Source organism: Microcella alkaliphila, from assembly GCF_004216855.1.
Classification (GTDB): Bacteria; Actinomycetota; Actinomycetes; order Actinomycetales; family Microbacteriaceae; genus Microcella; species Microcella alkaliphila.
Genome location: NZ_SGXT01000015.1, coordinates 228,274 through 285,098, shown reverse-complemented (window position 1 = coordinate 285,098; position 56,825 = coordinate 228,274). Strand labels below are relative to the sequence as shown.

Annotated in this window: 56 protein-coding genes and 1 tRNA gene (2 of these 57 only partly in view); 15 read left to right on the top strand and 42 right to left on the bottom strand. The window is 69.6% G+C overall.

The features are described from left to right. The 3 genes from EV140_RS08600 to EV140_RS08590 form a co-directional block, all read left to right on the top strand. Positions 1 to 992, top strand: the 3' portion of a protein-coding gene (locus tag EV140_RS08600; RefSeq protein WP_130282958.1) for an ABC transporter permease. Its footprint begins 100 nt before the window's first position; the window shows 992 of its 1,092 coding nt (coding positions 101–1,092); its start codon lies beyond the left edge, outside the window; the stop codon is at positions 990 to 992. A gap of 79 nt (positions 993 to 1,071) precedes the next feature. After that, on the top strand, positions 1,072 to 2,145 hold the full coding sequence (locus EV140_RS08595) for a threonine aldolase family protein (RefSeq protein ID WP_130282956.1): 1,074 nt from the start codon (positions 1,072 to 1,074) through the stop codon (positions 2,143 to 2,145). Positions 2,146 to 2,597: 452 nt separating this feature from the next. Further along, complete coding sequence (locus tag EV140_RS08590) at positions 2,598 to 3,002, top strand: PGPGW domain-containing protein (protein WP_241971379.1); 405 nt, start codon at positions 2,598 to 2,600, stop codon at positions 3,000 to 3,002. A gap of 9 nt (positions 3,003 to 3,011) precedes the next feature. On the opposite strand, the gene EV140_RS08585 is transcribed toward EV140_RS08590, so the two are convergent. From EV140_RS08585 to EV140_RS08540, 10 genes are all read right to left on the bottom strand, one after another. Next, positions 3,012 to 4,349 (bottom strand): hypothetical protein, encoded by a 1,338-nt coding sequence (locus EV140_RS08585; protein WP_130282952.1) that lies wholly within the window; start codon positions 4,347 to 4,349, stop codon positions 3,012 to 3,014. A 126-nt stretch (positions 4,350 to 4,475) separates the two neighbouring features. Beyond that, on the bottom strand, positions 4,476 to 5,528 hold the full coding sequence (locus EV140_RS08580; protein ID WP_130282950.1) for a zinc-dependent alcohol dehydrogenase family protein: 1,053 nt from the start codon (positions 5,526 to 5,528) through the stop codon (positions 4,476 to 4,478). Positions 5,529 to 5,576: 48 nt separating this feature from the next. Further along, entirely contained in the window at positions 5,577 to 6,122 is a 546-nt protein-coding gene (locus EV140_RS08575) for a methylated-DNA--[protein]-cysteine S-methyltransferase (RefSeq protein ID WP_130282948.1), read from the bottom strand. Next, positions 6,119 to 7,819 carry an AlkA N-terminal domain-containing protein gene (locus EV140_RS08570; RefSeq protein ID WP_277871102.1) on the bottom strand — a complete coding sequence of 567 codons (1,701 nt, stop codon included), beginning with the start codon at positions 7,817 to 7,819 and terminating at the stop codon, positions 6,119 to 6,121. The genes EV140_RS08575 and EV140_RS08570 overlap by 4 nt, the downstream gene beginning before the upstream one ends. 33 nt (positions 7,820 to 7,852) lie before the next feature. Beyond that, positions 7,853 to 8,266, bottom strand: a complete 414-nt coding sequence (locus EV140_RS08565) for a type II toxin-antitoxin system VapC family toxin (protein ID WP_130282944.1) — start codon at positions 8,264 to 8,266, stop codon at positions 7,853 to 7,855. Then, the gene (locus tag EV140_RS08560; RefSeq protein WP_130282942.1) at positions 8,263 to 8,514 is read right to left on the bottom strand and encodes a hypothetical protein; all 252 of its coding nucleotides are present in this window, start codon (positions 8,512 to 8,514) and stop codon (positions 8,263 to 8,265) included. The genes EV140_RS08565 and EV140_RS08560 overlap by 4 nt, the downstream gene beginning before the upstream one ends. Before the next feature lie 62 nt (positions 8,515 to 8,576). Next, positions 8,577 to 9,572: a hypothetical protein gene (locus EV140_RS08555; protein WP_130282940.1), complete on the bottom strand. Its 996-nt coding sequence runs from the start codon at positions 9,570 to 9,572 to the stop codon at positions 8,577 to 8,579. Further along, positions 9,569 to 9,949, bottom strand: coding sequence for a hypothetical protein (locus tag EV140_RS08550; RefSeq protein ID WP_130282938.1), 381 nt, complete (start codon positions 9,947 to 9,949; stop codon positions 9,569 to 9,571). Before EV140_RS08550 ends, EV140_RS08555 begins: the two co-directional genes overlap by 4 nt. A 50-nt stretch (positions 9,950 to 9,999) precedes the next feature. After that, a complete protein-coding gene (locus EV140_RS08545; protein ID WP_130282936.1) occupies positions 10,000 to 12,162 on the bottom strand; it encodes an ATP-dependent Clp protease ATP-binding subunit in 2,163 nt (720 codons plus the stop codon). A gap of 90 nt (positions 12,163 to 12,252) precedes the next feature. Then, on the bottom strand, positions 12,253 to 13,782 hold the full coding sequence (locus EV140_RS08540; RefSeq protein WP_130282934.1) for a glycosyltransferase: 1,530 nt from the start codon (positions 13,780 to 13,782) through the stop codon (positions 12,253 to 12,255). A gap of 48 nt (positions 13,783 to 13,830) precedes the next feature. Here EV140_RS08540 and EV140_RS08535 point away from each other — a divergent pair, with 48 nt between their 5' ends. After that, the gene (locus EV140_RS08535) at positions 13,831 to 14,493 is read left to right on the top strand and encodes an NADPH-dependent F420 reductase (protein ID WP_130282932.1); all 663 of its coding nucleotides are present in this window, start codon (positions 13,831 to 13,833) and stop codon (positions 14,491 to 14,493) included. 9 nt (positions 14,494 to 14,502) lie between these two features. Here the strand turns inward: EV140_RS08535 and EV140_RS08530 are convergent, their stop codons facing one another. Next, on the bottom strand, positions 14,503 to 15,666 hold the full coding sequence (locus tag EV140_RS08530; protein ID WP_241971378.1) for a class I SAM-dependent methyltransferase: 1,164 nt from the start codon (positions 15,664 to 15,666) through the stop codon (positions 14,503 to 14,505). A gap of 88 nt (positions 15,667 to 15,754) precedes the next feature. Between EV140_RS08530 and EV140_RS08525 the strand changes: the two genes are divergently transcribed. Further along, complete coding sequence (locus EV140_RS08525) at positions 15,755 to 17,827, top strand: ATP-binding protein (protein ID WP_130282930.1); 2,073 nt, start codon at positions 15,755 to 15,757, stop codon at positions 17,825 to 17,827. A 58-nt stretch (positions 17,828 to 17,885) separates the two neighbouring features. Here the strand turns inward: EV140_RS08525 and EV140_RS08520 are convergent, their stop codons facing one another. Genes EV140_RS08520 through dnaK form a run of 4 tightly spaced genes read right to left on the bottom strand, consistent with a single transcriptional unit; the run spans position 17,886 to position 21,845 of the window. Further along, entirely contained in the window at positions 17,886 to 18,311 is a 426-nt protein-coding gene (locus EV140_RS08520; protein WP_198674397.1) for a heat shock protein transcriptional repressor HspR, read from the bottom strand. A gap of 32 nt (positions 18,312 to 18,343) precedes the next feature. Then, complete coding sequence (locus tag EV140_RS08515; protein ID WP_130282928.1) at positions 18,344 to 19,312, bottom strand: DnaJ C-terminal domain-containing protein; 969 nt, start codon at positions 19,310 to 19,312, stop codon at positions 18,344 to 18,346. A gap of 9 nt (positions 19,313 to 19,321) precedes the next feature. After that, on the bottom strand, positions 19,322 to 19,978 hold the full coding sequence (locus tag EV140_RS08510) for a nucleotide exchange factor GrpE (protein WP_130282926.1): 657 nt from the start codon (positions 19,976 to 19,978) through the stop codon (positions 19,322 to 19,324). A gap of 4 nt (positions 19,979 to 19,982) precedes the next feature. Next, positions 19,983 to 21,845: a molecular chaperone DnaK gene (dnaK, locus tag EV140_RS08505; RefSeq protein WP_130282924.1), complete on the bottom strand. Its 1,863-nt coding sequence runs from the start codon at positions 21,843 to 21,845 to the stop codon at positions 19,983 to 19,985. A gap of 202 nt (positions 21,846 to 22,047) precedes the next feature. On the opposite strand from dnaK, the gene EV140_RS08500 reads away from it, so the two are divergent. From EV140_RS08500 to EV140_RS08485, 4 genes are read left to right on the top strand one after another with little or no spacing between them, the layout of a single operon-like run. Next, on the top strand, positions 22,048 to 23,472 hold the full coding sequence (locus EV140_RS08500; RefSeq protein ID WP_198674396.1) for an MFS transporter: 1,425 nt from the start codon (positions 22,048 to 22,050) through the stop codon (positions 23,470 to 23,472). A 51-nt stretch (positions 23,473 to 23,523) separates the two neighbouring features. Next, positions 23,524 to 24,033, top strand: coding sequence for a DUF2510 domain-containing protein (locus EV140_RS08495; protein WP_130282922.1), 510 nt, complete (start codon positions 23,524 to 23,526; stop codon positions 24,031 to 24,033). 43 nt (positions 24,034 to 24,076) lie between these two features. After that, a complete protein-coding gene (locus tag EV140_RS08490; RefSeq protein WP_130282920.1) occupies positions 24,077 to 24,898 on the top strand; it encodes an isocitrate lyase/PEP mutase family protein in 822 nt (273 codons plus the stop codon). A gap of 36 nt (positions 24,899 to 24,934) precedes the next feature. After that, positions 24,935 to 25,432 carry a DUF2510 domain-containing protein gene (locus EV140_RS08485; RefSeq protein WP_130282918.1) on the top strand — a complete coding sequence of 166 codons (498 nt, stop codon included), beginning with the start codon at positions 24,935 to 24,937 and terminating at the stop codon, positions 25,430 to 25,432. A 15-nt stretch (positions 25,433 to 25,447) separates the two neighbouring features. On the opposite strand, the gene treZ is transcribed toward EV140_RS08485, so the two are convergent. Genes treZ through EV140_RS08445 form a run of 9 tightly spaced genes read right to left on the bottom strand, consistent with a single transcriptional unit; the run spans position 25,448 to position 37,145 of the window. Beyond that, positions 25,448 to 27,316, bottom strand: coding sequence for a malto-oligosyltrehalose trehalohydrolase (gene treZ / locus EV140_RS08480; protein ID WP_130283072.1), 1,869 nt, complete (start codon positions 27,314 to 27,316; stop codon positions 25,448 to 25,450). Positions 27,317 to 27,345: 29 nt separating this feature from the next. Next, positions 27,346 to 29,772, bottom strand: a complete 2,427-nt coding sequence (treY, locus tag EV140_RS08475) for a malto-oligosyltrehalose synthase (RefSeq protein ID WP_130282916.1) — start codon at positions 29,770 to 29,772, stop codon at positions 27,346 to 27,348. Continuing rightward, positions 29,769 to 31,982 (bottom strand): glycogen debranching protein GlgX, encoded by a 2,214-nt coding sequence (gene glgX, locus EV140_RS08470; RefSeq protein ID WP_130282914.1) that lies wholly within the window; start codon positions 31,980 to 31,982, stop codon positions 29,769 to 29,771. The genes treY and glgX overlap by 4 nt, the downstream gene beginning before the upstream one ends. Positions 31,983 to 32,035: 53 nt before the next feature. After that, complete coding sequence (locus tag EV140_RS08465) at positions 32,036 to 32,899, bottom strand: prenyltransferase (RefSeq protein ID WP_130282912.1); 864 nt, start codon at positions 32,897 to 32,899, stop codon at positions 32,036 to 32,038. Next, complete coding sequence (locus EV140_RS08460; RefSeq protein ID WP_130282910.1) at positions 32,896 to 33,240, bottom strand: lycopene cyclase domain-containing protein; 345 nt, start codon at positions 33,238 to 33,240, stop codon at positions 32,896 to 32,898. Before EV140_RS08460 ends, EV140_RS08465 begins: the two co-directional genes overlap by 4 nt. Next, positions 33,237 to 33,593: a lycopene cyclase domain-containing protein gene (locus EV140_RS08455; protein WP_198674395.1), complete on the bottom strand. Its 357-nt coding sequence runs from the start codon at positions 33,591 to 33,593 to the stop codon at positions 33,237 to 33,239. Before EV140_RS08455 ends, EV140_RS08460 begins: the two co-directional genes overlap by 4 nt. Positions 33,594 to 33,599: 6 nt before the next feature. Further along, on the bottom strand, positions 33,600 to 35,162 hold the full coding sequence (gene crtI / locus EV140_RS13355; protein WP_198674394.1) for a phytoene desaturase family protein: 1,563 nt from the start codon (positions 35,160 to 35,162) through the stop codon (positions 33,600 to 33,602). Next, a complete protein-coding gene (locus EV140_RS13350; protein ID WP_198674393.1) occupies positions 35,159 to 36,070 on the bottom strand; it encodes a phytoene/squalene synthase family protein in 912 nt (303 codons plus the stop codon). Before EV140_RS13350 ends, crtI begins: the two co-directional genes overlap by 4 nt. Positions 36,071 to 36,074: 4 nt before the next feature. Further along, the gene (locus tag EV140_RS08445; protein WP_241971377.1) at positions 36,075 to 37,145 is read right to left on the bottom strand and encodes a polyprenyl synthetase family protein; all 1,071 of its coding nucleotides are present in this window, start codon (positions 37,143 to 37,145) and stop codon (positions 36,075 to 36,077) included. A gap of 22 nt (positions 37,146 to 37,167) precedes the next feature. On the opposite strand from EV140_RS08445, the gene idi reads away from it, so the two are divergent. Next, positions 37,168 to 37,707, top strand: coding sequence for an isopentenyl-diphosphate Delta-isomerase (gene idi, locus EV140_RS08440; RefSeq protein WP_130282908.1), 540 nt, complete (start codon positions 37,168 to 37,170; stop codon positions 37,705 to 37,707). Here the strand turns inward: idi and EV140_RS08435 are convergent. Next, on the bottom strand, positions 37,689 to 39,725 hold the full coding sequence (locus EV140_RS08435; RefSeq protein ID WP_130282906.1) for an ATP-binding protein: 2,037 nt from the start codon (positions 39,723 to 39,725) through the stop codon (positions 37,689 to 37,691). The genes idi and EV140_RS08435 overlap by 19 nt on opposite strands. Before the next feature lie 83 nt (positions 39,726 to 39,808). Between EV140_RS08435 and EV140_RS08430 the strand changes: the two genes are divergently transcribed. Further along, complete coding sequence (locus tag EV140_RS08430) at positions 39,809 to 40,180, top strand: response regulator transcription factor (RefSeq protein WP_130282904.1); 372 nt, start codon at positions 39,809 to 39,811, stop codon at positions 40,178 to 40,180. Between the two features lie 21 nt (positions 40,181 to 40,201). Here the strand turns inward: EV140_RS08430 and dcd are convergent, their stop codons facing one another. Continuing rightward, entirely contained in the window at positions 40,202 to 40,783 is a 582-nt protein-coding gene (gene dcd, locus EV140_RS08425; protein WP_130282902.1) for a dCTP deaminase, read from the bottom strand. A gap of 122 nt (positions 40,784 to 40,905) precedes the next feature. On the opposite strand from dcd, the gene EV140_RS08420 reads away from it, so the two are divergent. Both EV140_RS08420 and EV140_RS08415 read left to right on the top strand, forming a co-directional pair. Beyond that, a tRNA-Gly gene (locus tag EV140_RS08420) sits at positions 40,906 to 40,979 on the top strand. Positions 40,980 to 41,043: 64 nt separating this feature from the next. After that, positions 41,044 to 41,556, top strand: coding sequence for a hypothetical protein (locus EV140_RS08415; RefSeq protein ID WP_130282900.1), 513 nt, complete (start codon positions 41,044 to 41,046; stop codon positions 41,554 to 41,556). On the opposite strand, the gene EV140_RS08410 is transcribed toward EV140_RS08415, so the two are convergent. Next, positions 41,527 to 42,855: an ATP-dependent DNA helicase gene (locus EV140_RS08410; RefSeq protein ID WP_130282898.1), complete on the bottom strand. Its 1,329-nt coding sequence runs from the start codon at positions 42,853 to 42,855 to the stop codon at positions 41,527 to 41,529. The genes EV140_RS08415 and EV140_RS08410 overlap by 30 nt on opposite strands. Before the next feature lie 94 nt (positions 42,856 to 42,949). Here EV140_RS08410 and EV140_RS08405 point away from each other — a divergent pair, with 94 nt between their 5' ends. Continuing rightward, the gene (locus EV140_RS08405) at positions 42,950 to 43,894 is read left to right on the top strand and encodes a hypothetical protein (RefSeq protein WP_130282896.1); all 945 of its coding nucleotides are present in this window, start codon (positions 42,950 to 42,952) and stop codon (positions 43,892 to 43,894) included. A gap of 22 nt (positions 43,895 to 43,916) precedes the next feature. On the opposite strand, the gene EV140_RS08400 is transcribed toward EV140_RS08405, so the two are convergent. The 14 genes from EV140_RS08400 to EV140_RS08335 all read right to left on the bottom strand — a co-directional run bounded on the left by EV140_RS08400 (position 43,917) and on the right by EV140_RS08335 (position 56,151). Beyond that, entirely contained in the window at positions 43,917 to 45,902 is a 1,986-nt protein-coding gene (locus EV140_RS08400; protein WP_130283066.1) for a bifunctional copper resistance protein CopD/cytochrome c oxidase assembly protein, read from the bottom strand. 233 nt (positions 45,903 to 46,135) lie between these two features. After that, positions 46,136 to 46,408 (bottom strand): HU family DNA-binding protein, encoded by a 273-nt coding sequence (locus EV140_RS08395; protein WP_096419964.1) that lies wholly within the window; start codon positions 46,406 to 46,408, stop codon positions 46,136 to 46,138. Between the two features lie 77 nt (positions 46,409 to 46,485). Beyond that, complete coding sequence (gene rpsN / locus EV140_RS08390) at positions 46,486 to 46,791, bottom strand: 30S ribosomal protein S14 (protein WP_096419966.1); 306 nt, start codon at positions 46,789 to 46,791, stop codon at positions 46,486 to 46,488. Between the two features lie 2 nt (positions 46,792 to 46,793). Next, positions 46,794 to 46,961, bottom strand: coding sequence for a 50S ribosomal protein L33 (rpmG, locus tag EV140_RS08385; protein ID WP_096419968.1), 168 nt, complete (start codon positions 46,959 to 46,961; stop codon positions 46,794 to 46,796). Then, a complete protein-coding gene (gene rpmB, locus EV140_RS08380) occupies positions 46,961 to 47,197 on the bottom strand; it encodes a 50S ribosomal protein L28 (protein ID WP_130282894.1) in 237 nt (78 codons plus the stop codon). The genes rpmG and rpmB overlap by 1 nt, the downstream gene beginning before the upstream one ends. 152 nt (positions 47,198 to 47,349) lie before the next feature. After that, a complete protein-coding gene (locus tag EV140_RS08375; RefSeq protein WP_130282892.1) occupies positions 47,350 to 47,754 on the bottom strand; it encodes a Fur family transcriptional regulator in 405 nt (134 codons plus the stop codon). After that, complete coding sequence (locus EV140_RS08370; RefSeq protein ID WP_130282891.1) at positions 47,751 to 48,599, bottom strand: metal ABC transporter permease; 849 nt, start codon at positions 48,597 to 48,599, stop codon at positions 47,751 to 47,753. Before EV140_RS08370 ends, EV140_RS08375 begins: the two co-directional genes overlap by 4 nt. Next, entirely contained in the window at positions 48,599 to 49,522 is a 924-nt protein-coding gene (locus EV140_RS08365; protein WP_130282889.1) for a metal ABC transporter permease, read from the bottom strand. Before EV140_RS08365 ends, EV140_RS08370 begins: the two co-directional genes overlap by 1 nt. 4 nt (positions 49,523 to 49,526) lie before the next feature. Beyond that, complete coding sequence (locus EV140_RS08360) at positions 49,527 to 50,348, bottom strand: metal ABC transporter ATP-binding protein (protein WP_241971376.1); 822 nt, start codon at positions 50,346 to 50,348, stop codon at positions 49,527 to 49,529. 5 nt (positions 50,349 to 50,353) lie between these two features. Continuing rightward, positions 50,354 to 51,433 carry a metal ABC transporter substrate-binding protein gene (locus EV140_RS08355; RefSeq protein ID WP_130282885.1) on the bottom strand — a complete coding sequence of 360 codons (1,080 nt, stop codon included), beginning with the start codon at positions 51,431 to 51,433 and terminating at the stop codon, positions 50,354 to 50,356. Positions 51,434 to 51,547: 114 nt separating this feature from the next. Next, positions 51,548 to 52,921, bottom strand: a complete 1,374-nt coding sequence (locus EV140_RS08350; protein WP_130282883.1) for a dihydrolipoamide acetyltransferase family protein — start codon at positions 52,919 to 52,921, stop codon at positions 51,548 to 51,550. Between the two features lie 17 nt (positions 52,922 to 52,938). Continuing rightward, entirely contained in the window at positions 52,939 to 53,916 is a 978-nt protein-coding gene (locus EV140_RS08345; protein WP_130282881.1) for an alpha-ketoacid dehydrogenase subunit beta, read from the bottom strand. Beyond that, on the bottom strand, positions 53,913 to 55,028 hold the full coding sequence (locus EV140_RS08340; RefSeq protein WP_130282879.1) for a thiamine pyrophosphate-dependent dehydrogenase E1 component subunit alpha: 1,116 nt from the start codon (positions 55,026 to 55,028) through the stop codon (positions 53,913 to 53,915). Before EV140_RS08340 ends, EV140_RS08345 begins: the two co-directional genes overlap by 4 nt. Before the next feature lie 34 nt (positions 55,029 to 55,062). Beyond that, on the bottom strand, positions 55,063 to 56,151 hold the full coding sequence (locus EV140_RS08335) for a histidinol-phosphate transaminase (RefSeq protein WP_241971375.1): 1,089 nt from the start codon (positions 56,149 to 56,151) through the stop codon (positions 55,063 to 55,065). Between the two features lie 110 nt (positions 56,152 to 56,261). Here EV140_RS08335 and EV140_RS08330 point away from each other — a divergent pair, with 110 nt between their 5' ends. Further along, positions 56,262 to 56,660: a phage holin family protein gene (locus EV140_RS08330; protein WP_096419988.1), complete on the top strand. Its 399-nt coding sequence runs from the start codon at positions 56,262 to 56,264 to the stop codon at positions 56,658 to 56,660. Positions 56,661 to 56,679: 19 nt separating this feature from the next. On the opposite strand, the gene EV140_RS08325 is transcribed toward EV140_RS08330, so the two are convergent. Beyond that, a protein-coding gene (locus tag EV140_RS08325) for an alpha/beta hydrolase family protein (RefSeq protein ID WP_130282877.1) crosses the window boundary here: on the bottom strand, positions 56,680 to 56,825 show its 3' end. The gene runs 1,273 nt beyond the window's last position; only the last 146 of its 1,419 coding nucleotides appear in the window; its start codon lies beyond the right edge, outside the window — the gene reads right to left on this strand; its stop codon occupies positions 56,680 to 56,682.

Genomic DNA, 56,825 nt, shown 5'->3' with positions numbered 1-56,825 from the left:
TGTTCGCGATCGTGCTCGGGTCGATCCTCATCAGCGGGTTCATCTCGCGCGCGAACGCCGACTCGACGGCGCCCATCGCCGGAGTCGGCGCCGCCATCGCCGAGCTCGAGACGCTGCCGGGCGTCGAGGTCGTCGAGGCCGCGACGATCGCCGAGGCCGAGCAGCTCGTTCGCGACGAGGAGGTCGACGCGGCCGTCGTACCGCTCGACGGCGACTCGGCTGTCCCCTTCGAGGTCATCGGCTTCGACGAGGCTCCCGGTGGCCTTGTCACCGCACTGTCCATCGCGCCGGAGGTGCGCCTGTTGGAAGAGCCGGGGCTGCCCTTCGGCCTGCTCTACCTCGTCGCCTTCGGCTTCGGCATCGTCTTCTTCCTCTCGGCCGTCACCTTCGGCGGCACGATCGCGCAGAGCGTGGTGGAGGAGAAGCAGACTCGCATCGTCGAGATTCTGCTGTCGTCGATTTCGGCCAGGGCGCTGCTCGCGGGGAAGGTGGTCGGCAACTCGATACTCGCCTTCGGACAGATCATCGCCATCGCGGCGCTCGCGGCGCTCGGCCTCGTGCTGACCGGGCAAGACGTCCTTGTGACCGACCTCGGGCCCGCGGTCGGCTGGTTCCTCGGGTTCTTTGCGATCGGCTTCGTGCTGCTCGCGGCCATGTACGCGGCGAGCGCCTCGCTCGTGTCGCGCATGGAAGACGTCGGCTCGGTGCTCACGCCGGTCACGTACCTCGTGATGATTCCGTACTTCCTCGTCATCTTCCTGTTCGACAACGCCCTCGTGCTGACGATCATGTCCTACGTGCCGTTCTCGGCTCCGGTCGGAATGCCCATGCGGATCTTCCTCGACCAGGCCGCCTGGTGGGAGCCGATCCTGTCGCTCGTGGTACTCGCCGTGTCGACGGTGGTCATCGTGGCGCTCGGCGCGCGCATCTATCGCAACTCGCTCCTGCGCACGGGCTCGCGGGTGAAGCTCGGCGAGGCGCTGAAGGGGTGAAGCTTCGGGGCGCACGGATGCGCGGGGCAGAGCCGTCGGGGACGGCGCGCCCCGTGCATCCGGGTGCGAGAATGGGCGCGTGAGCCGACTGCATGACACCGCCCGCCGAGGATTCGCCAGCGACAACTACGCGGGGGTGCACCCCGAGGTGCTCGCCGCCCTCGCCGACGCGAACGAGGGCCACCAGATCGCCTACGGCGAAGACGACTACACGGCTCGGCTGCTCGAGGTGGTGCGCGCCGAGTTCGGCGAGCAGGCCGAGGTGTACCCGGTGTTCAACGGCACGGGCGCGAACGTGCTCGCGCTCACGGCGCTCATGCCGAGGTGGGGCGCCGTCATCGCGAGCGGGGTCGCGCACATCCACACCGACGAGGGCGGGGCGCCCGAGCGGGTCAGCGGCCTGAAGCTGTTCACCGTGCCGACCGACAACGGCAAGCTCACCCCCGAACTGATCGACACAGAAGCCTGGGGCTGGGGCGACGAGCACCGGGCGCAGCCGCTCGCCGTGAGCATCACGAACTCAACCGAGGTGGGCACCGTCTACACACCCGACGAGGTGCGCGCCATCGCCGACCACGCCCACGCGAACGGCATGGCTCTGCACCTCGACGGCGCCCGCGTGTGGAACGCGGCAGCGTCGCTCGGCGCGTCGCTGTCGGCGTTCACGTCGGAGGCGGGGGTCGACGTGCTCTCGCTCGGCGGCACGAAGAACGGCCTGCTCGGCGCGGAAGCGATCGTCGTGATCGACCCCGAGCGCGCGCCCGGCCTCACCTACCTGCGCAAGATGAACATGCAGCTGGCGAGCAAGATGCGCTTCATCTCGGCGCAGCTGCTGACGCTCTTCGACGACGAGCTCGGGCTGCGCTCGGCTCGGCACGCGAACGCCATGGCGGCGCGCCTGCGCCAGGGGCTCGAGCGGATGGTGGCGAGCGGCGAGGTGCCGGCCGGCTCGCTGGGCTTCAGTCAGGACACGCAGGCGAACGCCGTGTTCGCGCTGCTCGACAACGCGGTCGCCGACCGCATCCGGGAGAAGTTCCGCTTCTACGACTGGGATCGCGCCCGCGGCGAGGTGCGCTGGATGTGCGCCTTCGACACGAGCGCCGACGACATCGACGCCTTCTTGCGCGTCGTGCACCACGAGCTGACGCGCTAGCGGGTCAGTCGCTGCCGCCCGCGACCGGAGTGGGCCGGGGCAGGAGTGCGCCCGGGCAGGAGTGCGCCCGGGCAGGTATGCGCCCGGGCAGGTGTCGCATCGCCCCGGTGGTGATCGACGAGACCGGCGTGTCGGTCTGGCTGACCGGCGTGTCCACCAGTCCACCGGGTTGAGGCGACAGTCCTGTGTGCCGATTGTGCGGCGGTCTCTCGTTGATCGACTGTCGGGATCGCCGCGCCAATCACCACGCGCGCGCAGACATTGACATTCATCGATGTTGTGCATAATGATCGACGCATTCATCGATGACAATCGATGTAAGGGGGGTGCACGATGTCGGATCTCGACGGCTGCTGCGGCGGCGGACTCTGCTGCTGAGCAGAGCTGTGTCGCTCTGCAGACACGAATCAGAGCGTCAGCGCTTCCCAAGCGTTGCGACGCACACTGGCCGGGTGAGCACTGAATCACCCGGCCAGCAGCGCGTTCTGCAGCCCGGCGACCCCGGGTATGAGCGCGCCGACGAGGCACGCCGCACCGGCCCGGTTCGCGGGCGGGCTGCGGCGGCCCGCGAGGCGATTCGGCGGCGCCCCGGGCTCGACAGGGTCTACCGCACCGGCGTGAAGGTCGTCGGCGGCACCACTGTCGGCCTCGGCATCGTGCTTATGCCGCTTCCCGGCCCGGGCACCCTCGTTGCCCTGGGGGGCCTCGCGATTCTCGGCACCGAGAGCGAGAAGGCGAAGAAGCTCAACGACCACGCCGTTCGTGCCGCCAAGGCGGCCGCCGCGGCGGCTACCCGACGACGGGATGCTCGTCGCGCGGCGCGCGCGCAACGCCCGTTCCGTGCCGCACGCGCCTAGCGAACCCGCCTACGGCGTTCGCGAGTCCAGCGCCTGCGCCAGGTTCGCCCATCCGCGGTCGAGGGCGTTCTGCGCGTCGAGCTGCGCCTCGGCGAGCGCCTCCGCCGCCGAGAGCTCGCCCGATCGCACGGCGTCGACGGCGTCGCTCCAGATGCGCTTGAGTGAGACGTCGGCGGGCGTGACGGTGGGGAGAACGGCCGCCGCATACGCCTCGTCGACAGCGGCACGCAGCGTTGCCGCACTCGCGTCGTCGGTGTCGGTCACCCACCCGCGCAGTTCGGCGTCGGCCGTTGCATTGGCCGTCAGCAGTCCTGCGACTTCGAGCGGAGCGAGGTCAGCGGAGCCCGTGGCATCTGCGTCCTGCTCGGTGCCGGCGTCGGTCTCGGCGTCGGTGGCGGCGTCGGCGGAATCCGGCGTGGCGGCGCGGGAAGTGACGGCGTCGATCCACGTCTCCGATTCGGTCACGGCGCGCACATAGCCGCACGCGGTCGCGGGGTTCGCCCCGGCGACGGGGATCGCCCACCCGTACCCTTTCAGTACCGCAATCGGTTCGCCCGCGCCATCGACCACGGGGCCGAACTGCGGCTCGACGTCGGGCTCGTCACTGCCGCCGGTAACGCCCGTCGACAGCTCGGCCGACTCGACGAGGGTCGTTTCCGCGGACGGCTCGGCCCAGCCGTCGAGCGCCGCCACGATGCGCGGGTCGTCGAAGGTGGCGGTGCGGCCATCCGGAGTCACGAGGGGCGTGCCCTCGGCCGCCGCCCACAGCTGGATGACGCGCCACTCACGCGGGTCAGCCCCAACCGACTCGACGAGGGCACCGCCGCGCTCCGTACCCGTGGTCGCGCTCGTCGTGACGAGCAGCGGCACGGTCGACGTGTCGGGGAGGGCGAAGATGCGCTCCTCGAGCGTGACCTGAGCGAGCGCCGCCGGGCTGTACTGTCCGAGATTGACTGGCGCCTCCTGGATGCAGCGGTCGAGCGGCATGATCGCGCCGCGCGCTGCGAGGTACCCGATGTCGGCGCGGTCCGCGTAGATGAGGTCGGGCGCATCGCCCGCCTCAGCGGCCGACGCGTAGCTGCGAGCGTCCACCGCCCCCGCGGAAACGCTGACCTCGACGGCCGTTCCCAGCGCCTCGACGGCCCGATCGTGCCGAGCCTGGTTGATCGGGTCGGCCAGGGCGAACCCCTCGATCTCGAGTTGACCAGCGTAGGGCTGGTCCGCTGCGTACCACGAGCCGTCGGCGCCGGGCCCCTGAAGCTCGCCCGTACAACCAGCCAGCAGAACGGCCGAGGCGGCGAGGGCGACGGGTGCGGCAATGACGGATGGGCGGTGCTGGCGGGGCATGGGTCTCCTCACGCGGTTACGGACGGCGATCTCCCTCGCGTGAGGGAAAACGGCTCACCACCGTAGACGTGTCCGCCACAGGCCGCCACGGGGTTGACAGCGGCCCGGCGAGACCCGACCATACGGCTACGGACGCAGCAGCACCTTGATTGCCTCGCGCTCATCCATCAGTCGGTAGCCCTCGGCGACGTCTGCGAGCGGCACCTCACGGTCGAAGACGCGACCGGGCTGGATCGTGCCGTCGAGCACGAGCGGGAGGAGTGCATCCACGTAATTGCGCACGGGGGCGATGCCCCCGGCGACGCCCACGTTGCGCGAGAACAGCGACCGGATCGGCAGCTCGGCGCCGCCGTGCGGCACCCCGACGTAGCCCACGCGGCCGCCCGGGCGGGCGGCGCGGATGGCCTGGTCCATCGACTCGGCCGTGCCGACGCACTCGAGCACGGCGTCGGCGCCGACCCCGTCGGTGAGCGCCATGATCGCCGCGATGCCGTCGTCGCCGCGCTCGGCGACGACGGCGGTCGCCCCGAACGCGCGGGCGAGGGCCTGCCGGTCGGCGTGGCGCGACATGGCGATGATGCGGGCCGCGCCGAGCTGCCGGGCGGCGATGACGCCGCACAGGCCGACCGCGCCGTCGCCGACGACGACCGCCGTCGACCCGGGCGAGACGCCCGCCGAGACGGCCGCGTGCCAGCCCGTCCCCATGACGTCGCTGAGGGCGAGCAGGTGCGGCACCATGGCGTCGTCGACGGGGCCGGGCACGACCGTGAGACTGCCGTCGGCGGTCGGCACGCGCACGAACTCGCCCTGCGCGCCGTCGGCGAGGTGGCCGTCGCGGTCGTCGCGGCCCCACCAGTTGCCGTTCTGGCACGACGGGCTCACCCCGTTCTGGCAGTGGGCGCACGTCATGTCGCAGTCGTAGAACGGCGCGATGACGAAATCTCCGCGGCGCACGCGCGTGACGGCATCGCCGACCTGTTCGACGACGCCGACGAACTCGTGGCCGATGCGGTGCGGCTCATCGGTGTCAACCACGCCGCGGTACGGCCACAGGTCGCTGCCGCAGATGCAGGCGGCGACGACGCGCACGATCGCGTCGCGGCCCGTGCCGCTGAGCCGCGGATCGGGCGCCTCCTCGAGGCGAATGTCGCGGGCAGCGTGGATGACCGTGGCAAGCATGGTGGGAACGGTATCGACGCGGAGTGAACGCTTACTGGATGCGCGCCATCACGCGCCTGCCTCGCGGTCGAGCAGGCTCTGCTTGATGGCGAGCCCGTAGCGGAAGCCTCCGAGCCCGCCCCCCGTGCGCAGCACCCGGTGGCAGGGCACGAAGAGCGCGGCGGCGTTCATCGCGCAGGCCGCCGCCGCCGGCCGAGTCGCGGCGGGGCGTCCGGCGAGCGCCGCCAGTTCGGCGTAGGTGACGGGCCGGCCCGGGCGGATGCCGCGCATGACGCGCCACGTCGCTTCCAGGAACTCGCCGGAGCGCTGGCGAACGGGCACCGCGTCGGGCGCCGTGCTGTCGCCGGCGTAGAACCGCTCGACCGCGACGAGCGCGGACTCGAGCGCGGGCGAGCTTCCCGTCAGCTCGTCGGCCGCCGGGCGGATGGTGCGGTGGATGAGCGGGATGAACTCGGCGACGTCGGCCGTCCAGCCGGAGGCGAGCACCGCATCCTCGTCGGCGATGACCGTGAACGGGCCGTCCGGGGTCGCGACAGTGCGGGCGGCGGCAGTGCGGCTGGCGGCAGTGCGGCCGGCGGTCTGGCTGGCGGTCATGGGGTGTCCTTTCGGGGTGGTTCGGGATGCGCGGGCACGCCCTCGAGGGCGGCCCGCCACAGGTGCGCGGCGGCGTACGACCGCCACGGTGCCCAGGCGTCGGACGCGGCGGCGAGCTGGCGGAACGCGGCGGGGCGCGGGAGGTCGGCGGGGACGACATCGGCCGCGCGGGCACCGGCAAGCAGGGCGACGTCGCCGGGGATCCAGGCGTCGGGGGTGCCCGTGACGCGCATCGCGACGTAGGTGGCCGTCCAGGGTCCGAGGCCGGGAAGGTCTTCGAGCCGTGCGGCCAGCTCCTGCGGGTCGTCACCCACGTCGAGGGTGAGCTCGCCGTCGGCGATGAACCGCGCGACCCGCGCCACGGTATCGACCTGGCGAGCCGGGAGCCGCAGCGGGCGGTCAGGGTTCGCGGAATCCTGGTCGGCGAGCGTGGCGGCGATCGCGTCAGCCGTCGGGAAGAGTCGGTCGAGCCCAGGCACTCCCGTGTCGACGGGCTCGCCAGCCGCCGCCGCGAGGCGCCCGAGGTGGGTGCGCGCCGCGGCAACCGAGATTTGCTGGCCGACGATGGTGCGCACAAGCAGCTCGGGCGGATCCGCGGTGCCCGGCACGCGGATGCCCGGCGTGGTGGCCACGAGCGGCGCGAGGCGGGGGTCGCCGGCGAGCGCCTCGTCGACGGCGAGCGGGTCGGAGTCGAGGTCGAGCATCCGCCGCGTTCGGGCGACGCCGACGGGCACGTCGGCGAGCGAGGTGAGCGCGAGGCGGAGGGTGAGGGTCCAGAGGCTGCTGGGCGCTGCGGCATCGCTGCCGCCCGCCGCACGCGTCGCCGTCACGTCGATGACGGCCGGCCCGTGCGGCAGCATCACCGTGCGCGCGAACCGCAGGCGCCCCGCTGCCGGGTCGAGGTCGGCGCGTTCGACGCCGGCGATGGCGCGAGCAGAGAGGTAGCCGAACATGCCCGGGGCGTCGTACGGCTGGCGTACGGGCAGGGCGAGGCTCACGCCGACGAGCGGGGTCTCTGGTGCCGCGTCGGTATCGCCGGGGAGCGCGTGCGCGGGCCGCTGCGCGCGTGCGCGCAACTCGCTCGGCGTGACCGCGAAGACCTCGCGCACCGTGTCGGTGAACTGCCGCACCGAGCCGAATCCGGCGGCGAAGGCCACGTCGGCGAGCGGCAGGGGCGTTCCCACGATGAGGGCACGGGCGAGTTGTGCGCGGCGGGCCCTGGCCACAGCGAGCGGGCCTGCTCCGAGCTCGGCAGTCAGTAGGCGCGTCAGGTGGCGCGGGCTATAACCGAGCCGGGCGGCGAGCCCCGCGACGCCCTCGCGGTCGATGACGCCGTCACCGATGAGCCGCATCGCGCGGCCGGCCACGTCACCGCGCCAGTCCCACTCGGGGCTGCCCGGCGTCGCCTCCGGCAGGCACCGCTTGCAGGCTCGGTAGCCGGCCTCGTGGGCGGCGGCCGAGGTCACGTAGAACGCGACCCCCGTCTCACGGGGCGTTCGGGCCGGGCACGACGGTCGGCAGTAGATGCCGGTCGAGGCGACAGCGGTCACAAACTGCCCGTCGAAGCGGGCGTCGCGCGAGGCGATCGCCCGGTAGCGCTCGGCGAATCCGGGATGCCCGGGGCGCCAATTTGCGCCCGTCGCGTCCGCGCGCGGGCGGCGCGCCGTGCGCGACGTGGAAGCGCTTGTCGGGGTCACGCGCACCATTCCATCGCGCATCCTGACCTGCGTCTAGCGGGAATCGGACACGGCGATCGTCACGACCGGGCAGCGCACACCAGGAACGCGGGCGAGCCGCCCGTCAGCCGTCATCAGAGGCGCGCCGAGCTCCTCTGCCAGCGCGATGTATGCGGCGTCGTAGGCGGATACGTTGTGAGCCAATTCGAGCACGCGTGACAACAATGGAATGGTTGGCCACGCGTCGAGTGCCCAATCGACGAGGGTCTGAGTGTGCTCGTCGAGTTGCCGATGTGAGATCTTTCCCACCAGCATCAGTCCACGCAGAGCATGAACCGTCTCGATGATGGCGTGCTCGGGGACCACCCAGTGCAGGTCGTCCCTCATACGCTGCAATGCCACATCGGTCGAGGTCGCGTCGTCGTCGACGAGGACGGTAACGAGCACGGACGCGTCGAGGACGATCACCCGCCGCGGGCCGCTCGGCCTTGCTGGATCATCTCGACAATGAGGTCAAGCCCGACCGCCGGCCGCTGCCGGCCCGAGTGAGAACGCCGCTCGTCGAGCCACTCGCGTCGGCGCGCGTACGCTGCTTCGCGCTCCACGACCTCCAGAAGCAGTTCCTGAAGCGACCTGTTCCGGCGCTTCGCCTCACGCGCGAGAGCATCACGTGTGTCGTCGGAGACATTTCGAATTTGCAAGGCCACCATGCTCACATGATAGCGAACCTACATTTTTTTTCGCATGCATGTTCGCATGCACTTCGGGCGCCGTCATGTTAGCCGCTCCAGGTCGGGTTTCGTCGCGCAGCACCGAACATGACGGCGATCACCGCACCGACGACGACCATGAACAGTGCTAGCTCGCCTCCGCCAAACGAAGCCACAACGACCCCGCCAATACCGGCGACGACGATGGACCCCGCGGCGGTTCCCACGCCCTCACCGAGTTCCATCGCCACCCCGCCGTGGGCGCGGCTTTCGCCCGGATGCTCATGGAAGTCGGTGAACGCGTCGGCCAAGACCTTCGGATACACGAGGCCCATCGCGACACCCGCGGCGAGCGACGCCACCCCCGGCGTGGCGATGGCGGGGAAACGGCCTCCCGGCTCCACGACGGTCACCGCGAGCGCAATAGCTAAGGTCGCGATCGGGAACGCGGACGCGCTCACGTGATACGCGCCCCGGGTCGATAGTCGGGCGCCGACTCCGCCCGCGCTGAGCAGCGCCCACCCCAACGGCGCGACAGCGACAAGGACGGCCCCCACGACACCGGACGGGTCGACGGCAACCGCCGCGACGAGGGGAAGAATCGCAGTGATTCCGAAGTAGCTGGCACACACGAGCGCGAATGCGACGGCACCCGCCCGGAGCCGCCGATTCTGCGGCACGACCGCGGTTAGTGCGCGCGGAAACGCCAGCGCAACGACGAGCCCGGTCACGATGACGGCCGTTCCCACGGGTGGCAGCGCGTCGAGTCCGAGAAGAACGAGCGCGGCACCCAGCCCCAGGGCAACTCCCGCGAACCAGCCAACGCCCCGCACCGTTGCGGGCGCCTCCGCTCGCCCGATGTCGAGTGCGCGCAGAGCGCGCGAAACGAGGACGCGGCCGATCAGCAGCACCACCGCCGGCCAGGCGAGAGCGACGCGCCAATCGGCGAGGACGAGCGCGATAGACGTCACGGCGGGCCCGACGAGCGAAGGCACAACCCACATCAGCGCGAACAAGCCGAACGCCCGCTCGCGCTCAGCCGCCTCCGTGTACACGGTGCTCAAGACGCCGATGCCGAGACCGGCGAGTAGCCCCGCCGCGAGCCCCGCACGGCGAGGCCCGCGATGAGTACCGCCATCGTCGGAGCCGTCAGCGCCACGCCCCCGAGGAACACCGCGGTGGCAATCCACAGCTGCGCCTGCGGTCCGATTCGCGCGTATAGATAGGCGCCCACCGGCATCATCGCGATACCGACGACGCCGGCGATCGCCACGGCAACGCCGTACTGCGCGAGCCCGCCCAACTCGATCGACGCGACAGGCAACACGGCGGCGTAACTGATGCCCGACACTCCCGCGGCGAACTCGGTAACGAGCAACGCGGCGAGCAGCCGACCCCGCGCGCCACGAAAGAGCGTGCGCAGCGACGGACGAGCATCCACCCGTCGACGCTATCGAAGGATGCTCGGGGAGCGCGCCCGCGCATCCACCCCTATGGCGTCGGCACGTCCTCCATGCGGTCGACAGTCAGCGCGTCACTGTCGACGTCGACGTGCACGCGCACAACGTCCCCGTCGGTGATCTCGTTGGACAGGATCGCCCGCGCGAGCCGGTCGTCGATCTCGTGCTGCATGAGCCGGCGCAGCGGACGCGCGCCGTAGATCGGGTCGTAGCCGCGCTCGGCGAGCCAGGCACGCGCATCCGGCGTGACGGCGAGCTGCAGGCGACGGTCCGCGAGCCGGCGCTCGAGGCGGTCGATCTGCAGCGACACGATCTGGCCGAGGTCGTCGGTCGACAGCGTCGAAAAGACGACGATGTCGTCGAGGCGGTTCACGAACTCGGGCTTGAACGCCTGGCGCACCATGTCGTTCACGGCCGCCACCTTCGTATCCCAGTCGAGCGACGGGTCGATCAGTGCCTGCGAGCCGAGGTTCGAGGTCAGAATCAGAATTGTGTTGCGGAAGTCGACGGTGCGCCCCTGCCCATCGGTGAGTCGCCCGTCGTCGAGCACCTGCAACAGCAGGTCGAACACCTCGGGGTGGGCCTTCTCGACCTCGTCGAGCAGGATCACCGAGTACGGCCGGCGCCGCACGGCCTCCGTCAGCTGCCCGCCCTGCTCGTAGCCGACGTAGCCGGGAGGGGCACCGATGAGCCGCGACACGGCGAACTTCTCGCCGTACTCGCTCATGTCGATGCGCACCATCGCCTTCTCGTCGTCGAAGAGGTAGTCGGCGAGCGCCTTCGCGAGCTCCGTCTTGCCGACGCCGGTGGGCCCGAGGAACAGGAAGGAGCCGGTGGGCCGGTCGGGGTCGGAGATGCCGGCGCGCGTGCGCCGCACCGCCTCGCTGACGGCGACGACCGCATCCTTCTGCCCGATGATGCGCTTGCCGAGCTCGGCCTCGAGGTTCAGCAGCTTCTCGGTCTCGCCCTGCGTCAGCTTGTCGACGGGGATGCCCGTCCACGCGGCAACGACGCTCGCGATGTCCTCGTCGGTCACCTGGTCGTTGACCATGCGCGGGCGCTGCTCGATGTGTTCGGCGTCACTGAGCTGCTTTTCGATCTTCTTGATCGTCTCGTGCTCGAGGCGGGAGGCCTCCTCGTAGCGCCCGTCGCGGATGGCGAGGTCGAGCTGGATGCGGGCGTTGTTGAGGCGCTCCTTCAGGTCTCCGACCGCGTTCAGTGCGAGCTTCTCGGCCGCCCACGCGCGCTCCAGCTCGTCGCGCTGGGCGCTCTTGTCGGCGAGTTCGGCGCGCAGCGCCTCGAGTCGCGCCTTCGACGCCTCGTCCTTCTCCTTTTTCAGAGCGAGCTCTTCGATCTCGAGGCGCGTCACAGCGCGCTTCAGCTCGTCGAGCTCGACGGGGCTCGACTCGATCTCCATCTTCAGCCGGCTGGCGGCCTCGTCGACAAGGTCGATCGCCTTGTCGGGCAGCTGACGGCTCGTGATGTAGCGGTTCGACAGGCTGGCAGCGGCCACGAGGGCACTGTCGGCGATCGCCACCTTGTGGTGCGCCTCGTAGCGTTCCTTGAGGCCGCGCAGGATCGCCACCGTGTCTTCGACGCTCGGCTCTCCGACGAACACCTGCTGGAAGCGGCGCTCGAGCGCGGCGTCCTTCTCGATGTATTCGCGGTACTCGTTGAGCGTCGTGGCACCAATGAGCCGCAACTCGCCGCGGGCGAGCATCGGCTTCAGCATGTTCGCCGCCGCGACAGAACCCTCGCCGCCGCCCGCGCCCATGAGCGTGTGCAGCTCGTCGATGAACGTGATGACGCGGCCGTCGGACTCGTCGATCTCTTTCAGCACGGCCTTCAATCGCTCTTCGAACTCGCCACGGTACTTCGCACCGGCAACCAGCGCGGCCAGGTCGAGCGAGACGAGTTGCTTGTCTTTCAGCGAGTCGGGCACATCGCCCGCGACGATGCGCTGGGCGAGGCCCTCGACGACGGCCGTCTTGCCGACGCCGGGTTCGCCGATGAGTACGGGGTTGTTCTTGGTGCGTCGACTCAGCACCTGGCTGACGCGACGAATCTCAGCGTCGCGGCCGATGACGGGGTCGAGCTTTCCGGCGCTCGCGATCGCCGTGAGGTTGACGCCGTACTGTTCGAGCGCCGATTTCTGGTCGCCGTTCGTCGACGGCGCGCCCTGCATATTCGCCATGTGCGACTGACCTTTCCTGACCGGTAGTACCCGTTGCGCGCAAATCTTGAGTCGCGCTGACTCAAGTTTACGCGTGCGGCTGTGAGCGCGCTAGGAGGAAAGCGCGCGCGGTGTTCGCCCTGCGAGATCGGCGAACAGCTGCTCCCAGCGCGCCAGGGCCCTCTCGGGCCCGTTCGCGAGCGCCCAGTCGAGGGATGCGCGTGACAGCCGGTCAATCTCGGTCGCGTTTCCGAGCGTCCCGAGAACCGCGTCGGCGAGCGCCGCGATGTCGCCCGCGGGGACCAGGCGGCCCGTCTCGCCGTCGGTGATGAGCTCTCCGGGGCCGTAGGCGATGTCATAGGAGACGGCGGGGCATCCTCGCGCCATCGCCTCCGTGATGGCGAGCGACTGGCCCTCGTAGACGCTCGTCAGCAGCAAGAGCGCTGCCGTGCGGGACTGTTCGGGGGCGTCGGGGGTGTGACCGTGCAGGGTCACCGCGTCGCCGAGGTCGAGCTCGGCGATCAGGGCCTGGAGGTCGGCGCGGAGCGGACCGTCGCCGTAGATGTCGAGCCGTGCGGTCGGGCGAGCGTCGACGACCAGGCGCCACGCGCGGATCGCGTGGTCGAGGCGCTTCTGCGGGGCGAGCCTTGTCACCATGACGGCGCGGTCGAGATCACGGTGAGCGGCGCCGGCGACCGTGGAGGGGTCGGCGACGACGTCGGCGGGCGGCTCGGCCGGGTGCGGGATGACGTAGCCGGGGGCGTCGTCCGCGGCAGGCGTGGTGCTGGTGGCGTCGGCCTCGCGTCGTCGGGCGACCTCCTCGCGCTGGCGTTCGGTCAACCACACGACAGCGTCGTACTGAGGCAGAGTGTCCAGCCACCCGCTCCACGTGACGTCCATCGGGCTGTCCCAGTCGTGCGGCGGCGTCGTGTGCGCGTTGTGCACGGTGTGCACGAGCGGCACGCCACCGGTGCCGTGCCAGTGTTCGCCGACCTGCCGGGCCTCCGCGATTGCGACGAGCCACGCATCCGGGTGGAGAGCCCGCTGGTCGTCGACGACGGCCCGCCACCAGGCGCGGTAGAGCGCGCCGAAGCCGGCGAGTCCGCCGACGCGGGCGGGCACCGTTCCGGCGCCGCCCGTCGGGGTGAGCCCCGCGGTCAGCACGTCGATCACCGCCTCGGTGCGCCACCAGTCGGGCGCCGCGACGAACGGCAGCCGGAACAGCGGAACGCCGTCGGCGTCGAAGAAGTCAGTGAAGACGACGGCGCCTACGGGGTCGCGCACCACCTGGCGCCAGGGCACGCCGCTGGCGTCGAGCTCGAACGCCTCGCGGTGGGTGCCGGCCGACTCGTCGATCGTCGGGGCGACCTCGGGGTCGGCGGCGTCGCGGAGGATCGCGGGGCGGCTGCGGACCTCCTCGAGCAGGTTGCGCATGACCGTCTGGGAGTCGGCGAGGCCGAGGCGGCGAAACTCGTCGGCGAACGGCGCGTAGTCGGGGTGCAGGTCGACCGTCGCGAGCACGACCGGGTGGCCCGCCGCGGCGAGTAGCTGGGCGCGTCGCATCGTCGCGACCGTGTATCCGCCGTCCAGGCCGGGACGCAGGCGGCTCGTGATGATGAGGCAGACCGGGTCCGAGTGCACCCGGTCAGCCTAGGGAATGCGCACAGCCTGACGCTGTTGACTCCTCCCATGACGACTATCGGCATCATCGGATCGGGAAACATCGGCTCGCAACTCGCCCGCGCGTTCACCGCGCTCGGGCACAACGTGGTGATCGCGAACTCGCGCGGCCCCGCGTCGCTCGCGGGCCTCGTCACCGAGATCGCCGACAGCCCCCGTGCTGGCACGCTCACGGCAGCGACCGTCGCTGAGGCGGCCGCGGCCGGCGACCTCGTGGTGCTGACCATTCCACTAGGCAAGGTGCCGGATCTGCCGCGCGACCTGTTCGCCGGGCGCACCGTCATTGACACGGGCAACTACTACCCGCAGCGCGACGGGCAGATCCCGCCGCTCGACGACGAGACGACAACCACCGTCGAGTGGGTCGCGGAACAGTTCCCGGGCGGCACCTTCGTGAAGGCCTTCACCCACATTCCGGCGCGCGAGATCACCGACCACGCGCAACCCGCCGGCACCGACGGTCGCCGCGCCCTCACCGTGCACGCCGACGATGAGGCGGCGAAGCAGCGCGTCGCGCAGCTGATCGACGCGATCGGCTTCGACGCCGTCGACGGCGGAACGCTCGCCGACAGCTGGCGCATCCAGCGTGACACCCCCGGCTACGGGCCGCGCTTCACCGCGGACGAACTGCGGGCGAAGCTCGCGGAGGCGAAGCGCTACCGCGACATGTAGGGCGCGTGGTCAGCGTCGCGTTGATGCGGTGACCGTGAACTTGCGGGTGCGCGACAGCTGACGCGTCGGCCCGACCACCTGCTCGAGCACGGGCCGGTACTGCAGCGACGAGTTCCAGACGCAGCGCAGCTCGCCGCCCGGACGCAGCACCCGCGCCGCCTCGGCGATGAGCCGGTGAGCGATGCCGGTGTGCACGGCGCCGCCGACGTGAAACGGCGGGTTGAGCAGCACGAGGTCGACGCTGCCGTCGGCGAGGCTCGAGGCTCCGTCATCGTGCCGCACCTCGACCGCGACCCCGTTGGCCGAAGCGGTGAGGCGCGCGCTCTCGACGGCGGCTGCTGACACGTCGGTCGCGATGACGTGCGCCGCGGGCAGGCGCTGGGCGAGCGTCGCCGCCAGCACGCCCGAGCCGCACGCGAGGTCGAGCGCAACGCGCGCCGCGGGCAGGTCGCCCAGCGCGTGAAGCAGGGCACGCGTGCCGATGTCGACACTCGCGCCGGCAAACGTCCCCGGCACGGCCACGACCTCCAACCCCGACTCATCGTCGTGGCTACGCATGGGCACGGCGGCGGCGATGTCCGCGCGCGGCTCGTGTGCCGTCAGCAGTCGCGCCTTGCCGCGCGCCAGCGACACGTCGACTCGCCCAAACGCGGCACCCAGCACCTCGTTCTGGCGCGGCGTCATGTGCTTGACCATGTTGCCGGCGAGAAGCACGGCGCCGGGGTGGGCGACCGGCGCGATCGCGCGGGCGATCGCGTCCAGCCTGTCGAGCGACCGGGGCAGGCGCAGCAGGATGAGGCGGGCATCCCGCGCGACCGCCTCGAGAGGGTGCGCGTCGAGGGTGATCGGGAGGCGGGCATCCCGAGCGTTGTCGGCGGTCGCGCGCGCTGCGACGACCGAATCGTGATGAATGGATGCACGCTGCACGCCGAGAACGGACAGCCCGGCCACGATGGCACCGTGCGCGTCGTCGATCACCGCAACGCGGGCATCCGCGGCGCCCGCGAGCTCGGCCAGTAGCTCGGGGTGCGCGCCGGCTAGCGTGTCGAGCAGGTAGCGGTCGGCGGCATCCCACGCGCGGAGCCCCGCCGCGCGCGCATCGGCGTGCGGCCGCAGAGCGGTCAGTGTCGCGTCGAGCCGCGCCGCCACGGAATCGCCCACAGAAACCCCCACGCGTTAACGCTAGTCGGGAGGGTCGACCATCGAACGGGGGGCGGCGTCGCGCTAGGGAAATGGGGCGGCGCGGGGGTACATTCTCGCCATGAGGCACGATCGGTCGGCGAGCCCCGACCGTGAGGCGGGCCCGCAATACTCGGCGCCGCACCCGGCGCAGCGCATTCGCACCGCGCGCCGGAGCGTGCACCTCGGCGTCGCCATCGGCCTCAGCCTGCTCACCCTCGGACTCGGTGTCGTCGCACTGATCTACACCCCGCCGGGGGACACCGCGGCAATCTGGTGGCCCGCGGCCGGCACCGGCGTGTTGCTCGTCCTGCTGTTTCGCGGACCCATCTGGATACCGTTCGCCGTCATCGCGGCGACCGGTCTGCTCGCCAACCTCGTCGTCGGGCGAGCCGTCGAGTTCAGCATCGCAACACCGATACTGCTCGTGCTGGAGGCGCTCATCGTCGTGCTGATCGTCGGTCGGCACGGCGAGCACGCACGCCTCGACAACGTCCGAGGTCTCGGACAGTTCTTCCTCGCGGCGATCGCCGGCGCACTCAGCGTGGCACTGCTGGGCGGCCTCATCCACCTCACGATGGGTGGAGACGAGCCGGTGGGAACGGGGCTGGCCCTGTTCCTCTCGCACCTCTCGGCGCTGCTGCTGATGGCACCCATCGCGCTCGTGCCGTTCTCTCGACGGCCACTCATGGTCAAGCCTGGCCGCATCGCGGAGGGGATCACTCAGTTCACGGTGACGCTTGCCCTCGCCGCCGTGATCTTCTCCCCGGTACTGCCCGTGCCCATGCTCTTCACCCTTTTCCCCCTGCTCGCGTGGGCGGCGGCACGATTCCGGCCGCTGTACGTGGTCGCTCAACTCGCCGCCATTGCGCTTCTCATTCCCAGCCTCAACATCGCGCTGGGCGGGCCGTACCGAGACATGAACGGCATCGACGACGCGGGCGAGCTCGTGCAGCTCTTCATGATCTGCGCGGCCATCACGACGATCTTCCTCGCTGTTGGACGCAGTGAACGCGAGGCCCTGATCGTCGATCGGGAGCGGCGCACGGCACTCCTTCGCGGAGGCTTCATCGGAGCACAGGTGGGTTTCCTCGTCCTGCGCCGCTCGGCCGACGGACGGCTCACGATCGTCGAAGCGAACGACGTCGGGTACCGCATGAGCACCGACAACTGGCTCGAGGATCTCCTCGAGCGCTGGCTGAAGCACCCCGAAAACGACCTGACGCAGGAGGTCACTCTCGAGAACGGGCGCAGCTTCCAGGTGTTCGCCAGCCTCGCCGGCGCCACGTCGGCCGCCGACGACGGGGACACGGCCGTCGGCGTGCAGCTGGTGGAGATCACCGACACGATTGCGGCCCGCGATGCGCTGGCGCGCACGCTCGAACGCGAACACGCCGTGACCGTCGAGTTGCGCGAGCTCGCCCGCCAGAAGGATGCCTTCGTCTCCGCCGTCAGCCACGAACTGCGCACCCCGATCACCAGCATCCTGGGCTTCGCGGAGGAGATCGACGACACGGGCCCTGCCGAGACCAAGCAGGCCGCGCAGATCATCCTGCGCAACTCGCACCGCTTGGCCGAGACGGTCGAACAGCTGCTCGAGTTGGGTCGGCTGGCCGACCCGGAAACGCACCGCAGCGTCGGCGTGAGCGAACTCGACCCCGTCGTGATCGACACGATCGACGAACAGCGGCGCACGGCAGAGCGCTCGGGCATCGCCATCCAGGTGAGCACCGGCCTGGGCGATCGCCCGGTCGGCATGGAACGTCTCAGCCTCGGACGAGTGCTGACCAACCTCTTGTCCAATGCGATCAAGTTCACTCCCGCGGGGGGCACAGTGCGTGTCGAGACACGAGTGGCGGGTCACCGGGGGGTCGTCACGGTCGATGATTCTGGCGTGGGAATCGAAGAGGCCGACCGCGATCGTGTCTTTGATCGATTCTTCCGCGCATCCGACGAGTCGAAGCTGGCGATGCCCGGCACGGGCCTCGGTCTGCCCATCGTCAAGGCGCTCGTCGAGTCCGCCGGCGGGCAGGTGACGATCGACGATTCCCCGCTCGGCGGAACGCGCTTCACGGTCGAACTCCCGCTGACGACGAAGCACGATGCGGCAGAACCCGACGTGCGGGTCGCGACGGAGGCGAGCACCTTCCGATAACGGGCTAATCCACGGTGCCGCTGCTGAGCCGGCTGGGTAGAGCGGGCGGGCACACGCCCTAGCCGCGTCGGAACGGTCGCCAGATGACCAGCTGGTTCGCTTTCTGGATGCGCGTGCCCGCCTTGATCGACACGACCTCGCCCTCCGCGCCGGCGGCAAAAACGCGCCGGCCCGGGCTCTTCAGCAGTTCGTCGGCGAGCGCCGTCTCGAGCTCACGGACGCGACCGCGCAACGCCTGGACCTCGTTCTCGAGCTCGAGGATGCGACGGATTCCCTCGAGGTTCAGGCCCTCCGAGCTGAGCCGCGCGATCTCGCGCAGCTGCACGACGTCGCGCATCGAGTAGCGGCGACTCTGCCCCGCCGTGCGGGTGGGCGAAACAAGGCCGAGCCGGTCGTATTGCCTGAGCGTCTGCGGATGCATGCCGGCGAGCTCGGCCGCAAATCCGATCGCGAACATCGGGGTGTTCTCGTCCACGGTGCTCATTCTCGCCTCCTCGCGGGTCGTTGGCGCCAGATCTAGCCGCGCGCCTTCAGCAGGAGGTCGTCACGGGGGTTCTCGTCGGGCAGGGTCTTGGCGAAGGCTTCGAGCTTCTTTTGTGCTTCGGCGCTTAGGTGCGACGGCACCGCGACCTGCAGGGTGGCAAGCAGGTCGCCCGTGCCCTTCGCGCTCGAGACACCACGCCCCTTGACCCGCAGCACCCGGCCGCTGGGGGTGCCCGGCGCGACCTTGAGCCGCACCGGCTCGCCACCCAGCGTCGGCACCTCGATCGTGGCGCCGAGCGCGGCCTCGACGAACGTGACTGGCACGTCAAGGCGCAGGTTCAGCCCGTCGCGCGTGAAGACCGGATGCGGGCGCACCTTGACGGTCAGCACCAGATCGCCCGGCTCGCCTCCCGTGAGGCTCGGCTCGCCCTTGCCCTTCAATCGGATCTTCTGACCGTCAGCAACGCCCGCGGGGATCTTCACCGTGAGGGGTCGGCCGCTCTGACGTTCGAGCTGCACCGTGTCACCCGACACCGCCGTCATGAACTCGAGGCTTACCTCGGCCGTCTGGTCTCGTCCCTTCTGAGGCCCACCGCGGAAGCCCGCGCCGGCACCGCCAGAGAACCCCTGACCGCCGCCGAAGAGGCCGCCGAAGATGTCGTCGAAGCCGCCAGCGGCGGGCCGTCCTCGGGAGGGCCCGCCGAACATCCCGCCGAAGACGTCCTCGAAGCCGCCCGGGGAGCCGCCCGCCGTGAAGCGGGCACCCGAGCCCATCGCGCGCAGCTGGTCGTACTCGGCGCGCTGCTGCGGGTCGCTCAGCACGGCATAGGCCTCGCTGATCGACTTGAAGCGCGCCTCGGCGGCCGCGTCTCCCTGATTGGAGTCGGGGTGGTACTGCCGCGCGAGCTTGCGGTAGACCTTCTTCAGCTCGGCGTCACTGACGTTCTTCTGCACCCCGAGGGTTGCGTAGAAGTCCTTCTCGAACCAGTCGTTACTGGCCACGAACGCCTCCTAGCTCTCGGGGGTGAAGACCGCCACCTTCGCGGGCCGGATCAGCCGGTCGTTCAACGCGTAGCCGACCTCAATCACGTCGCCCACTTCGTTGGCGGTCACGTCGGGCTTCGGCAGCTGCACGATCGCCTCGTGGAAATTCGGGTCGAACACCTCGCCGACCTCGCCGACCTTACGCAGCCCATACTTCTCGAAACTGGTGCGTAGCTTCTGCGCGACCAGTTCGAGCGGACTGCCCTCGAGGTCGCCGTGCTGCGCAGCGCGGTCGAGGTCGTCGATCGCGGGCAGCAATGTGCGAATCACCTCGGCGATCACGGCCTCGCGGTTCGCCGCGCGGTCGCGCTCGACGCGGGTGCGGAAGTTTGCGAGCTCCGCCTCCGCGCGCGCGGCGCGGTCGCGGTACTCGGCGATCTCAGCCTGCCCCGCCTCGGAGAGGATGTGGTCGATGTCGGCGTCGAGACTGTTGCCCGACTCCGACACCTCAACGTCGGCGTCTTCGGCCTCGATCAGCTCGTCGACCTCCTCCGCGTCGGTCGGCGCGCCATCTTCGGCGAGGGGGGCGACGTCCTCCGGGACGCCACCCTCACTCGTCGCCGCGCCATCGGCACTCTCGTCGGGAGTCTCGTCCCGGCCCTTCTTACGCTTCTTGGCCGACATCGGACTACTTCTTGTCCTTGTCGTCCTCGTCGTCGACGATTTCCGCGTCGACGACGTCGTCGTCCTCCGCCTGCGGCTCGGCGCCCTCGGGGGCCGCGTCACCGGCGGCATCCGCCTGCGACGCGGCGTAGATCGCCTCACCGAGCTTCGTCTGCGACTCGTTCAGCGTGTCGAACGCGGTCTTGACCGCCTCGTCGTCGTCACCGGCGAGGGCGGCCTTCAGCGCGTCGACGTCGGCCTGAACCTCGGTCTTCACGTCGTCGGGCAGCTTGTCCTCGTTCTCCTTGATGAGCTTGTCGATCGAGTACGCGAGCTGTTCGGAGTTGTTGCGCACCTCGGCGGCCTCGCGGCGCTTCTTGTCTTCTTCCGCGTGCTCTTCCGCCTCGCGGACCATGCGCTCGATGTCCTCCTTCGGCAGCGACGAGCCGCCGGTGATGGTCATCGACTGCTCCTTGCCGGTGCCCTTGTCCTTCGCGCTCACGTGCACGATGCCGTTCGCGTCGATGTCGAAGGTGACCTCGATCTGCGGGATTCCGCGCGGCGCCGGCGCGATGCCCGTCAGCTCGAAGGTGCCGAGGTTCTTGTTGTCGCGGGTGAACTCACGCTCGCCCTGGAACACCTGAATCGCGACCGACGGCTGGTTGTCGTCGGCGGTCGTGAAGGTCTCCGAACGCTTCGTCGGAATCGCCGTGTTGCGCTCGATGAGCTTCGTCATGATGCCACCCTTGGTCTCGATACCGAGGCTCAGCGGGGTGACGTCGATGAGCAGCACGTCCTTGCGCTCACCCTTCAGCACACCGGCCTGCAGGGCAGCGCCGACGGCGACAACCTCGTCGGGGTTAACGCCCTTGTTGGGCTCCTTGCCACCCGTGAGCTTCTTGACGAGCTCGGTGACGGCGGGCATGCGAGTCGAGCCACCGACGAGCACGACGTGCGCGATGTCGCTGACCTTGACACCCGCCTCCTTGATGACGTCCTCGAAGGGCTTCTTGGTGCGCTCGAGCAGGTCGCTCGTCAGCTCTTCGAACTTGGCGCGGCTGAGCGTCTCGTCGAGGTTTGCGGGGCCGTTCTCGGTGAGCGAGAGGTAGGGCAGCTGGATGCTCGTCGACGTCGAGCTCGACAGCTCCTTCTTCGCCTGCTCCGCAGCCTCCTTCAGGCGCTGCTTGGCAATCTTGTCGCTCGAGACGTCGACACCGGTGGACTCTTTGAAGCGCTTGGCGAGGTAGTCGACGACGCGCTCGTCCCAGTCGTCACCACCGAGGCGGTTGTCACCGGCGGTGGCGCGAACCTGGATGGTCGAAAAGTCGTCGTCCTTGCCCACTTCGAGCAACGACACGTCGAAGGTTCCGCCGCCGAGGTCGAAGACGAGAATGAGCTCGTCCTCCTTGCCCTTGTCAAGGCCGTACGCGAGGGCGGCGGCCGTGGGCTCGTTGATGATGCGCAGAACGTTCAGACCCGCGACCTCGCCGGCCTCCTTGGTCGCCTGGCGCTCGGCGTCGTTGAAGTAGGCGGGAACCGTGATGACGGCGTCGGAGACGGGCTCGCCGAGGTACTGCTCGGCATCGCGCTTCAGCTTCGCAAGGATGCGCGCCGACAGTTCCTGCGGCGTGTACTTCTTGTCGTCGATCTCTTTCTTCCAGTCGGTGCCCATGTGGCGCTTGACGCTCGCGATGGTGCGGTCGACGTTGGTGACGGCCTGGCGCTTCGCGGTCTCACCGACGAGCACCTCGCCATCCTTGGTGAAGGCCACGACCGACGGGGTCGTGCGGAAGCCTTCCGCGTTGGCGATGACGGTGGGTTCGCCACCTTCGAGGACGGAGACGACGGAGTTGGTGGTTCCGAGGTCGATGCCGACGGCACGAGCCATGGTGGTGCTCCTTCTGGTTGAACGGGGTGATCGGAAGATCGTGGGCGCGACTCCACAAAGGTTGAGTCATGCGATATCAAGTTTGAGATTCGGGATGCTCGCTGTCAAGTCGAGCGGCGCAAACTTGCGTCACGCAGACTCAACTCTCAGGAAGTTCGCGTCGCGCTACCGGCCGTTCACCGCGCGGGGTTAGCGTGAACGCATGAGCGAGCACCCCTCCGACAACGGCGTCGGGCCGATCTCCCACCCCACCGACAAGACCATTCCCGTGACCGCGCGCACCGGCGCTGTCAGCGTCATGGGGCTCGACCTGCAGAAAGACGTGCAGGTTCCGCGCAAGCGGGTGTTCGCCTGGGCGTTCTGGGACTGGGCGACGCAACCCTTCAACACCGTGCTCATCACGTTCGTGTGGGTGCCCAGCTACCTGACCAGCACCTTCTTCATCGACCCCGAGGCCATCGGCACCCCGGGGGAAGAGGCAGCCCTCGGCCAGCTCGCGAGCCTGCTGGGCTTCGGCATCACGATCGCCGGCTTCGCGATCCTCCTGCTCGCGCCGGTGCTCGGGCAAAGGGCAGACCGCGCAGGGCGACAGAAGATGTCGCTGTTCGTCTTCACCGCCCTCCTCGTCGTCGCGCAGTTGGGCATGGCGCTGCTGCCTCCCGGCACGGAGTGGTTCTTCCTCGGGGTTGCCCTCATCGCCATCGGCAGCGTGTTCGCCGAAATCGCGAACGTCAACTACAACGCCCTGCTGATCTCGGTCTCGACTCCCACGACGGTCGGCAAGGTGTCGGGCCTTGGCTGGGGCTTCGGCTACCTCGGCGGCATCGTGGCGCTCGCGATCGTCGTCGGGCTGATCCTCGGCGGCATCCTCGACGGCGACGCCGCCACCACCTTCCAGCTGATTGCCGCCGGCGCAACGATCTGGACGATCCTGTTCTCCATCCCGATCTTCCTCAGCGTGCCCGAACCACCGAAGCTCGCCGCCGAAGAAAAAGTGGGCTTCTTCCGCAGCTACGTCGAACTCGTCCGCAGCATTGCGCGTCTCTACCGCGAGACGCGGCCCACGTTCTGGTTCCTGCTCGCCAGCGCCGTGTACCGCGACGGGCTCTCGGCCGTGTTCGTGTTCGGCTCGGTGATCGCGGCGATCGTCTTCGGCTTCGGATTCACCGACCTCGTCATCTTCGGCATCGCGCTGAACATCGTCGCCGGCGTCTCGACGATTCTCGCCGGCCGTCTCGATGACCGCTTCGGGCCGAAGCGCGTCATCCTCGTCTCGGTCTTCGGCCTCGTGCTCTGCACGCTCACCGTGTTCTTCTTCGCCGAGCTCGGCGCCGGCCTCTTCTGGGGCGCCGGCATCGTGCTCGCGATGTTCGTGGGGCCGGCGCAGGCCGCCTCCCGCTCCTTCCTCGCCCGCGTCACGCCGGCGGGCAAAGAGGGTGAGGTGTTCGGCCTGTACGCCACGACCGGCCGCGCCGCTGGCTGGATGGCGTCGCTGCTCTGGGGTGTGTTCATCGCCATCGCCGCCAGCCAGACGCTGTACGGCATCCTCGGCATCTCGCTGATCCTCCTGATCGGGGGCATCCTCCTCATCTTCGTCCGGCCGCCCGCGCGCGTCGCTGCTGAATAGCAGCCGAGAATGGGGGCCGCCCCCGCGGGGAGGCGGTCGCACAATGGTGGAGTGACGCTGCACTCCCCCGCCGACATCGACGACGACCACGAGGACGACCCGAGCCGCCCCGGCTGGCAACCCGACCCCGAGCGTGACGGGTGGGAGCGCTGGTGGGACGGCGAGCGGTACACCCGCTGGGTGCACAAGTCGCCTCGGCCGGGCGCCGCGTTCGACCCCAACTGGAAGCGGGCCTTCTGGCCGGGCCCCAACCGGGATGCTCGCATCGCCCGCTACGGGCTCGTCGGGACGCTCGCGACCTTCTTTGTGCAGGCGTGGATCACCACCGCCGAAGTCGTCGGACTCGGATTCGTCGAGCCTCCCGTCATCGTGGCCTCGATCGTGGCGGCCTCCCTCGCCGCCGTTATTACCGCCTTCTACGGCTACCGCGGCATGAAGCGCGCCGACCGTCTGGGCGGACGCGCATCGGCCGTCGCCGCACTCACCGTCGCGGTCGTTTTGGGGGCGACGCCGCTGTCGTTTCTGCTCGCGTACGCGCTCATGGGGTTCCAGCTGTACTGAATCGGACCTGTCGCCGGCCCGCCCGCCGTGACAGGGTGAGGGCATGAGTGATGCCGCTGACCTGACGCCGCCCACCACCGCCGAAAAAGCCGCCGCGCTCGCAGCGCTGCACGTTGCCGGCGACCCGCTCGTGGTGGTCAACGTGTGGGACGCCATGACGGCACGCATCGTCGCGCGCACCCCCGGCGTGCGTGCGCTCGCGACGGCCAGCCACTCGGTCGCCTACGCCTACGGGGTCGAAGACGGCGAGGGCATGAGCGTCGACATGGCTCTCGACGCCGCTCGGCGCATCACCGCGTCGAGTGACCTGCCCGTCAGCGTCGACTTCGAGCGCGGCTACGCACCGGATGCTCGGGGCGTCGGCGAGAACGTCGCGCGCCTCATCGAGGCGGGCGCGGCCGGCATGAACATCGAAGACTCGATAGCCGGAGCGACGAGCGACCGCCGGCCGCTCGAGGAGGCGGCGTCTCGGGTCGCCGCGGCGCGGGCCGCAGCCGACGCCGCGGGCGTTCCGCTCGCGATCAACGCGCGCACCGACACCCTCGCCGGCAGCCCCGACAACTGGGGCGAGGCGATCGACCGAGCCAACGCGTACGTCGACGCCGGTGCCACCAGCATTTTCATGCTGGGGCTTCGGGACGAGCAGATGGTGGCCGACGCCGTCGAAAAGGTGCGCGCGCCGATCGCGGTGTTCGCGCATCCCGGATACCTGCCGATCAGCCGCCTCGCCGAGCTGGGCGTGGGGCGCATCTCGTTCGGGCCGCAGATCCTCGGGCTGACGTTGCACCACCTCGCGGAGGCGGCGGCGCAGCTGACGGCGCACGGCGACTACCCGGCCGAGCTGTCGTACCGCTACGAGCTGTAGCGGCATGCGCTCAGCGCCGGGCGGCAGAATGGCGGCGTGGCGCACGACGAACGCGATGAGCTCGACGAGCTGGATGACCCGAACGCTCCGGGCTGGCAGCCCGACCCCGAGCGGCCCGGCTACGAGCGGTGGTACGACGGCGAGCAGCTGATCGGGCCCGCGAAGAAAGAGCCCGACCCGTTCTCAGCGTTCAGCCCGGCCGTCACCCGGTCGCTGCGCCCCGGCCCCAACCGGGATGCGCGCATCGCCCGCTGGGGGCTCGTCGCGACCCTCGGCGGCTTCGCCCTGCAGCAGGTCGTCGCCGGCGGGTTCCTCACGGGGCCCGGCGTCGAGCAGATCAGCGTGATCCTCGTCGCACTGGCGATCGCCACGGCGGCCGCCATCGCCACGGTCGTGTTCGCGCTGCGGGCGCTGAAGCGTGCCCCGCAGCTCGGCGGGCGCGGCATCGCCACCGTCGCCCTCGTCGCCGCGCTGCTGCTCGGCCTCGCGCCGACCCTGCTGCTCGTCGCGATCGGCATCGGCGGCGGGGTGTAGCCGCGGCAGGCTCAGTCAGCGCAGGCGCACGACCGCGGCGCTCCACGGTCCGAGGGTGATCGTCGCGGGGGTGTCCGTTGCGAGGGCTTCCTCCGCTGGCGGCGCGAGTCGGGCATCCGACGTTGTCGAGAACAGCAGGCGCGGCGACTCGTCGCCGGGGTCGACCGGCAGGGCAATCGTCGCCGGCTCGGCGAATGCGACGCAGACGCTGACGAGGCCGCCCGCGCCGGCGGTCAGCGCGGCTCCGCGATCGAGGCGGAACCATGCAAGAGGGTAGTCGGCGGCCGCGGTCGCCGGCCCCGACGCGCTCGCCGCGTGCACGAAGCGGGGGTCGGTCAGCTCGGGCACGGCCTTCCGCAGCGCGATGAGGTCGCGGTGCAGGGTGAGCAGGCGGCGATGCCGCGCGGTGCCCTCGTGGTCGGGGTCGATCTCTGCCCAGTCGAGGCGAGAACGGGTGAACGTGCCGGGGTCTTGCGGGTTCGGCACAACCGATTCGTCCCAGCCCATCTTCACGAACTCGGCGAGCCGACCCTCGGCGGTGGCCTTTCCGAGCTCAGGCTCGGGGTGCGAGGTGAAGAACTGCCAGGGGGTCTGCGCGCCCCATTCCTCTCCCATGAACAGCATCGGCGTCGAGGCGCTCGTGAGGTTCAGCACGGCGAGCACCGCGAGCTGGTCGTCGGTCAGCGTCTGGGAGAGCCGGTCGCCCGCGGCGCGGTTACCGATCTGGTCGTGATTCTGCGCGCAGGTGACGAGTCGCCAGAACGGCACCTCGGGCGGGATCGGCGCGCCGTGGTCGCGCTCGCGGAAGCTCGAGAAGGTGCCGTCGTGGAAAAAGCCCCGCGTCGAGGTCTTCACGAGCGCACCCGGGTCGGCGAAGTCGGCGTAGTAGCCGGCCGTCTCGCCCGACACCGCGACGTGCATGGCGTGGTGGTGGTCGTCGCTCCACTGCGCGGTCAGTCCGTAGCCACCGGCCTCGCGCGGCAGGATCAGCCGCGGGTCGTTCATGTCGCTCTCAGCGATCAGCGACAGCGGGCGGCGAAGGCGCGCGCTGCGCGCATCCGTCTCGACGGCCATCGCCTCGAGAATGTGGTCGTCCGGGTCGTCCACGAGCGCGTGCACGGCGTCGAGCCGCAGGCCGTCGACGTGGAAGTCGTCGAACCACATGGCGAGGTTGTCGAGGATGAACCGGCGCACCTCGGGGGTGTCGACCGCGACCGAGTCGCCCCACGTGTTCGCCGAGCCGTCGCGGAGGTACGGGCCGAAGCGCGGCAGGTAGTTGCCGCTCGGCCCGAGGTGGTTGTACACAACGTCCTGCACGACGCCGAGCCCGCGGGCGTGGCAGGCATCGACGAAGCGGCGGTAGGCGGCGGGGCCCCCGTACCCCTCGTGCACCGTGTGCCACAACACCCCGTCGTAGCCCCAGTTGTGCGTACCGTTGAACCCGTTCACGGGCAGCAGCTCGACGAGGTCGATGCCGAGCTCGACGAGGTGGTCAAGCCGGCCGATCGCGGCGTCGAGCGTGCCGTCGGGGGTGAAGGTGCCGAGGTGCAGCTCGTAGATGACGCTGCCGGCCAGCTGCCGGCCCGTCCAATGCTGGTCGCGCCACTCGTGGGATGCCGGGTCGTCGACGGCGCTCAGCCCGTGGACGCCGTCCGGCTGCCGCCGCGACGCCGGGTCCGGCAGCGGATGCTCATCGTCGTCGAGCAGGAACCCGTAGCGGTCGCCGACGCGCAGCGCCTGCTCGAGGGCGAACCAGCCACCGGGCTGGGCATCCATGGCGAGGCGTTCGATAAGGCCGTCACGCTCCCGATGCAGGCGAACAACGGATGCACGGGGCGCCCACACGCGAACCGCACGATCGCGCGCGCCGGCCCCGTCGAGCACCCCGTGCCGTGCGGACGTCACGGCCGCGCTCACCGCTCCGCCTCCAGCAGCAGCGCGACCGGATAGGGGCGCAGCACGTCGTCGAGGCGCAGCTCGCCGCCGTCGTAGTGGCGGCGGGTGAACACGTCGATGACGGGGCGATGGGGCAGGACGATCACGGTGTCGCCGAAGCCGCCCCGCGCATCCAGGCCGACGGGGAGCCGCGTCGCGATCGCGACGGCCCCGCCGCGGTCGAGGGCGACCGCGTGCCGGGCCGCCTCGCCGATGACGGGCAGGGGCGCGTAGCGGGTGAAGAGTTCGGCGCGGTCGCGGCGGGCGCGCAATGCTCTGCTCGTGACGAGCAGCTTCGCGGCGCCCGCCTCATCGACGTCGGGCAGCCAGCCCTCGTCGAGCCGGGCGAGCAGGGCGCGACGCTCGTCGTAGTCGACGGGGCGGCGGTTGTCGGGGTCGACGAGGCTCGTCTCCCACAGCTCGCTACCCTGGTAGATGTCCGGCACGCCGGGGCCGGTGAGCTGCAGCAGCTTCGCGGCGAGCCCGTTCGACCACCCGGCGGAGGCGATCGCGGCCACGAAGTCGTCGACGAGGTCGGTGAGCTCGCCGCCGTCGAGAACTGTGTCGATGGCTGCGTGCATCCGGTCTTCGAAGTCGGCGTTGGGCTCCGTCCAGGTCGTCGAGGTGCCGGCCTCGCGGGCTGCCTTCTCGGCGTAGGCGTGCGCGCGGTCGGCCTCCACGGGCCACGCGCCGACGAGGCTCTCCCACAGGAGGTTCTCGAAGGGACCGTCGCCGAGGGGAGCGCCCTCGCGGAGCGCCGCGAGCAGGGTTTCCCAGGCGTCGGGCACCTCGGCCAGCACGTGGATGCGCGCGCGGGTGTCTTCGCCGCGCTTCGTATCGTGCGTGCTGAGCGTCGTGAGCGAGGCCGGGTAGGCGGCCTGCCGCATAGCTTGTCGGCGGTGGAACTCGTCGACGTCGACCGAGAACTCGGCCGGGTCGGCGCCCACCTCGGTGAGCGAGGCGAGCCGGCTGACCCGGTAGAAGGCGGTGTCTTCGACGCCCTTCGCCATGACCATGCCGCTCGTCTGCTGGAACCGTCGCGCGACCGGTTGCTGGGGGTCGGCGAGCAGCGGCTCAAGCGCCGTGATGGCCGCATCGAGGTCGGGGCGCGAGGCCCGTGCGGCAGCGACCGCCTCGGCGAGGTGCTCGGCGCCGACCGGCAGGTACGAGCGGTAGACGGGGAAGCACGCGAGCAGTTCGGCGAGCGCATCCGCCGCGTCGTCAATCGGATGCTCACCCGACGCTGCCGCCGGAAGCTCACGGTCCAGCCGCAGCACCTCGCTGCGCAGGATCGTGTCGGCGACCTTCCGCTTCGTGCGACGAATCAGCGCGTGCCAGTCGAGCGGGGTGTCGTCGCCGCGCAGGGTCGCGTCGAGCGCGCCCAGCGCTGCCCGGCCGGCTGGGTCGACCAGCACGCGGTCGATCGACGCGAGCGCGTCGTAGCCGGTCGTGCCGGCGGCCTGCCAGGCGACGGGAAGCTGCTCGTCGCCCTCGAGGATCTTCTCGACCCACACCGGCGCGTGGTCGGTGACCTCGGCGAGGCGGTCGAGGTAGCCGCCCGGGTCGAGCAGTCCGTCGGGGTGGTCGACCCGGATGCCGTCGGCCAGGCCCTCCCGCACCCAGCGCACGATCTCGCGGTGGCTCTCGTCGAACACGGCGTCGTTTTCGACGCGGATCGCCGCGAGCGTGTTGACGGCGAAGAACCGCCGGTAGTTGAGCTCGGCGTCGGCGCGGCGCCAGTGCATGAGCTCGTAGTGCTGCGCGTCGAGCACCGCCTGGATTACGGACGGCGCCGTCGGGTCACTGTCGGTTGGCGGGATGCTGCCCTCGCGCAGCGGATACACCGTCTCGTACACGCGCACCGCCGGGCCCGGCTCCGGCTGCGCGGGCGCATCGCCCCCCTCGTCGCTCGGGACCCCGTCGGGCAGCAGCGTCACGTGCCCGTCGGCAATCACCTGCGGCAGCTCGTCGCCGAGCACGGGAAGGCGCACGCGGCCGGCGCCGAACGCCCAGTCGACGTCGAACCAGGCGGCCGCCTCGCCATCGGCTCCATCGCGAAGCAGGATCCACCACATGCGGTTCTGCGCCGGGTCGGCGACACCGACGTGGTTCGGCACGATGTCGACGAGCACGCCGAGCTGCTCGGCACGGGCGGCGCGCACCGCGCGCTCGAAGCCGGCCGCTCCCCCGCGCTCACCGTCAACCGATCCGTGGTCAACCACGTCGTAGCCGTGGCTCGACCCCCGCGTCGCCTGCAGCAGCGGCGACAGATACAGCCAGTCGGCGCCGAGCGAGCGCACGTAGTCGGCGAGCGCCGCGACCGCGTCGAGGTCGAAGTCGGCCGTCACCTGCAGCCGGTAGGTGGAGACGGGAAGGCGGGGTCCGCGTCGGGTCTCCGCGGTCACGATGTGCTCGCAGAGCTCGCCGACGGGGTCGAGATGGCGTCGATCGGCACGGTCGACAGCGACGCGGCGACCGCGTCGTCGACCACGATCTCGGGCTCGATCCACTCGCGCAGGACGACGAGACTGATGCCGTCGAGCGGCATGGTGTCGCCGGCGCCGAGCAGCGGCTCGCCATCGATTCCGCTCGTGTCGATGAGGCGCTCCCAGCGGGTGCCGTAGTCGCTCGGCGGCAGGGTGACCGAGACCTGCTCCGTGTGGGCCGAGAAGTAGACGAGGAACGAGCGGTCGACGATGCGCTCGCCGCGCGCATCCCGTCCGCTGATGCCGCGACCGTTCAGGTACACGCCGATCGATCGGCCGAAGCCTGACTCCCAGTCCTCCGGGTCCATGGCGCTGCCGTCGGGGCGCAACCACGCGACGTCGGGCATGGGCTCACCGGCGCCGCGACGAACGGGACGGCCGTCGAAGAACCGGGTGCGACGGAAGGTGGGATGCTCGCGGCGCAGCCGTGTCAGGGAGCCGACGAATTCGATGAGCGCCGCATCCGCCTTCGCCCAGTCGATCCACGACAGGGCCGAGTCGTGCGCGTACACGTTGTTGTTGCCGCGTTGGGTGCGGCCGAGCTCGTCGCCGTGGGCGATCATCGGCACCCCCTGGCTGAGCAGCAGGGTGGCGAGGAAGTTGCGCACCTGCCGCGCGCGCAGAGCGTTGATGATGGGGTTCGCGCTCGGCCCCTCCTCGCCCAGGTTGTACGAGCGGTTGTGGCTCTCGCCGTCCTGATTGTTCTCGCCGTTCGCCTCGTTGTGCTTCTCGTTGTACGAGACGAGGTCGCGCAGGGTGAAGCCGTCGTGCGCGGTGACGAAGTTGATGCTCGCGACGGGGCGGCGGCCCGAGTGCTCGTACAGGTCAGCCGAGCCGGTGATGCGGCTCGCGAACTCGCCGAGCGTGCCCGTCTCGCCGCGCCAGAAGTCGCGCACAGTGTCGCGGTACTTGCCGTTCCACTCCGTCCACTGCGGCGGGAAGTTACCGACCTGGTAGCCGCCGGGGCCGATGTCCCACGGCTCGGCGATGAGCTTCACCTGCGACACGACCGGGTCCTGCTGCACGAGGTCGAAGAAGGCGCTCAGCCGGTCGACGTCGTAGAACTCGCGGGCGAGGGTGGCGGCGAGATCGAAGCGGAAGCCGTCGACGCGCATCTCGGTCACCCAGTACCGCAGCGAATCCATGATGAGCTGCAGCGAGTGCGGGTGGCGAACGTTCAGGCTGTTGCCGGTGCCCGTGTAGTCCATGTAGTGCTGCTCATCGCCCTCGACGAGGCGGTAGTACGCCGCGTTGTCGATGCCCTTGAGGCTGAGCATCGGCCCGAGGTGGTTGCCCTCGGCCGTGTGGTTGTAGACGACGTCGAGAATGACCTCGATGCCGGCGGCGTGCAGCGCCTTCACCATCGACTTGAATTCCTGCACCTGCTGGCCGCGGTCGCCCACGGACGAGTAGTCGTTGTGCGGGGCGAGGAACCCGATCGTGTTGTAGCCCCAGTAGTTGCGCTTGCCGGCGTCGACGAGGTGCTTGTCGTGCACGAACTGGTGCACGGGCATGAGTTCGATCGCCGTGACGCCCAGCTTCTTCAGGTGGTCGATGATGGCGGGATGCGCGATGGCCGCGTACGTGCCGCGAATCTCTTCCGGGATGTCGGGATGCGTTTGCGTGAGGCCCTTCACGTGCGCCTCGTAGATGACGCTCTCGGCATAGGGGATGCGCGGGTGGCGATCTCCGGCCCAGTCGTAGAAGGGGTTGATGACGACCCCGAGCATGGCGTGCGGGAGCGAGTCATCGTCGTTGCGCGCATCCGGGTCGCCGAAGCGGTAGGGGAAGAGCGATTCGTCCCAGTCGATCTCGCCGTGCACTGCTTTCGCGTACGGGTCGAGCAGCAACTTGTTCGGGTTGCAGCGCTGCCCCGACTCGGGGTCGTAGCTGCCGTGCACGCGATAGCCGTACAACTGGCCGGGCTGCACGCTCGGCAGGTAGGCGTGCCAGACGAACGCGTCGACCTCGATCAGCTCGACGCGCGTCTCGACGCGCGTTCCGTCGTCGGCCTCGTCGATCAGGCAGAGTTCGACGCGCTCGGCGGCCTCACTGAAGAGGGCGAAGTTCGTTCCGTTGCCGTCGAACGTGGCGCCGAGCGGGTAGGGGGTGCCGGGCCAGGTGTGCATTCGGGGCTCCTCGCGGGTGGTGGTGGCACCAGGCTAGGGGGTCGCCCCGCAGGTCACGCTCCGATCACCCAGTAGATCATCAGCATTGTGACGACGGCACCCGCGAGGAAGTTCAACAGCAGGAAGCGCCGCCAACCGCGGTTGGCGTCTTCCGCCGTCGCGTCGGTGACGTTCCACCACTGCGCCGTCGACACGGCGTAGGGCAGCGCCGCGATGGCCGCGAGCGGTCCCGGCCAATCGGTGCCGAGCAGCAGGAGTCCGGCGAGCAGGTAGGCGACGACGGCGAGCCTCGTCGTGGCGCGAGCGCCGATGACGGTGGCGATCGACGCGAGCCCGCCCTCGCGGTCGGCGATCACATCCTGTACCGCCCCGAAGGCGTGGCTCGCAATGCCCCAGAGGAAGAACGCCCCCAGAATCAGCCACAGGGCTGGCGTGAATTCGGCGCCGGCGAGCACCAGGCCGTAGACGGCGGGGCTCACGAAGTGGGTGCTCGAGGTCACCGAGTCGAGGAAGGGCTTCTCCTTGAACCGCAGCCCCTTCATCGAGTAGGCGATGACGGCGAAGACGCTGATGGCGAGCACGAGCCAGCTGAGCGGATCGCCGACGCTCACGAAGTAGACGAGGAACGGCACGTTGGTGACGAACGCCGCAATCAGGGTCGTGCGGTGCAGCGAGGTATCGAGCAGCGCCCCCTCGACCCCGCCCTTGCGGGGGTTGCGCAGGTCCGACTCGTAGTCGAACACATCGTTGATGCCGTACATGGCGAAGTTGTACGGAATGAGGAAGTACACGGTGCCGATGATCACCGCGAGGTCGATCTCGCGCGTGGTCAGGAGGTAGGCGGCCGCGAAGGGGAAGGCCGTGTTGATCCAGCTGAGCGGCCGCGAGCTGAGGGTCAGCTGCGCGAGCGTGTTCACGAGTCCTTATTCTGCCGCGCGCCGCCGGCCTCAGCGCCAGCCTCGCGGGTGCGGGTCGGCAGCAGGTGCCACACCGCCGGCAGGAGCACGAGCGCGGCGACCGTGTAGGCGAAGTCTTCGATCGGGGCGACGCCGATACGGATCCCTGAGATGAGCGCGTCGTCGTAGTCGACGATGCCGGTTCCGATGATCACGTTGTCGAAGATGGCCGTGAGCGCAATGAGCAGGATGCTCGCAAGCCCCACCGCGCGCCAGTTCGGTGAGCGCCGCGCCAGCACCGCGGCGACACCCACGAGGGCGACGACGGCGAGAAAAACGATGTTCAACAGCGTGTAGGTCACGAGGTCACCGCCTCAGGCCTCCGTGATGCGCGGCGCCAGCGTCCACCCAACCAGTCGAGGGCGGCGAGGTAGGCGTTCATCGTGTTGTAGCAGAGCAGGATGAGGAAGAAGACTTCCTCGATCGGCAGCTCGGGGCCGATCAGCACACCCGTCATGAAGTTCGTCGAGCCGCGGAAAAAGATGCCGAGGGCGATGCCGAAGACATCCCACACGAGAAAGAACGCGACGCCGAGCGGCACGACGACGGCGGCTTTCCGCCAGTCGCGCCAGAAGAACAGCCCAAACCGTCGATCGAGCATCACCATGCCCGTGATCGAGATCGCGAGCGCGATCAGATAGCTGAAGCCAATCATGGGGCTCTAGCCGCGGGCGACCGTCGGCACGAGGGGCTCGGGCAGCGGCTCGGTCGAGGTGTCGCCGCGCAGACGCTTCACGAGCACCTCGGCGCTGATGAGGCACATCGGCAGGCCAATGCCGGGAATCGTGGAGTAGCCCGCGTAGTAGAGCCCCCGCACCTGCTTCGACACGTTACCTGCGCGGAAGAACGCCGACTGCTTCAGCACGTGCGCCGGGCCGAGCGCGGTGCCGCGCCAGGCGTTCACGTCTTCGGCGAAGTTTCCGGGTCCGTACGTGCGGCGCACGACGATGCGGTCGGCGAGGTCGGGAATTGCGGCCCACTCGCTGATCTGCGCGATGATGCGATCGGCGTAGGTCTCGAGCGGGGTGTCGCCATCGCCGTCGACGTCACCGCGACCGAACGACAGATCGGCGGGAGCCGGAACGAGCACGAACACGTTCTCGTGGCCCTCGGGGGCCACCGAGGGGTCAACGCCCGACGGCTTGCAGATGTACAGCGACGCGGGGTCGGGCCACGACGGGCTCTCGCCGAAGATCTTCTCGAAGTTCTCGCGCCAGTCGGCGGCGAACAGCAGCGTGTGGTGCTCAAGCTGCGGCAGGTCACCCTCGACGCCGAGATACATGAGCAGTGCGCTCGGGCCAGCCGTCGCCTTCTGCCAGTACTGCTCGGGGTAGGTCTGCCGCTCCTTCGGCAGCAGGGCCGTCTCGGTGTGGTGCAGGTCGGCTGCCGCGACGACGAGGTCGGCCTCGATGATCTCGCCGTCCTCGAGTTGCACGCCCCGTGCATCCCCCGTTGCCTCGTCGACCATGATGCGAGCAACCGGCGCGTTCAGGCGCAGCTCGGCGCCCTGGTCTTCCGCGACCGCCGCGACGCGCTCGATGAGCTTCGCGAAGCCGCCCATTGGGTACAGCACACCGTCGGTCAGGTCGAGGTGCGACATGAGGTGGTACATCGCCGGGGTCAGGAACGGCGACGAACCGAGGAACACGGCCGGGTAGCCCAGGATCTGGCGCAGGCGCAGGTCGCGGAAGCGTCGCCCGACGAAACTGTCGAGGCTCTGCACGAGCATCGTCATGAGCTTGCCCGAACGCTTCAGCACGTCGCCCCGCAGGAGCGGACCAATCGACTCGAAGCTCGTGTACAGGAAGCGCTTCTTCGCCATGACGTAGGTGTCTTCGGCCGAGTCGAGGTAGCGCTCGAGCTTCGCGCCCGCGCCCTTCTCAATCGACTCGAACAGCGCCACGTTGTCGGCGCGGTTCGCGGCGATGTCGGTCGGCCGGTCGAAGCCCTCGGTGATGACGCGGTAGCCGGGGTCGAGTTGAATCAGCTCGAGCTGCTCGGCGGTCGAGGTGCCGCAGAGCTTGAAGAAGTGATCGAACACCTCGGGCATGAGGTACCAGCTCGGGCCAGTGTCGAAGCGGAAGCCGTCGACCGACCACGAGCCGGCGCGTCCGCCGAACTGGTCCCGCTTCTCGACGAGGGTCACCCGGTAGCCGTCGCGGGCGAGCAGCGCGGCCGACGACAGGCCAGCAATGCCGCCGCCGATCACGACGACGCGGCTCACGCGGATGCTCCGATCGCCGATGCCGGCGCCGGTCTCGGCGGGCGCGGTGTGCGGCCTGCCGCGGCCTGCGCCAACAGACGAGCCTTGACCGCGGTCGGCACGCTGATGCGGGCGCGAATCACGGTCTCGGCGGGGGTTCTGCGGATGCGCTCCCCCAGTTCCTGGAAGAGGCTCTGCGCGAGCGCCACGGCGCGCCGGCTGCCGGCCGGAAGCTCGGGGATCACGGCGGCCGAGACGCGCAGGTCATCGTCGATGTCGTCGAGCAAGCGGTGCTTCTCCTGTTCAGTGAACTGGTCGACGCGGATTCCCGGGAAGTAGCTGCGCCCGAGCGTCTCGACGTCGGCCGCAAGATCACGCAGAAAGTTGACCTTCTGGAAGGCGGCGCCGAGGGCGCGGGCTCCGCGCACCATGCGCTCATTCTGGTCGTCGGTGACGGAGTGATCCTGAAGGAATGCCCGCAGACACATGAGGCCGACGACCTCGGCCGAGCCGTAGACGTAGGTGTCGAAGCTCTCCTGGTCGTGCTCGGTGTCGGTGAGATCCATGCGCATCGAATGGAAGAAGGGCTTCGTCAACTCGGTGCCGAATCCCGTCTCGCGGGCCGTGCGAGCGAAGGCGTGCACGACGAGATTCGTCGAGTACCCGGTACGGATCGCCTGTTCGGTGTCAGCCTCGAACTCGTCGAGGTAGCGACCGGCCGCCGCCGTATCGAGACCGGCCTCGGTGACGCCGCCGTCGACGATCTCATCGGCGACGCGCACGAGAGCGTAGATGTTTTCGACGTGCTGGCGCACGCCGGGCTCGAGCAGGCGCGAGGCGAGGCCGAACGACGTCGAGTAGCGGCGGATCACCCGGCCCGCGATCTCGTCGGCGACGCGGTCGTACAGAGAGAGGCGCATCACGGTCATGGGGTCACTTCACTCGATCGAGCACCTCGGCGGCAACCGGGTGCAGCTCGTCGCGCAGGGCGGCGGGAATGTGCGGCTCGGCGAGGCGCGCCAGCGCCCGCTGCGCGTAGTCGCGCGCGAGGTTCTCGGCGAAGGCCCGCGCACCGCACACGGCGAGCAATTCACGGGCCTCCTCGGCCTCTTCCTCGGTGAGATCGTGCTTGCCGATGAGGTCGCAGAGCCGCGCCCACGCCGGTGTCGAGCAGGCGAAGGCCACCATGACGGTGCGCTTGCCCTCCCGGAGGTCGCCGATGGTTGTCTTGCCCGTCGCACCCGGCTCGCCAAAGACACCGAGCACGTCGTCAATGACTTGGTAGGCGATGCCGATCTCGCGGCCGAAGGCGCCCAACGTGTCGATCACATCGCGGGATGCGCCGGCCAGGATCGCTCCAGCCTGCAGCGGCGTCTCGAACGAGTAGACGGCCGTCTTCAGCCGCTCCATCGTCAGGATGTCGTCGACGAGCGGCATGCCAGGGTCAATCGAGAAGTCGACGTCGATGAGTTCGCCGGCGGCCGAGGCGAACATGGCCTCATCGAGCACGTCGGCGAGGCGGTCGCGGGTCTCGGCATCCGCGCCCGAACGGTCGAGCAGGCGGTACGAATTGAACAGCGCCAGGTCGCCCGCGATCACCGCGGCGGACACCCCCCGGTGTTCGGCGATGTCTTCCGACGCGCCCCGGTCGACAGCCTGATCGCGGTAGGCACCGGAAATATTCGGGATGCCGCGGCGCACGAAATCACGGTCGATCACGTCATCGTGCACGATCAGCGCCGTGTGCAGCAGCTCGAACGCTGCACCGACGTAGGCGGCAGCGTCGAGATCGCGCCCACCGAAACCGCAGTAGGCGGCCATGACCATGCGCGGGCGGAACCGCTTACCGCCCTGGGTGTTGCGCTCGAGCAGGCCCCACAGGTGCAGGTAGTGGTCGCCCAGGGGCTCGGCACGCTTCTTGGATAGGGTGAAGAAGCGCTCCAAAACAGCGTCGACGAGGGCTGCTCGCTCATCAGCGATGGCCACAGCGTCGTGTCGTTTCACCCCAGCAGACTAGCGCGGCCCCATGAGCGAAACCCCTGAACTTGTCGTCCTCCTCGCTGACGACGGAACCCCCATCGGCACCGCCGAGAAGGCGACCGTTCACACGGAGGACACTCCCCTACACCAGGCGTTCTCGTGCCACGTATTCGACGACGCCGGCCGGGTGCTCGTGACGCGCCGCGCCCTGTCGAAGAAGACCTGGCCGGGGGTGTGGACGAACAGCTTCTGCGGCCATCCCGCGCCGGGGGAAGACCTGGGCGAGGCCATCACGCGGCGGGCCGAGCGCGAGCTCGGGCTGGCCGTGAGCGACGTGCGGGTCGCACTCCCCGACTTCCGCTATCGCGCGGTCGACGCGTCGGGTGTCGTCGAAAACGAAATCTGCCCCGTGTACACGGCACGAGCATCCGGTGACCCGCAGCCGGCCGCCGACGAGGTCGCGGAGTGGGCTTGGGTCGAGCCGGACGCCCTGCGGAGCGCGGTCGCCGCCACCCCCTTCGCCTACTCGCCCTGGATTGGCTGGCAGCTGGCCGTCTGGCAGGGTGCCTACTCAGCAGAGAGCTGAGATATCACGGGAACGCTCGCCGTGGGCGGCGCGGGCAAAGACTCCCGTGGCAGCAACACGCGCGCAAGCGTTCCCGTCCCCGTCGGCTGCGGCTCCAGGGTGACGCGCCCTCGCAATCGCTCGTCGACAAGCGCCTTCACAATAGGAAGCCCGAGGCCCGTGCCCGGAGCATCCCGGTGCGACTCGTCCTGAATGCGATAGAAGCGCTCCCACACGTGCGGAAGGTGCTCGGCCGGGATTCCCGGGCCGCGATCACTGACCGTGATCTCAACGCCGTCGCCCGCCGGGCCGAGACCCACGGTCACGGTTCCCCCGACGGGGCTGAACTTCACCGCGTTCGACAACAGGTTCGCAATGACGCGCTGAACGTCCTGGCGCACGAGTACGACCGGGACGGGCTCGTCGGGAAGGGAGGTTTCGATGACGATCTGACGCTCCGGGTACAGGCCCCGAGCGTCCTCGGCCGCCAGCTCCAGGAGATCGCGCATGTCAAACTCGGACGACGACCGGCGGATCGTCGCGGAGCCCGTGAGTCTGCTCAGCTCGAGCACGTCCTCGATGACGTCGGCGAGACGGCGCGCGTTGCGGTCGATCACGTCCGCGGCCTGCTGGGCCCGAGCGCCGAGCGCCTCGTCTGCCAGCTGCTCCGAGAATCCCATGATTGCCGTCACCGGGGTGCGCAGCTCGTGGCTGACGGAGGCGATGAAGTCGTCCTTCTGCTGGTTCAGGTCGCGCAGGCGCACGAGCGACTGCACCGCAGCATCCTCGCGTTCTTGTCGTTTCGTGATATCAGACATGACGACGGTCACGATGGCCGTTTCCCTCGACAGCGGGCGGATCGACACCTGCGCGTCGAATCGGCGGTCACCGCGTGTGAGTTCTGCCTCACCGGCACCCCCGCTCCGCAACAACGCGTCAAGGCCACGGTTGCCCAGCACCGGCTGCCCGGGAACAAGGGGGATTCCCGCCTCGAACCACTCGGGCGGCGCGGATTCCAAGCCCAGCGCGGTGAGCGCGGCGCGGTTGATGCCGCGAATGACGAGTCGAGAGTCATCCGTGCGTTCGGCGATCACGATGCCCGACTCGGCGTTGACGATGCCGCCGCGCAGCAGCTCTTCCTGCGCCTCCGCGCGCACGAGGGCGCGCCCCCAGTCGTTGCGGGCGCCCGAGACGAAGAGAGCGGCGAGGGCGTGCACGATGAGGAACCCCTGCAACAGGAGCACCGTGGTGCGCTCCCCCGTTGCGATGAACGATGCAAAGGGACCTCCTCCGAGCACCGTGAGGATCGTGGCGGCGGTGGCCAGCACGAGGATTTCCGCCGCCACCAGGACGGTGGGTAGCCGGAACGCCGCCCACAGCAGCGCGATGAGCGGCAGGTACGCGATCGGCAAGTCGCTCGTCGGAGAGAACACGAACCAGGTGATCAGCGCGAGGACGGCGACCTGCGCCAGTACCTCTACGGGATGCACGCGTTCGTGGGTTCGCGGGGAGATCACGAAGAGCGGCAGCACCACGACGAGCGCCGAGAAGTGCGAGGCAAGAAGTGACAAAAAAGCAACTTCTAGGGGCTGGTCGGCGACGATGAACGCCGTCACACCACCGATCGCGGAGAATACGCCGGACCCCACGATGCAGGCGACCAGGAAGCGGGCGATGTCGGAAACGCCGTCGAGTCGGGCCGCAGCCCGGCCGCGGGTGAGAATCCACGCGACGACCCACACCTCGACAGCGTTGGCGATGCCGTAACCAACGGTGAGGCCCCATTCACGGCCCGCCAGGGTGTTTGCCGCCATCGCGGCGAACAGGATGCCCGTCGCTGCCAGAACGCGTGTTCCCCGAGAGACGAGCAACGCCGCCGCGCCCAGCCCAGCTGCAGGCCACCACGCGGCGATGGCAGCGCCTGCGGGACGCAATTCGACCGAGAAATAGCTGACGATCCCCGCGAGCACGATGAGGGTCGCGACGACCGTGCGCCTCGCGGCCGGCCGCCCGAACCCGACCGCCGTCGTGAATGCCACGAACCATCCTCCCCCGTACGGGCGGGTCCCACCCCGAACCGTGCGTTTCTGAGACTAAGGTGTAAAGGGGGAAAGAGAGAACAATGGCGCGCATTCTGATCGTCGAAGACGAGCCCGACGTGCTCCTCTTGCTCGAGAATCGAGTCAAGGGGGCAGGGCACGACGTGGTCAGCGCTACAAATGGTGAAGAGGGTCTCACGCTGTTCGCCACCGAAAAGCCCGACCTCGTCGTGCTGGACTGGATGATGCCGCGTCGTGACGGCATCGAAGTGTGCGAAGAGATCCGCGCATCTGACCCCGACCACCGCACGAAAATTCTCATGTTGACCGCGCGCTCGCAACAGAGCGACGTCGACCGTGCCATGCAGGCCGGGGCCGACGACTACATCGTGAAGCCGTTCAGTTCGCGTGACCTGATCGAACGCATCACCGCCCTGCTGGTTCCAGCCGGGTAGCGCCGTGCGAGGGCCCGCCGACTACCGCTCGATGTCGGTGCGATGAAAGTTCTGCCACGACCGCGAGGCTGTCGGGCCCCGCTGGCCCTGGTACCGGTTGAGGTATGCGCCCGTGCCGTAAGGGTTCTCGGCGGGCGACGTAAGGCGGAAGAAGCACAACTGGCCGATCTTCATACCCGGCCAGAGCTTAATCGGCAGCGTCGCGACGTTCGACAGTTCGAGGGTGACGTGGCCGCTGAAACCGGGGTCGACGAAACCAGCAGTTGAGTGGGTCAGCAGGCCCAAGCGCCCGAGAGAACTCTTGCCCTCCAGCCGCGCGGCGACATCGTCGGGCAGGGTGACCGTCTCGTACGTCGATCCCAACACGAACTCGCCAGGGTGCAGAATAAACGGCTCGTCGGGCTTGGCCTCGACCAGGCGGGTCAGTTCGGGCTGCTCGACCGCGGGATCGATGAACGGGTACTTGTGGTTGTCGAACAGCCGGAAGAAGCGGTCGAGCCGCACATCCACGCTCGAGGGCTGCACCATCGACGTGTCGAGCGGGTCAAGGCCGATGCGGCCCGAGTTGAGTTCGGCCCGAATGTCGCGGTCGCTCAGCAGCATGAAGGTCAGCCTAGCGAGGGATGAGTAGACTTGGTGTGCGTGCAACCGACGCCCGGGACGGGCGTCGGCGCTGGGGTCGCGGCGACGACCAGAAATGGTCGTCGCTCCGAGCTCCACCGCGCGGGGATGTAGTTCAATGGCAGAACTTCAGCTTCCCAAGCTGATAGCGCGGGTTCGATTCCCGTCATCCCCTCCACTCAGACATCTCACAGCAAACCGCCGCGCCTCCCGCACCGAACACAGTGCGAGAGGAGGGCGCCATGTCATTCACCACGCGTCCGGCGGCGAGCGGGGGCTCGCACCGCCGCACCGTGCCGAGCGGGGGCTCGGTCACGACCATCGCGTCGCCGGCAGCCATGTCTGCCGTGCTGCTGCTGACGACGCCGGCCCTCCTCTGGGGGTTGCTCCTGCTCGCGAGCGCGGCACTGAAGGATCCGGGGCTGGGGGGCCTAGGTGCATCCACACTGCCGCCATTGGGTGTCGCGAGCACCGTCGGACTCGCAGGCGCCACGGGGGTTGCGCTCGCGAGCCGTTTCGCCGCGCGGCGGCTCGCCCGTCAATCGGGTCGGCCGAGCCGCCGCGCGCCCCTCACGATCGCGATCGCACTCGCGAGCGGTGCCGCTCTCGTCGGCGGCGGGATGCTCGTCGCCAGCATCCTCACGCCCGCCGCGTCGTCGACGCCACAGCCCGTCACCCCGGCGGCCGAGCTTCCCGCCGCGCCCGCCGATGAGCCTTCCGCTCCGCTATTCGGGATCGACCACTCGAACCACTGATCCGCGGTCGATCACCGGCTCGGCGTCCGCCATGAAGCGGCGCACATCGTGGTCGACGATGATGTCGCTGGGTCGCAGCGGCCGAACGAGGTGCAGGCCCTCCAGCGAGCGGATGCGTGACAGCGCCACGTACGTCTGGCCGGGCGCGAAGGCGCGCGGCCCCAGGTCGATGATCGCGCTGTCGTAGGTCTGCCCTTGCGACTTGTGAATCGTGACCGCCCACGCGAGCCGCAGCGGAAACTGTGTGAACTCGCCGATGACGTCTTTCGTGACCCGCTTCTGGGCCGACGAGTAGGTGTAGCGGAACTTCTCCCACGTGGCGGGGTGCACCTCGTGGCTCTCGCCATCGACCTCGATGAAGACGGTGCGGCCGATGCGCTCGACGGTTCCGAGGCTGCCGTTGACCCAACGGGGGGCACCGTCGCCGGCGGTGTCGTTGCGCAAGAACATCACCTGGGCGCCCACCTTCAGCTGCAGCGCCTCGTCGGCCGGGTAGCCGCCGCGGCCGCCGAACTCGCCGACGACGTCGGCGCGCGCCGTCTTCACGTCGCCGGGGAGGCGCGCAAGCTCGCGACCGTTGATGCGCGTCACCGTGGCGTTCGTGCTGGCGAGGGTCAGCACCCCCTCGTTGGGTGCCGGTCGGGCCCCCGCCTCGTTGAGCGCGCGCCCGATCTCGGGTGTGACCTCACCGTGCCGCACGGCGGTCAGCATGTGGCGAAACGCCTCGTCGCGTTGGCGATGAATTGTCTGCAGCTCGACGATGCGCAGCTCGGTCTCCCGCCAGACGCGCGCGTCGAAGAACCAGATCGAGCGGTAGTGGTCGGCGTAGTAGGCGCGCTCCCCCTCGTCGCGCCCCGGCACCGGCGCCAGCTGATACGGGTCGCCGAACAACACGACCTGGGCGCCACCGAAGGGTTCGCGGGGGCGCGCGCGGGCGCTGCGGAGGCGCCGATCGATCGCATCCATCAGATCGGCGCTCACCATCGATACCTCATCGATGACGACCGTGTCGACGCCGCCCAAGAGGCGCCGCAGGTGCGGAGCGTCATCGAGGTCGGCGTCCGCGATCAGCCCAATGGGGAGGCGAAACAGCGAGTGAATCGTCTGGCCGCCGACGTTCAGCGCCGCCACTCCGGTCGGCGCGCACACGACGACCGTGCGATCGGTCTGGGCGAGGAAGGCTTCGAGAAGCGTCGACTTGCCCGTGCCGGCGCGGCCCGTCACAAACACGTGATCGCGTGTCGACTCGATCAGCTCGATGACGGCGCGCTGCTCATCGGCGAGGGTGGGTGCGCCCACGAACGCAGACGAAGCAGTCACGACACCTCCGGGATAGGAGTTTCAGCGTAGCCGGGGCCGCGCCCCAGTGCGGGCCCCCGCCTAGGCTGGGCGCATGTCGCGCGGAATGCTGATCGGGGGAGGAGTCCTTGCCCTCGTGTCGGGGCTCACCGCCGCCGCGCTCGCCGCCCTCGTGATCGTCGCCGAGACTCCGGAGGCGCACGTCGAACGCTACCTGGCGGCGCTGGCCGACGACGACCTGCTCGCCGCAGCTCAGTTCGCCGGACTGGAAACGGGTGCGCCCCTGCCCCTCGGCGACGAGGGGACACCCACGACGGTCCGCGTCGTCACCGCGCAAGACCGCGCCGAGAATCGCGTCGCCGTGACCGCCGTGTACGGGGGCGAGTCGGACCCCGCGACCGTCATCTTCCTGCTCGAGCCCGACGCGCGCCTGCTCGGGGTGATCCCGCAGTGGCGGTTCGTCGCGCCTCCCGTCGCGCGCATCCCGGTCGGCAGTGACAACCACGATCGTGTGCGCGTCCCTGGGCGGACGGTGACCACCTCGGGGCCGGGGGCGACCAGCGAGGTCGCCGCGTTCATCCCCGCCCGCGTGTCGGTGACGAACGCCGAGCCGTTCCTCGACGCGCCATCGCGGGTGATCCGGCCGCGGTCGGTTGACCCCGCCCCGGTCATCCTGCAAGCACAGCCCTCCGACCGGCTGGTGCGCGAGGTGCAGCGGCAGGTGACCGAGCTGCTCGATCAGTGCGCCGAGCAGACCGTCCTGCAACCGGCGGGATGCCCGTTCGGTCGCGTCATCGACGACGACCGCGTGCTCGACCGGCCGCAGTGGGAACGTGTCGACGAGCCGCGCGTCGTGCTCAGCCGAACAGCGAACGCGGGGCGGTTCAGCCTCGAGGCGTCGGCCACCATGCAGATCACGGCGGAGGTGCAGTCGCTGTTCGACGGCAGCATTACCCGCCTCGTCGACGACGTTCCGGCCGAGATGCTCGGCGTCGTCGCGCTCGGGCCGGACGGGCCCGTCGTTACGGTCTACCCGTAGCCAGGAGCAGCGCGCGGTCGACCTATCCGTCGGCCCGGCCGTCGCGGCCCGCGCGCTGGGCGAGCATCGCGTTCCACGCCACGAGCTCGGCGTCGCCGTCGCGGTCGGCCTGACGGTCGCGACGCTTCGTTTCCTTCTTGTCGGCGCGTGACCACATCCAGACCACCAGCATCGCGAGCGTCAGGGTGGGAATTTCGCCGACGCTCCAGGCGATGCCGCCGCCGCGCTGCTGGTCGGCGAGTGGGGTGATGCCCCACTCCCGGCCCATCGCGCCGTACCACTCGGGGAGCAGGAGGCCCGTGCCCGACAGCAGGAACAGCCCGAAGAACGCGTGGAACGCCATCGTCGCCATGAGGATCAGCAACCGGATGGGGTACGGCGGCCGGTACGGCGCCGGGTCTTCGCCGATGAGCGCGTTGACGAACAGGTAGCCAGACAGGAGGAAGTGCACGATCATCCACTGGTGGCCGAGGTGATCGGTCACGGCCCACCGGAACAGCGGCGAGTAGTAGAAGACCAGAAGCGACACGGCGAACACGATCGAGGCGACGATCGGGTGCCCGACGAAACCCGCCCACTTCGAGTGCACGATCGCGAGGATCCACTCGCGGGGGCCGCGCGAGCCGTCTTTACGGGCGCGGATCGCGCGGGCCGCGAGCGTCACCGGCGCCGCCAGCACCAGCATCACCGGAATCGCCATCGACAGCACCATGTGGCCCAGCATGTGGATGCTGAACAGATACTTCTCGTAGACCGCCAGCCCCGAATTGGTCACCAGGAACAGGGTGACCATGCCGAGCGTCCACAGGATCGTGCGGTGGATCGGCCAGCGGTCGCCGCGGCGAGCAAGACGCACGGCGCCCGCGAGGTAGAAGAACAGGCCGAAAGCCGCAAGGAGCGTCCACAGCAGGTTGAGATCCCACTCGGTGGCGAGACGCCACCACACGAACTCGGGGGGAAGCGGCGACCCGGTGAGCAGCTCGGCGGGCGTCGGGTCGGGCAGCTCGGTCACGGGCACCTGGGGCGCGGGCGTCGCCGTGCGCCCGAGAGCAGACGCCAGGCCCATCGCGACACCCATCACCGTGAGCTCGGCGACGACGATCGTCCAGAAGCCGAGCGCCGGCCGGGGTGACGCCTCGACCCGGGCGATGACCGCGCGGCGGTAGCTGGCGCCGACGATGCCGAGCGCGACGAGTGCGGCGGATTTGGCGATGACGAGCATCCCGTATTCGGTGCCGAGCCCCGCGAGGTCGCCGATGCGCAGCTGCGCACTGACGAGACCGGAGGCGGCAACCACGATGAACGCGATGAGCGCCAGGGTCGAATAGCGGCGCAGCACCGCGGGCAGGTCGTCGCCCAGGGGCCGCCGCAACAGGATCAGCGCGAGCAGCCCGCCCACCCACACGGCGGCGAACACGCTGTGCAGGAAGACGGCGGTGACGGCCGCGTCGTGGTCGGCCGTTCCACCCGCGTGCCCCGTCTGCGCGACCGGCCAGAGCGCCGCAACGGCGAGGAGACCCACGACCGCGACGAGGCTCGGGTGGCGCAGCACGAAGCAGAGCACGGTGACAACGGCCGCCATCAGCGTTGTGGCAAGCCACGCGCGGCCGAGCTCGACCTCGCCGAAGAAGACGCCGAGGACACGCCCGAACTCGGGCTCAAGGCTGACCGGCTGCGTAAACACGGTCAGGAAGGTGAAGAACCCGGTGACGGCACTCGCGAGCGTCCACACGGCCGCGGAAGCTGCGGCGATATCGAGGGCGCGACCGTACGCGTCGCTCTGGATGCTCAGGGCGATCAGGGCGAGCAGGATCGCGCCGATCGCGCCCGCCGCCCCGAGATTCACCAGCAGCTTGCCGGCGGGAAGACCCCAGCGCACGACGGCACCCGGGTCGCTGAACAGCGGGGCGTTGGCGCCACCGCCGTACGCGAGACCGGCGATGAGGGCGATGGTGCCGCCCACGAGCAGGGCGGCGAGGCCGAGTGCCGACCAGGGGGCGCGGCGCAGCCACGGCGACGAATCGTGCGGGGTGCCCGTGTCAGGCACGGTGCTGTGCGTCGCTGACGCGGTCACCGCATCCCCCTTTCGCGCTGTGTGAAACCGGCGAGTTCAGCGTACGGGAGCGGTGCTTCGCACCAGCCGGGAACGCAACGAGGCGCCCCCGCCGGTGAGCGGGAGCGCCTCGTGTGGTCGGCGCCGTGCGTGATGCGCGGTGCCGAGAAGCCCGAAGGCCTCGGGAGTTACTTGACGGCAGCCTTCAGCTTGCTGCCGGCGCTGACCTTGACGCCGTTCGACGCGGCGATCTGGATGGTCTCACCGGTCTGCGGGTTGCGGCCGGTACGAGCGGCACGCGAGGTGCGCTCGAACGACAGCCAGCCGGGGATGGAGACCTTGGTGCCACTGGCGACAGCGCCGGAGACGGTCGAGAACAGACCATCGAGGACGCGGTTGACGTCAGCCTGGCTCAGGCCCGACTCAGCAGCCACAGCGGCGACGAGCTCGGAACGGTTCATTGTGTCCTCCTCGGACCTCAGGATTGTTCAGATAGATCCCGCGAATTCGCGAGAACTCGCGGGAATCGCCCCTGAAACTACCAGCTTGACTTCGTGATGCCGGGCAATTCGCCACGGTGCGCCATGTCGCGGAAGCGAACACGGGAAATGCCGTACTTGCTGAGAACACCGCGGGGACGGCCGTCGATGGCGTCGCGCGAGCGCAGACGAACCGGCGACGCGTCGCGCGGAAGCTTCTGCAGCGCCTTGCGGGCCGCCTCACGCGACTCGTCGGTGCCGTTCGGGTCGACGAGGGCCTTCTTCAACTCGAGTCGCTTCGCGGCGTACCGCTCGACGATCACCTTGCGCTGCTCGTTGCGCGCGATCTTGCTTTTCTTCGCCATGGTTAGCGCTCCTCGCGGAATTCGACGTGCTTGCGGACGACCGGGTCGTACTTCTTCAGCACGAGGCGGTCGGGGTCGTTGCGACGGTTCTTGCGAGTCACGTAGGTGTACCCGGTACCGGCGGTCGACCGAAGCTTGATGATGGGACGGACGTCCTGCTGCTTGGCCATTAGATCTTCTCCCCGCGAGCGATGAGGTCCTTCACGACCGACTCGATACCGCGCGCGTCGATCACCTTGATGCCCTTGGCCGACAGCGTCAGGGTGACGTTACGGCGAAGCGAGGGCACGTAGTAGGTCTTCTTCTGGATGTTCGGATCGAACCGACGCTTCGTGCGGCGGTGCGAGTGCGAGATGTTGTGCCCGAAACCAGGGATGGCTCCGGTCACCTGGCAGACGGCTGCCATGGGTCCTCCAACTATTCGGCTACCGTACGGCGACTGCCGTACCCAAGGTCACTTGTCGGCACGCGAGACCCGCCGTACCCGCTCTAGTAGCTGGTTGAGCGGGGCGAGATGCGCACAAGAAGCCAGGCCGGAGCCTGACACAAGCCTCTAGCTTACGGGGTGTCGGGCGTTTCCGACAACCGCGAGCACGCGGGGCACAGGCCGAAGATGTCGACGACGTGCTCGGCCTTCGTGTAGCCGTGCTCGGCCGCGACCTGGCGAGCCCACTGCTCGACCGGGTCGGCCGCGATCTCTTCCGTCGCCCCGCAGCGGCGGCAGATCAGGTGGTGGTGATGCGTGTCGGGAGTGCACGCCCGGTAGAGCGCCTCGCCGTCCTGCGTGAGCGTGTCGGCCTCGCCCTCGTCGGTGAGGTCGGTCAGCGCCCGGTACACGGTGGCGAGGCCAATCGTCGTGCCCGAGTCACGGAGGGCGCCGTGGAGGGCCTGTGCGCTGATGAAGCCGTCGGATTCGCCGAGGGCCGAGCGCACCGCCTCGCGCTGCCAGGTATTCCGCTTCATGACCCCACCAGCGTACGCGAAGTGCGGGAGGGCTGGAGGGCCGGGCGCCGCCCGGAGCCGGTGCGCAGCATCCGACCGACGAGCACGCAGGCGCCAACGACGAGGGCGATGACGACCGTGATCGCGCCACCCGCCGCGATGGAGAACGCGCGCGACAGAAAGACACCGGCAACGGCGGATGCGGCTCCGATCATCGGCGCGAGCACGAGCACGGCGTTCGTCGAGGAGACCAGCTGGCGGGCGGCGACGGCGGGGCCGACGATGAGGGCGATGGCGAGGATGGCGCCGATGGCGGGCATGATCACGACCACGGTGCCCGCGATGAGGGCGACGATGATCGCCTCCGCGACCCACGGCCGGTAACCGGCCGCGCGGTAGCCGAGCTCATCGACGGTCGAAAACACGAGGTGTCGGCCGCGCAACAGGATGACGACCGCCGCGATGGCGAACATGATGGCCGTGAGGGTGATATCGCCCCAGCCGACCGTGAGGATCGAACCGACGAGGAAGCTCTCGACCGAGATCGGCAGCGAGGGGTTCGCCGACTGCAACAGCGCGCCGAGGGCAAAGCCGAACGTCAAGACGACGCCGGCGGCGACCTGCGCGCCCTGGTCTCGGACGCGCGAGATCAGGGTCATCAGCGCCACCAACAGCACGCTAAAGACGGCCGCCCCGAGCACGACACTGACGCCGAGGACCGCAGCGACAACGGCGCCGGGGAACGTCGCGTGGGTGAGGGCCGTCGTGAAGAAGGCGCGGCGGCGCAGCACCACGAACGTTCCGACGAGTCCGGCGACGCCGCCGGCCAGCACCGCCTCGAGCAGCGCGCGTTCGAAGAAGCCCATCAGCGCGCCGCCTCGGGAACCGGCGCCGGCGCGGTCGACGCGCCGCGAGCATCCGCTGTCGTGTGTGCGGTGCGCGGACCGTGACGGTGCAGCATGCTGGCGGCCAAAACGACACCGTAGATGACGACGAGCATCGTGATGACCGACGCGCCGCCGGCGAGCGGGATGCCCCAATCAACGGATGCGCGGAACCCGATCAGCAGGCCGCCGAAGCCGGCGAGCGCCCCCATCGCGATGGAGATCGCGACCATCCAGCCGATGCGGTGGGTGAGCAGGCGGGCGGCCGCACCGGGCACCACGAGCAGCCCGAGGGCAAGCAGGTTTCCGACGGCGGCGGTGGCGGCGACGATCAGCACGGCCACGGCGACGGCGAGCACGAGGTCGGTGGCCAGAACGCGGTGGCCGGCAGCGCGGGCGGCGAGCGGGTCGTGCGCGCGAAACAGCTGGGTGCGCCAGACGACGGCGATCGCGACCGTCGCCGCGGCCGCGACGGCGACGGTGAGGGTCACGTCCGCGTCGGTCACGGTGAGTAGTCGCCCGAACAGCAGCTCTTGCAGCTGGCCGACGTAGTCGGACTGGCGCGAGACGATGATGACGCCGATGCCGAACATGACGGTGAGCACCACGGCGATCGCGGAGTCGCTCGCGAGAGCCCGGCGGGTGAGCAGGGTGAAGGCGACGGCCGCAATTGCTGCGGCAACCAGTCCGCCCGGCACCAAGCCCTCACGGCCGCCCACGGCGAACCCGATCACGATGCCCGGAAAGACGGCGTGCACGAGTCCGTCGCCGACGAACTGAAGCGACCGCAGGGTGACCATGACGCTGGCCAGCCCGAGGGCGACGGCCAACACGAGCATGACGAGCAGCGGCCGCTGCATGAACGGCAACGCGAACGGAGAGAACAGCCAGTCGATCGCGGTCATGGTGTCAGGCGTGCCCGTCGTGCGGGGGCACGACGACGGTGTGCTCGTCGACCTCGACCTGATGACCGGCGAAGACCCGCTCGAGGTTGTCGAGGGTGAGCACGTCGTCGCGAGGGCCGGCAGCGACCTGCACGCCGTTCACGAGAAGCACGCTGTCGCAGACCGCGCGGGCGAGGTCGAGGTCATGGGTCGAGATGACGAAGGCGACCCCGTCGGCCTTGAGCTCACGCACGATGTCGAGCAGGGTGTCGCGGCTCGTCTGGTCGAGGCCGTTGAACGGCTCATCCAGCACGAGTAGCCGCGGCGACGAGACGAGCGCGCGTGCAAGAAGTCCGCGTTGCTGCTGACCGCCCGACAGTCGGCCGAATCGCGTGCGGTGCTGCTCGGAGAGGCCAACCCGCTCAAGCGCCGCGTGCACGGCCGCGCGGTCTCGGCGACCGGGCCAGCGCCAGCCGAGCGTTCGGTACCGCCCCATCATGACGACCTGATCGAGCGTCACCGGAAACTCGGGGTCGAGCCCCGCCGTCTGCGGCACATAGCCGACACTGACCCGGGCGGCAGCCGGCGTTCGGTCAAGCACCCGCAGCTCGCCGTCGGCGAGCTGGGTGAGGCCCAGCAGCCCCAGGATGAACGTGGACTTTCCGGCACCGTTCGGCCCGATCACGGCGAGCGCCTCGCCGGGCGCCACGTCGAGCGTGACGTCGCTGAGGGCGGGCGGGTTCGACCCGTACCGCAGCGTGACGCCGCGCGCGCTGAGCGCTGGGCGCACGGCGACGGCCGGCTCCCGGGTGGGGGAGCCGGCCGTCGCTGGAGCGTCTGAGGTCACGCCCCTCATTCTGCCAATGCGGCGGGAACGGGGGCGGGTTCGGCGCCCCACGCCGTCACGAGAACCGTGACGTTGTGGATCATCGAGCCGATGTAGGTCTCGCCGGGCGAGCCGGCCGGCCCGAGCGAGTCGCCATACAGTCCCTGCTCGCCGCTCAGCACGTCGATGCCCGCCTCCGCGGCGATCGTCTCGGCCGCCGCCGGCGACAGCGTCGTCTCGCTGAACACGGCTGTCGCTCCCGAGTCGCGAACGCTTGCCACGAGCCGGTCGATGTCGGCGGCGCTGACCTCGGCGTTGTCGTCGAAGCTCGGGATGATGGCGCCGACGTAGGTCACGTCGTAGGCGTCGACGAAGTAGCCGAAGGCCTCGTGATTGGTGACAAGCAGCCGGTCGGCAGGGTCGACCGCGCCCACGCTCTCGATAATCCAGGCGTCGAGCTGTTCGAGCTGGGCGATGTAGGCGGCAGCGTTGGCCTCGTAGACCTCGGCGTTGGCGGCGTCGGCGGCGGCGAGGCCCTCGGCGATGGCCTCGACCATCGCGGCGGCGTTGGCGGCGCTCGTCCAGATGTGCGGGTCGTCACCCTCGTAACTGTGGCCGTGGTCGTCGTGGCCGTGGTCGTCGTGCGCACGGCCGTCGGCGTGCTCACCCTCACCGTGATCGTGATCGCCGGCAAACTCGATCAAGCCAACGCGGGTGCTGGCGTCGACGGTCGTGCCGGCGAAGCCCGAGGCCTGCACGGCGTCATCGAGCCACTCTTCGAGCCCGGCGCCGTTGATCACGAGCACATCGGCGTCGGCGAGCGCCGCCAGGTCAGACGCCGTGGGGTCGAAGCTGTGGGTGCTCTGGTTCGCCTGAATCAGCGCGGTCACGTCGGCCAGGTCACCGGCGACGCGCTGGGTGAACTCGGCCGTGTGGGTCGTGCTCGCCACCACGGTGAGGGCGGGGGTGACGGGTGCTTCGGGGGTCGCGGCGTCGGCGTCGGGCTCGGCCGTGGCGCACCCGGCAAGGCCGATCGCCAGCACGGAGGCGGCGATCAGCGCGGGAACGCCGCGGGTGATCGAACGGTGGGGGGAGATCGTGGTCATGGCGGGCTCTCTAAGGAGGGGTCGGTCGGACCCTCCGAGAGTACGTCCTGTTGATAACGATTGTCAAAACGGTTCTCAATAAGGCGCCATCGCCGAGAACCGGATGCGCGGGGCTCAGTCGAGCAAGAGCGCCGGCTCCTCGATGATCGACGCGACGTCCGCGAGGAAGCGGCTCGCGACATCCCCGTCAACGACGCGGTGGTCGAAGCTCGCGCCGAGCGTGGTCACAAAACGCGGGCGCACCTCGCCGTCGACCACCCATGGCTTCTGCTTGATCGTGCCGAGCGCCACGATCGCCACCTCGCCCGGGTTGAGGATCGGCGTGCCCGTGTCCATGCCGAAGACGCCGATGTTGGTGATCGTGATGGTGCCGTCGGCCATGTCGGCGGGCTGCAGCTTGCCGTCGCGCGCCGTGATCGTGAGCTGCTCGATGGCCTGAGCGAGTTCGCGCAACGACAGGTCTTGCGCGTTCTTGACGTTCGGCACGACGAGGCCCCGCGGCGTCGCGGCGGCAAAGCCAAAGTTCACGAAGTGGTGCACGATGATCTCGGTATCGGTCCACGTCGAGTTGACGGTGGGGTTTCGGCGCACCGCCCAGATCATGGCCTTCGCCATGACGAGCAGCGGCGAGACCTTGATGCCGGCGAAGTCGGGACTCGCCTTCAGGCGCTTGACGAACTCCATCGTGCGGGTCGCGTCGACATCGACGAACACGCTGACGTGCGGGGCGGTGAACGCGCTCTTCACCATTCCGGCGGCGATCGCCTTGCGCACCCCCTTCACCGGGATGCGGTCCTCGCGCGCCGTCGGCTGGTCTGGCGTCGTGATATTGCGGAACACACTCGCCTGCTGCGCCTGGCGGATCACGTCGTCGCGCGTCACCTCGCCCCCGATGCCGGTGCCCGCGACCTCGGCGAGGTTCACGTCGAGGTCCTTGGCAAGCTTGCGAATCGGCGGCTTCGCCAGCACGGGCGCCGCCTCGGCGACGGGGAGGGATCGCGGCTTCGGTGAGGTAGCCGCGGCCTCCTCCTGCGGCGCGTGGTCGGTCACGCCGACACCAGCCGAGCGGCGGCGGCGCGAGACCACGTGGCCGCCCTTCGATCCGTAGCCCACGAGTACCGCGCCGGAGCCGGAGTCGCGGCCCACGCTGGACTCTTCGGAGGCGACCGTTCCCTTTGTGTCGGCGACAGCATCCGTCGTCTCGGATTCGGCGGCGGTCGGAGCGGTAGCCGCAGCCGGAGCCTCCGTGGCCCCCCGCACGCGGATGATCGGGGTGCCGACCTCAACCGTGTCGCCGGCGGCGACGAGCAGCTCATCGACCGTGCCCTCGAACGGGCTCGGCAACTCGACGAGCGACTTGGCCGTCTCGATTTCGACGATCACCTGGTTGACCGCGACGGGGTCGCCGGGCGCGACCTTCCACTCGACGATCTCGGCCTCGGTCAGGCCCTCGCCGACGTCGGGGAGCGGAAACTCGGATGCGGTCACGGTGTCCTCCAGGCGGCTCAGTAGGCGAGCGAGCGGTCGACGGCATCGAGAATGCGGTCGACGTCGGGAAGGTAGGCGCCCTCGAGCTTCGCGGGCGGGAAGGGCGTGTCGAAACCCGACACGCGTACGACGGGCGCCTCCAGGGAGTAGAAGGCGCGCTCGGAGACGGTGGCGGCGATCTCCGAGCCGATGCTGACGTTGCCGGGTGCCTCCTGCGCGACGACCAGGCGGCCGGTGCGGCGCACCGACTCGAGCAGGGGGCCGTAGTCGATGGGGGAGAGCGAGCGGAGGTCGACGACCTCGATGCTCGTGCCCTCCTCGTCGGCGAGGGCGGCGGCGTCCAACAGCATGCTCACCATGGCACCGTGGCCGACCACGGTGACGTCGGTGCCGGTGCGCACGACCCGGCTCGCATGCATGCCGATGCCAGCATCGTCGAGGTCGACCTCACCCTTCGGCCAGTAGCGACTCTTCGGCTCGAAGAACAGCACGGGGTCGGAGCTTGCGATCGCCTGCTGGATCATCCAGTAGGCGTCGTGCGGGGTGGCGGGGCTGACGAGCCGCAGCCCGGCGGTGTGGGCAAAGTACGCCTCGGGGCTTTCCTGGTGATGCTCGACGGCGCCGATGTGCCCGCCGTATGGCACCCGAATCACGACCGGCAGCTGCAGGCCGCCCTCGTGGCGAGCCGTGAGCTTCGCCAACTGAGTCGTGATCTGGTCGAACGCCGGAAAGATGAAGCCGTCGAACTGAATCTCGACGACCGGCCGGTAGCCGCGCATCGCAAGACCAATCGCGCTGCCGACGATCCCCGATTCCGCCAGCGGCGTGTCCAGCACCCGGCCCTCGCCGAAACGCTGCTGCAAGCCTTCGGTGACGCGAAACACCCCACCCAGGCGCCCAATGTCCTCGCCCATCAAAAGCACTCGATCGTCGGCGTCCATCGCCGCGGCGAGCCCCGCGTTGAGGGCCTTCGCCATCGTCATCGTCTCGGTCATGCCTGCTCCTCGAACGATGCCTCGTAGCGGGCGAGCCACTCGGCCTGCTCCGCCATGAGGGGATGCTCGTCGCTGTACACGTGACGGAACATACTGTCCGCGGGCGGCGGCTCCATCGCGAGCGTCTGGCGCCGTGCGTCGGCGGCGAGATCCTCGCCCTCCTGGCGCACCTCCTCGAAGAACGCGGCGTCCACGCCACGCGCCGTCAGGAACGTCTCGTAGCGGCTGATCGGGTCGCGCTCCTGCCAGTACGCGACCTCGTCGTTTGTGCGGTACTTGGTGGGGTCGTCGCTCGTGGTGTGCGCTCCCATCCGGTAGGTGAGCGCCTCGATGAAGCGCGGTCCCTCGCCGCTGCGCGCGGCATCCAGCGATTCGGCGGTCGCCGCGTAGCTGACGAGCACGTCGTTGCCGTCGATCTGCACGCTCGGAATACCGAATCCGGCCGGGCGTCGGAAGAGCGGCGTGCGCGACTGCACACTGACGGGCACCGAGATGGCCCAGTGGTTGTTCTGCAGGAAGAACACCTGCGGTGTCTGGTAGCTCTGCGCGAAGACGTAGGCCTCGTTGACGTCGCCCTGGCTGGTCGCCCCGTCACCGAAATAGACGAGTACGGCAGTGTCACGCTCGGGGTCGCCGGTTCCGACGAGTCCGTCGAAGCGCACGCCCATCGCATAGCCGGTGGCGTGCAGGGCCTGCGACCCGATGACGAGCGTGTAGAGGTGGAAGTTGCCGGTGTCGGCCGGATTCCAGCCTCCGTGGGTGAGGCCGCGCAGCATCGCGATGATGCGGGTGAGGTCGAGGCCGCGCAGCCGGCCGACCGCGTGTTCGCGGTAGGCGGGGAAGATGTGGTCGTGCGCGCGGGCGGCGAAGCCCGACCCGACCTGGGCGGCCTCCTGGCCGATGCTGGGAATCCAGAGCGCGAGCTGGCCCTGGCGCTGGAGGTTACCCGCCTCGATGTCGAAGCGCCGGGTGACGGCCATGTGGCGGTAGAACTCACGCAACGTGGTCTCGTCGAGCGCGTCGACCCGGTCGCGGAAGCGGTCCGTCTCGTCGGAGTAGCGGAGGGTTCCGTCGGGCGCGAGTAACTGCAGGGTCTCGGCCGTGTACGACATGGGTTCCACTCTAGGCGGGGGGCGGGGTCACGGTTCAGAGGTCGCGGACAACCTCGCCCACTACGCGCAGGAGGGTCGGCACAGACGCATGCTCGGCGACGGATATACGGATGCCGTCCCCCGGGAACGCCCGGCCGATGATTCCGGCCTTCTCGAACCGCTCTGCCACCTCGGTTGTGCGGTCGCCGGTGGGAAGCCAGACGAAGTTGCCCTCGCTCGGTGGAATCGTCCATCCCTGCTCGCGAAGTTCCGTCTCAACGCGGTCACGCAGGACCACGAGCTCGTCGACCTGGGCGAGGAGCTCGTCTTCGTGGTCGAGCGCGGCGAGCATGGCGCGCTGCGCGACCTCGGTCACCGACAGCGGGATCTGGGTGCTGCGCGCGGCGTCGATCAGAGCGCGGTGCCCGACGGCGTAGCCCGCCCGCAGGCCCGCGAGACCGTACGCCTTCGAAAAGGTGCGCAGCACGACGAGGTTCGGGTAGCGGCCGATCAACTCGGATCCGTTGACCGCCGTGCGGTCGCGGACGAACTCGGCGTACGCCTCATCGAGCACCACGAGCAAGTTCTTCGGCACGACGCGCATGAACGCCTCAAACTCGTCGGCAGCCACGGTCGTGCCGGTCGGATTATTCGGCGAGCAGACCAGCACGATGCGGGTGCGCTCGGTGATCGCCGCCGCCATCGCGGCCAGGTCGTGCCGGAAGTCGGGCGTCAGCGGAACGGGAACCGCCGTGGCGCCGGCGATGGTCGTGAGTAGCGGGTAGGCCTCGAAGCTCCGCCAGGCATACACGGCCTCGTCGCCGGGGGCACACGAGGCCTGAATCAGCTGCAGCAGGATCGACACCGAGCCCGCGCCGACGATGACCTCGTCGGGGTCGACGCCGTGGCGCTCAGCGAGGCGCTCGCGCACGGCGAGCGCCGTCGCGTCGGGGTAGCGGTTGGGCGACGAGTCGGCGATGGCCGCCATGACCGCCGGGTGCGCGGGGAAGGGGTTCTCGTTGCTGGACAGCTTGAAGGCGTCGGCCGACGCCTGGCGTCCCTGGCGGTACGCAGGCAGGGCGACGATCTCGTCGCGGAGCCGCACGGGGGGCCCTGCGGGGTTCGGATGCTCGGGGGCGCTCACGCGACCAGCGTACGCGGGCGCGTGGCGGGCATCCGCCAGGGAAACTCGTCGCTGGGCGGTCACCGGGAATTCAGTGGACGCACCCGAGCGCCGCCGACCAGAATGGGGGCATGTCCCGCTTTATCGTGCGCCTGATCATCAATGCCGTGGCCCTCTGGTTGACCACCCTCATCGTTGCCGGGGTGAGCGTGGTGCCGTTCGGTGATGGCGACACGACCGCCGTCGTGCTCACCTATCTGTTGGTGGCGCTGATCTTCGGGGTGGTCAACGGGGTGATCGGCAACCTGATTCGTATCGTCGCCTTCCCCCTGTACATCCTGACCCTCGGGCTCATTGCGCTCATCGTGAACGGTCTGCTGCTGCTGCTCGTTGCGTGGATCTCGAGCCTCATCGGCTTCGGTCTCGAGGTCGATGGCTTCTGGTGGGGCGTGTTGGGCGCAATCGTGCTCGGCCTCATCAGCTGGCTGATCGGCATCGTGCTGAAGCCACTGGTCGGAAAGACCCGCTGACGCCATCGTCTGAGCACGGCTATTGCGCATCCAGGATGCGCGTCGCCTCGTAGTGCCGCACGACGCCGACCCCCGACACGGTCGGGAACCGATCACGGGCGGCGACGAGGGCGGGATCACTGCTCTCGTCGACCAGTGCCGCCGTGCCCTGATACGCGGCGGCGG

Excerpts from the sequence above, each read along its gene's own strand:
- glgX (WP_130282914.1), bottom strand. The coding sequence starts at position 31,982 with ATGCACACCTGGCCCGGCACCCCCTACCCGCTCGGCGCCACGTTCGAC.
- EV140_RS08520 (WP_198674397.1), bottom strand. The coding sequence starts at position 18,311 with ATGAGCACCGTGGACGAGAACACCCCGATGTTCGCGATCGGATTTGCG.
- EV140_RS08535 (WP_130282932.1), top strand. The coding sequence starts at position 13,831 with ATGACGACTATCGGCATCATCGGATCGGGAAACATCGGCTCGCAACTC.
- EV140_RS08365 (WP_130282889.1), bottom strand. The coding sequence starts at position 49,522 with ATGACCGCGATCGACTGGCTGTTCTCTCCGTTCGCGTTGCCGTTCATG.
- EV140_RS08500 (WP_198674396.1), top strand. The coding sequence starts at position 22,048 with ATGAGCGAGCACCCCTCCGACAACGGCGTCGGGCCGATCTCCCACCCC.
- dnaK (WP_130282924.1), bottom strand. The coding sequence starts at position 21,845 with ATGGCTCGTGCCGTCGGCATCGACCTCGGAACCACCAACTCCGTCGTC.
- EV140_RS08345 (WP_130282881.1), bottom strand. The coding sequence starts at position 53,916 with ATGACCGAGACGATGACGATGGCGAAGGCCCTCAACGCGGGGCTCGCC.
- EV140_RS08355 (WP_130282885.1), bottom strand. The coding sequence starts at position 51,433 with ATGACCACGATCTCCCCCCACCGTTCGATCACCCGCGGCGTTCCCGCG.
- rpmG (WP_096419968.1), bottom strand. The coding sequence starts at position 46,961 with ATGGCCAAGCAGCAGGACGTCCGTCCCATCATCAAGCTTCGGTCGACC.
- rpsN (WP_096419966.1), bottom strand. The coding sequence starts at position 46,791 with ATGGCGAAGAAAAGCAAGATCGCGCGCAACGAGCAGCGCAAGGTGATC.
- EV140_RS08405 (WP_130282896.1), top strand. The coding sequence starts at position 42,950 with ATGTCGCGCGGAATGCTGATCGGGGGAGGAGTCCTTGCCCTCGTGTCG.
- EV140_RS08575 (WP_130282948.1), bottom strand. The coding sequence starts at position 6,122 with ATGACCGCCAGCCAGACCGCCGGCCGCACTGCCGCCAGCCGCACTGCC.
- EV140_RS08430 (WP_130282904.1), top strand. The coding sequence starts at position 39,809 with ATGGCGCGCATTCTGATCGTCGAAGACGAGCCCGACGTGCTCCTCTTG.
- EV140_RS08580 (WP_130282950.1), bottom strand. The coding sequence starts at position 5,528 with ATGCTTGCCACGGTCATCCACGCTGCCCGCGACATTCGCCTCGAGGAG.
- idi (WP_130282908.1), top strand. The coding sequence starts at position 37,168 with ATGAGCGAAACCCCTGAACTTGTCGTCCTCCTCGCTGACGACGGAACC.
- EV140_RS08395 (WP_096419964.1), bottom strand. The coding sequence starts at position 46,408 with ATGAACCGTTCCGAGCTCGTCGCCGCTGTGGCTGCTGAGTCGGGCCTG.
- EV140_RS08375 (WP_130282892.1), bottom strand. The coding sequence starts at position 47,754 with ATGAAGCGGAATACCTGGCAGCGCGAGGCGGTGCGCTCGGCCCTCGGC.
- rpmB (WP_130282894.1), bottom strand. The coding sequence starts at position 47,197 with ATGGCAGCCGTCTGCCAGGTGACCGGAGCCATCCCTGGTTTCGGGCAC.
- EV140_RS08340 (WP_130282879.1), bottom strand. The coding sequence starts at position 55,028 with ATGTCGTACACGGCCGAGACCCTGCAGTTACTCGCGCCCGACGGAACC.
- EV140_RS08455 (WP_198674395.1), bottom strand. The coding sequence starts at position 33,593 with ATGATTGGCTTCAGCTATCTGATCGCGCTCGCGATCTCGATCACGGGC.
- EV140_RS08545 (WP_130282936.1), bottom strand. The coding sequence starts at position 12,162 with ATGGCGAATATGCAGGGCGCGCCGTCGACGAACGGCGACCAGAAATCG.
- EV140_RS08525 (WP_130282930.1), top strand. The coding sequence starts at position 15,755 with ATGAGGCACGATCGGTCGGCGAGCCCCGACCGTGAGGCGGGCCCGCAA.
- EV140_RS08330 (WP_096419988.1), top strand. The coding sequence starts at position 56,262 with ATGTCCCGCTTTATCGTGCGCCTGATCATCAATGCCGTGGCCCTCTGG.
- dcd (WP_130282902.1), bottom strand. The coding sequence starts at position 40,783 with ATGCTGCTGAGCGACCGCGACATTCGGGCCGAACTCAACTCGGGCCGC.
- EV140_RS13350 (WP_198674393.1), bottom strand. The coding sequence starts at position 36,070 with ATGACCGTGATGCGCCTCTCTCTGTACGACCGCGTCGCCGACGAGATC.
- EV140_RS08510 (WP_130282926.1), bottom strand. The coding sequence starts at position 19,978 with ATGTCGGCCAAGAAGCGTAAGAAGGGCCGGGACGAGACTCCCGACGAG.
- EV140_RS08585 (WP_130282952.1), bottom strand. The coding sequence starts at position 4,349 with ATGCCCCGCCAGCACCGCCCATCCGTCATTGCCGCACCCGTCGCCCTC.
- EV140_RS08370 (WP_130282891.1), bottom strand. The coding sequence starts at position 48,599 with ATGGGCTTCTTCGAACGCGCGCTGCTCGAGGCGGTGCTGGCCGGCGGC.
- EV140_RS08490 (WP_130282920.1), top strand. The coding sequence starts at position 24,077 with ATGAGTGATGCCGCTGACCTGACGCCGCCCACCACCGCCGAAAAAGCC.
- EV140_RS08415 (WP_130282900.1), top strand. The coding sequence starts at position 41,044 with ATGTCATTCACCACGCGTCCGGCGGCGAGCGGGGGCTCGCACCGCCGC.